Consider the following 57671-nt stretch of genomic DNA (forward strand, 5'->3'; position numbering starts at 1 on the left):
CCTTGAGGAACTGCGCAAGGCCCATAGAGGGCGCGTGGAGCGTGACCTAGGCGAAGTCATACCTACCCCGCCCGCTCCTGTAGTCGCTGCGCCTGTGGTCCCTCAGGCCCCCGCAGTCACCCATACGCTAGACGATGTGGTGACCGTATGGGAAACCCTCAAGCAGCCGGGGCTGAGTTCCAAAAAGATGATGGGCTACGGCGTGCGGTTGGTTAATGCATGCCTTGGCTCTGTGCCTATCGAGCAGTTCACCAAGCCCCAGGGCGCTACGGTAATCGCCTATCTGCTGGAACATTGCGGTTCACAGAAGACCGCCAAGAATCGCTTTGATTCGGTGAATGCATTGCTGAATGTTGCGGCTGACCTGCAAGGATGGATACCTTCCAACCCCTGGAGGGGCCATAAGGTGGCCGTGAAGAAGGCCCGTTCACGCAAAGACCTACAGCCGGAAACACTGACCCAGCTTTTCGACTCCTCCCTGTTCCGCTCCTACGACCTCCCCACCATCAAGGGCGCGGGCGGCAGTGCAGCCTATTGGGTTCCCTTGCTGGCCCCCTTCACAGGTGCGCGGCAGTCTGAACTGTGCCAGTTGCGCCTTGAGGATGTGACCACGATGGCCGATGGCCTAGTGCTGTGCATCCAAGCAGATGCGGGGGATGAAGAGGAGGGGATTCCATCCACGACCACCAAGGGGGAAACCTCCAAGCGCCGCGTGCCCGTTCACTCGCACCTGATACGCCTAGGCTTTGCTGACTATGTGGCCGATATGCGAGATGCGGGGCAGGTGCTACTGTTCCCGAACGTCCGAAAGCCCCCCGAGGGTATGCCGATGGGGGAGTATTTCAGCAAGTGGTGGAGCGTGTACCGCAATGCCCAGGGCGTAACGGGGCGGTACAAAGACTTTCACGCCTTCCGGCATACCTCCCGAACCCGGCTGACTGACCAGGGCGTGGAGGATGTGCTGAGTGCGCGGATCTTGGGGCACACCGTGGGGGGCTCCACAGGCTCCAAGGTCTATGACCATTCCGTGGTGACCCTTCGGCCTACCCTTGAGAAGCTGGCCTATCCTGAGCTGCCACAGGTGCGGTGCTACCCCGTTAGACGGTAACGGCCTGGAGTGCCCCACAGTGCCCCACAGTGCCCCTAAATGGTCCTTGGTGGCCCTGCAAGCGCCTGCCTGCACCCTTGCCAACCGTTATGCAGTAACAGGCCCTACAGGCTGCATATCCCTGCGCGGCTGCTTGTCGTAGTAGCCCGCCTGACCTGTTGAATCCAAGCCATCCAAGACCACCGCCTGAGCCTGCATAACCAGCAGCGCCAACATCGCCCGCTGAGTTACCCCGTGATGCACCGCAAGGCGCTCTAAGGCCAGCTTTGCAGACTGGTCTACCACCAGCCCTAGGCGTGCTGCTTGGCCCTCAAGGCTCTTGAGGTGCCTTGTGCGGTAGGCGGCTTGTCGCTGTGCGTTGCTGAGAGCAGGGGCTTTGTTGAGTGTCATCGTTATTTAATCCGTTATGCAGTAACGATTCTAGGCCACAGCCCGCCCCTTATTTCCATTGAAAAAATGTCTGGGGGTATTTAATAAGCACTGCGCGGCCACTTCCCCCCATGCCCCCCACGGGTTCCTATGGCGGGGCCTGGAGGTGGCCGCAACCGTTGCTCAGATATGAGCATCGCCCCGTGAGCCACAGCGCTGGACGGTGGATGCATGCCCAGGCATGTGGACTACAGCCCCCGTCCATCTGGAGTACGCCCCAACTGCACAGCCAGAATGCCCCGGAATTGTGCGCGTCTAGGGCCAGAAAACGTATTGATTGACACTTTGCGGATTGGGTCTTAGAATCTATCTGTACACAACCACCGGATAGATTGACCATGAGCACCACCAGCGAAGCGACCAACGAAGTGACCAGCGCAGCCCTTCACCCCGCCAAGGGCCAGACCGTGGGTTACACCCGCGTCAGCAGCGTGGACCAGAACACGGCCCGGCAACTGGACGGCATACGCACAGATAGAACATTCGAGGACAAGGCCAGCGGGAAGGACACCCAGCGGCCCCAGTTGCAAGCCATGCTGGCCTATGTGCGGGCAGGCGATACGGTCCTGGTCCACAGCATGGACAGACTGGCCCGGTCTTTAGGTGACCTCGAAGGCATCGTGAAGGGCCTCACGGCCAAAGGCGTTGCGGTCCACTTTGTCAGCCAGAGCATGACGTTCACCGGGGAGGATTCGCCTATGAATACCCTGCTGCTGCAACTGCTGGGGGCCGTGGGGCAGTTTGAGCGTGCCCTGATTCTGGAGCGCCAGCGGGAAGGCATCGCCGTTGCTAAGACCAAGGGCGTTTACAAGGGCCGGAAGGCTTCGCTAGGGCCTGCGCAGGTGGAGGAGCTGCGGGCGCTGGTGGCGGGTGGAATGCCTAAGGCGCAGGCGGCGGTGAAGCTGGGAGTCTCCCGGACTACGGTTTATGCGGCCTTGAAAGGTTGAGGGCAGCGTGCGCCTGTGTCAGCACCTGTTTTTTGGAGGAGTGTCCCCGAGCCCCAAGGTGCTCCACAAGAGGCCTCACGCGGCCGCCTGGGTGCGTTAGTTTCCCATTGGAAATAGTTGCCAAAAGGAAGGTTTTATATATATCAGTGCTTGCGGTGTAGCTATAGTTTTTACGTGTACAGTCCGCCACTCAGGGCGCATTCAGTGCCCTGCAATTCGCCGCTAACGTCAGTGACGTATCTAGGCGCACAACCTTAAGGGACACCAAAGACTATGCACAGCGAAGCAAGCCGCGCCACCACCCCGCCCGCGACCACCGCCCGAAGAGTTTGGGACTACCTCCTAGGGCGCACCGTGCCTGCCCTTAACGCCATCGGGGAAGCTGCGGCTGTGGTGGCCTCCCGGTTCACCGTGAATGCGTGGGACGTGCATTTCCAGTTGGAGGAGTGGCGCAAGCCGTTTACAGGCGCGTGGGCCGTTGATGATGGCAAGGGCGGTAAGGTCTATTACCTGCACAGCGGGCGGGTGGAATACGCATTCTTCAGGGATGCACGGCAGACCCTCAACGGCGCACAGCAAGCCAACCACGCAGAGTAGGCGCAGCCCTCAAGGGCAAACCAAAGGCCCCACCCTCACCAACCCCACTGGTGAAATTGACACCCAGACCGTGACCAATCACGCAGTGAGTGGCGCAGCCAGCCGCGCAGAGGCGCTCACAGTGATGACCAGCCGGGAAATCGCGGACCTCACTGGGAAAGAGCACAAGAACGTGCTGGCAGACATCCGAATCATGCTGGATGGACTTGAAATTACATCGGCTGACTTTTCAGCCAATCTCCCAGACACCTACGGACGCTCCCAGCCCGGCTACAGGCTCCCCAAGAGGGAAACCTTAATCCTCGTGTCGGGCTACTCGGTCGCCATGCGTGCAGCCATCATCGACCGCTGGCAGGCACTGGAGATGTTGAATGCACAGGTGCAGCCCGTGCCGTGATTCTCCCCCTGAGCGGCCCTGCCGCAGTGAAGTTGCCCCGCCCACTGCGCCAATTCAGCTATCTAAATCATAGTGAAAACGGCAGGCATGCACACGGTGCTATCGCTCAGGGAATCAACGGGTTTCTTGCTTGGACCCGGCTGGCCCCCTATAGCGCCCCCAATCTAAAACCCCACCCTAGCCCCCACAGGTGAATCTAAAGACCCTTTAGGGCCACTGCACGGGCCACCTAAACCCTGACCCTAGCTAAACCACAGCCCCACCGCCACCCAGCGGCCCCCAGGCGCTAACTGTCTCCCAGCAGTTCCCGCCTGTTCATCCCCGTTAGCCACTGCGTTCAGCCACCGCGCTAGCACCCCACCCAGTCTCTTTACGCTGATTCCTTCCCGCCCTTGCCATACACGGCTATGGGTGTCATTGCCCCGACTGGGGCTGTGTATGGAGGGACTTGGACGGAAGGGAATCAACTTAAAGAAAATCCAATGACACAACGCACCGTTAGCCGCGCAGCCAAGCGCACAGGCTCATCCCTCCATAAGACCATCAACACGGCCCCCACGGCCCTTATGGTTACTGTGGGGTTCACCCCGGCGCAGGCCAAGCGCATCATTGCAGTGCGCCGCACGTTGCCCCTCATGGATGACCGTAAGGCCCCCTGTGTGGATGCCCGTAAGCTGTGGGCCAAGATTGGCAAGCCACATGGGCGGTTCAATGCTTGGGCAGACCAGTACATCAAACCCCTGTTGCGTGGGCAGCGCCTAAATACAGAGATTCCTGTATTTGAGGCCAAGGACCTAAACGCGGAAATAAGCGCGTTTGAGGATTCCAGCAAACCGGGCAAGCCCGCCAAGCAGTACACCCTGAGCCGGGACATTGCCGCCCACCTCGCCATGCAGGCCAACACTCCCCAGGGGGAGGAGGTCCGCGCCTACTTCCTTGATATGGAAGACCTCGCCATGAAGCTCTCCATGCATCTTGCGGTGCGTGCGGTGGTGCTGGTGGAGATTGACAACAAGGTGACCCACCTATTCACCGTGAAGGCCGGGGACAGAGCCAAAGCGGGGCTAATCCCTAGGGCAGCAGTGCGCAGGGAGGCCAACGATAAGGAGGCGTTGCTTAAGTCCACGGTGTGTGAGGTCGTTACAGGCCACCCTGCGGGCCACTGGAGGGCCTGCCTAGGTGGCGCCAAGGGCGTGAGGGATGTGCTGGATACGCAGGATGTGAAGGTCTACGCAGCTTGCTATGAGACGGCGCAGGCGTTCATTCAGGCGGGCATAACGCGCAGGGATAAATTGATGGCAATGCTTGCCCCAGCCTATGGGGGCCGGGTGGATGCCTCCAAGTACCTGCCTGTGGCGCAGCCACTGCCTGTAGCGCAGCCACTGCCTGTGGTGGGAGGTGTTGCGGCGTGAGCAATAACAAGCCCAAGACCCACGACAACGCCCCTGTGAGGGCCTTCCTGGCCCCTTACTCCTCAGCGTCGGAGCTATGCACAGCCCACCCCGCCATTGATGACCTATTCAGCGGGGTACTGGCCCTAAAGACAGCAGGGGACACCGCCACCCGGTCCCTGTCCCGTAGCACCTTGTTCCACATCCTCCAACGTTGCCCAGCGGTTACCGTGGAGGGGGTCAAGGAGGCCACCACAGGCCGATATGCCCGGCAGAGCAATGAGACCTACGCAGCCCGTGCCCGTGTGCTCTCCAAGGCCCTTGCAGGGTTCATTGCAGGGATGCCCACCGTGCCCCAAAGGCTGACCATTCGGCAAGAGCAAGAGGCCCTTGATGCTCCCTACCATGCGGAACTCAAGGCGCGTGGGCTGATGTAGCGGGTGGGTGGATTCAAAACCGCAACCTAAAGAAGGGTGACCTTGGAGGGCTACCTTTACAGGTGGATTCAAATTCCTAACCTAAAGAAGGGGCTCCTTCCTGATTCCTTAAGGGCCCACTGTGTATGACCATTGATTGAATCAAACAAGGTCTACCACTGTAAGGTCCTTTGAGGTACTGCCGTAGTTGACCCTGTGGCACAGGTGACCTACGGGGGAATCTCAAGGTGGCCTGTCTTTGGTGATGACATTGGAATATCCAATCAAGGTCAACCACCCCAAGGCCACCGTGGTGCAACCAGTGCCAGCCCCTGTAATCACAGGTGACCTACTGGACCACCTTAAGGGGCCTTGCTCTCCACTGATTCCATTGCTCCACAGCAGGAGGTCTTACCCCCGTAGAGGGGTGAAGGTCCATCCCTGCAAGGTGGCGCACTGCCTGCCCCGTGGTCTTCACCACTCCCAGGCGCTTGCTGTGTCCCTCAAGGGGCCTACGGCAGGCAATCCCTATGGCTACGCCATTCCCGTTCCCTATTCATTCACTACACACAGAAAATCATGGCAGACACTCAATTCACACCCCGCCCAGCCTCTCAAGGCTCACGGCTTCGCCCCTGCCTTTCAGTGCGTGCCACCAAATGCCTACGCATCTTTTCCTATGCCATGTGGGCTGTGGCCGCTATGCGAGTGGGGTTTCTCTACTATGTGTGATGTGATAACGCCCACAGTCGTGGCCTATATGACACTCGCAGCAACAGCAGCCTCCACAGCAGCCTCTGTGGATGCCCAGCGGAAGTCCGCCAACACCCAGGCGGATGCCGCCAAGGAGGCCAACGGTCTAGCCCAGATGGACCTTGCCCGGCAGAGTGACCAGATGGCCGAGGCATCCGCAGGCGAGATGAACGAGCACGCCCGGCAGGCCGCTAAGGACACCTCCCTGTTCGACACCCTCACGGGGGAGTTCGGTGGGGGTAACACCGCAGACCGCGCACGCACCGTGGCGGGCCTCCAGACGGGAGAGAACCTGGCCACCATACAGGGCAACGCAATGACCGCGCAGGGCGAGAACCGCTTTGCCAGCATGGCGACCAACCAGCGCACCAATGCGCAGCTCAAGTCCATCCAGCAGCCTAACTACCTAGCAGCAGGTCTCCAACTGGGGGCACAGGCTGCGGGGTCTTACGGCTCCTTCAAAGGCCAGCAGTACCGGGACGAAACGGCGCGGCTGGCTACCACCAAAGTAATCAAGTAACCCCAGGGCCCTATGGCAGACATCCAGACAACATCCCGCCCAGCGGTGCAGGCCCAGAAGGACCGCGACAGGGCTAAGAGGGCAGCTAAGAAGGCACAGGCACAGCAGGCTGTAGAGGCAGCAGCGGAGGCGGTGGCGGGGCCTTCTGCGGGCTCTCTTGGTTGCCCTTGGGAGTGACCTTGCGGGGGCCTGTGGGGCTCCTTTGCTGGGGTACAGTGTCGGCTTGTGTGCGACGTTTAACTGTGACTGGTTGGAAGTTATTTAATTCGCTAAGTCGTTGATTTATATAGACTTAATGGACGATTATCGTGGGTTCGAATCCCACCTCTTCCTCCAAGTATTTTCAAAAAAGCGCCTTTTCAGGCGCTTTTTTCGTTTCAGCGCTGCGGCAAGCTTGCACCGCAATGGCCAGTGCCGCGAGCACCAGCATCGTTGCCACTACGAAGGTGGTGCGCAGGCCCGTTGCCACCGCCTCGGGGGGCGCAGTGGTGATGTCGCCCGTTGCCGCTGCAAAGGCGAATACCGCGCCCATCACTGAAGCCCCGGTAACCAGGCCCAGATTGCGCGACAGGGTGAGCAGGCCGGACACCACGCCGCGCTGGTCCGGGCGCACATCGGCCATAGCGGCGGTGTTGTTGGCGGTTTGGAACAGCGCGTAGCCGATGGTCAGGGTGACCAGCGGGGCGAGGTAGCCGGGGATGCCCAGTGTTGCGGGCAATACACCCAGCGCCAGGCACGCAACGGCCATGACCATGAGCCCCACGCTGGCCATGCGCTGTGCGCCAAAACGGTCGGCCAGGCGACCTGCGGGCGCACCGGCCAGCGCGGCGGCCAGGGGGCCGACCGACATGGCCAGGCCGACCATCGCCGCATCCAGCCCCAACCCACGCGCCAGGTAGAACGGCCCGACCACCAGCGTGGCCATCATCACCGTGGCGACCAGCGTGCCGGTGGCCAGGCTGGCGCGCAGCACGGGGTTGCGAAACATCGCCAGTCGCACCAAGGGCGAAGGTGCGTGGGCTTCGGTGCGCACGAACAAACCCAGCCCGCAGGCCGCCGCCAGCAACAACACCAGGTTGAGCGCACCGAAGTGGCCGCGCCCCAGCGTCATGGCCAGCGCATAGGCCGCCAGTGTGAGCGCCAGCAGCAGCGTGCCCAGGGTGTCGAAACCGGCAGGCTGCGCCTTGTGGCTATCTACCGGCAGGCTGCGGTAGGCCAGCCACACGGCCAGCATGCCCAGCGGCAGGTTCACCAGGAACAGGGCGCGCCAGCCCAGCGTGGCGATCAACACGCCGCCCAGCGACGGGCCGAGCGCGGTGCCCACGGCCGACAGGGTGGCTAACAGGCCCATTGCGCTGCCGGTTTTTTCTGGCGGCACGGTTTCGCCGACAAAAGCCATCGCCAGGGCCATCATGGTGGCCGCGCCCAAGCCCTGGAGCGCCCGTGCCGCCACCAACAGCTCCAGCGTGGGCGCGATGCCGCACAGCACCGAGGCCAGGGTGAACAGGCTGGTGCCGGCCAGCAGCAAGCGCCGACGGCCCAGCATGTCGCCGAGCCGCCCGGCGCTAACGACCAAGGTGGTGCTGGCCAGCAGATACGCCAGCACCACCCACTGGACTTGCTGGAAGGAAGCGCTGAACGCCAACGCCAGCGTGGGCAGGGCGACATTGGCGATGCTGGTGCCCAGCGATGCGAGCAGCATGCACAGCGACAGGCTGGCGAGTGCCCAGGGGACTTGGCGGGGTGGATGGGTTGGATGGGGCTGGGGCATGGATGCGTCTTTCTTTAGTGTTGCCTGGAGCGTAGTTTTTTACGGGCCAGAGCGGAAGGCGCAGCATTTGCACTGTATGCGTGCACCAAGCGCCATGCCACCACCGATTGCGCTATGGTCGGAGCATGACTCTTCCTGATCTAAATCTGCTGGTCACCCTGGACGTGCTGCTGGCCGAGGGCAGCGTGGTGCGCGCTGCCCAGCGCTTGCGGCTCAGCCCGTCGGCGATGAGCCGTGCGCTGGCGCGCTTGCGCGAGGCGACGGGCGACCCGCTGCTGGTGCGGGCCGGGCGTGGCCTGGTGGCGACACCCCGGGCGTTGGAACTGCGCGAGCGGGTGCGCCAGCTGGTGCAGGACGGGGCGGCGGTGCTGCGCCCGGCAGAAGACATTCAGCTGCAACAGTTGGTGCGCAGCTTCACCCTGCGCACCCGCGAAGGCTTTGTAGAGAACTTCGGCCCCGCTTTGGTCGCCCGGGTGGAGGCGCAGGCTCCCGGTGTGCGGCTGTGCTTTGTGTCCAAGCCGGACAAAGACAGCACACCGCTGCGGGACGGCGCGGTGGATTTGGAAACCGGCGTGGTCGGGCAGGCGGCGGCGCCCGAGTTGCGGGTGCAGGCCTTGTTCCGCGACCGTTTTGTAGGCGTGGTGCGTGCGGGCCATCCCTTGGGCCAGGGCGAGATCACGGCCGACCGGTATGCCGCTGGGCGGCACGTGGGCGTGTCGCGGCAGGGGCTGGACCGGGGGCCGGTGGACGATGCTTTGCAGTCGCTAGGGCTGGAGCGGATGGTGACCACCACCGTCAGCGGGTTTCCGGCGGCGCTGGCGCTGGCCCGGGCCACCGATCTGGTGGCCACCGTGCCCGCGCGGCATACCGGCACACTGCGCGACGGCATGCACAGCTTTGACCTGCCGGTGGCGGTGCCCGCGTTCACCGTGTCGCTGCTGTGGCATCCCCGGCTGCATGCCGACCCCGCACACCGCTGGCTGCGCGGCTGCGTGTTGGAGGTCTGCGCGCCGCTGGACTGAAAAATGCATGCAGTGCAGCGCTGACAATGCACACCAGTTGCCACAACAGATTTTGCAAAGTTGTCATCCCTAGGAGCCATGTATGCCACTTGTCGTTTTCAACCAAAAGGGTGGGGTGGGCAAGTCCACCATCACCTGCAATTTGGCCGCTATCAGTGCCAGCCAGGGACTGCGCACGCTGGTGGTCGACCTGGACCCGCAGGGCAATTCCAGCAGCTACCTGCTAGGGGCGCAGGCCCGTGATGATCAACCCACGGTGGCCGGGTTTTTTGAGCATTGCCTGAGCTACAGCCTGCGCACCGTGCTGCCCACCGAATTCATCGTCACCACGCCGCATGCCAACCTGCACCTGATGCCGTCCAGCCCGCTGCTGGGCGAGCTGGAGAGCAAGCTGGAGTCGCGCCACAAGCTGTACAAGCTGCGCGAGGCGTTGCAATTGCTGGGCGCTGCCTATGACCGCATCTACATCGACACGCCACCCGCGCTGAACTTCTACACCCGCTCGGCGCTCATTGGTGCGCGGGCCTGCCTGATTCCGTTTGACTGTGATGAATTTGCCCGCAAGGCGCTCTACACCCTGCTGGACAACGTGGCCGAGATCCGCGCCGACCACAACCCCGGCTTGGTGGTGGACGGCATCGTGGTGAACCAGTTCCAGCCGCGCGCCAACCTGCCGCAGCGCATGGTGAACGAGCTGATCGCCGAGGGCCTGCCGGTGCTGCAACCGTATCTGCCGTCATCGGTGAAGATCCGCGAATCGCACGAGCAGTCGTTGCCGATGATTTACCTGGACCCGCAGCACAAGCTGACGCAGGCGATGGTGGCGCTGCATGCGGTACTGCAAGGATTGCGCACTGCGTAAATTCGTTTGCTATTAATTAAGTAGCTGCTAGCGCAGGTGCTATATGCGCTAGAGCCCTATTTCTTATAAATTCTCGGTCGAACGGGGTTTGTCTGTGCTTGGCGTGCGCAGGGTATAGTTAATATCAAAATTATTTCTATTTTGTTTTAACTGATACAAAAATTGCAATGTCAAATAGCGAATCAAATCTGGCCTCTACCTACCCCAGCCTGCGCGACCAGGCTGTTTTTATAACCGGCGGGGGCAGCGGCATTGGCGCGGCCATGGTGACCGCGTTTGTGCAGCAGGGCGCGCGCGTGGCGTTTGTGGATGTGGCCGAGGCGGCCAGCCAGGCGCTGGTGCAGCAGCTGGTGGATGCGGGCTTGCCCGCGCCGTGGTGGTGCAAGTGCGATGTGCGCGACATTGCGGCGCTGCAAACGGCGGTGTCGGATGCGGCCAGCGCCCTGGGCGACTTTGCGGTGCTGGTGAACAACGTGGCCAGCGACGACCGGCACACGCTGGAATCCGTCACGCCCGACTACTACGACCAGCGCATGGCCATCAACGAGCGGCCCGCGTTCTTTGCCATCCAGGCGGTGGTGCCGGGCATGCGGCGGCGCGGCGGCGGCTCTATTGTCAACCTGGGTTCGACCGGCTGGCAGACCAAAGGCGCGGGCTACCCGTGCTATGCAATTGCCAAGTCGTCGGTGAACGGGCTGACGCGCGGGCTGGCCAAGACCCTGGGTGCAGACCGCATCCGCATCAACACCGTATCGCCCGGCTGGGTGATGACCGAGCGGCAGATCGAACTCTGGCTGAACGCCGAGGGCGAGGCCGAAATCCAGCGCACCCAGTGCCTGCCCGACAAGCTGCGCCCGCACGACATCGCCCGGATGGTGCTGTTTCTGGCCTCGGCCGACGGCGCCATGTGCACCGCGCAAGAGTTCAAGGTGGATGCGGGTTGGGCCTGAGGTGTATTGCTATACTTTTTAATGAAGTAATTGATAGCGCATAGCGCATGTTTAATATGCGCTGGAGGCTGATTTAATTGTCTAAAAATAGCCTTTAAATCTAGATATCCACATCCAGCGTGCAGCCATATAGCGACAGGCTGGCGGCTTTCAGGGCCTTCAGCATCACTTTGGCTGCCGGGGAGGGGGTGCGGTCGGTGCGGGTGATGATGCCGAACGCGTCCATGTGGCAGGGGATTTCCAGCGGCACGATGGCAATCAGGCCGTGGGCGGCGTAGTAGTGCGCCACGTCGGCGGCGATTACCGCCAGCATGTCGCTCTGCTGCAACATGCGGGTGATGAACAGCAGCGCGGCCGACTCGATGATGTTGATCGGCGGTGCCAGCCCCACCTCCTGAAACATCAACTCGAACCGGTGCCGTAGCACGCTGCCCGCCGGCGGCACGATCCAGCCCGATGCCACCACGTCGCGCAGCGCCAAGCCGTCCATGCCGACCAGGGGGTGGCCGGGGCGGGCAATGGCGCACACCGGTTCTTCAATCAAGGGTTGGTAGCGCAGATTGGTTTTGTCCTGCTCGGCAAACAGGCGTGCCACCACCAGGTCGAGCTTGCCCTGCTGCAGCCGCTCGATCAGCACCGGGCTGTTTTCAATCTCCAGCCCGATGCGCAGCGTGGGCTGCTCCTGCTTGACCATCGCCACCGCCGTGGGCAGCAGCGTCAGGCCCGGCGAGGTGATGGCGCCGACGCTGACCTGGCCAAAGCGCCCGGCTTTCAGGGCGGTCAGCTCGTCGTGCGCCTGGTGCAGGCTGGCCAGGGCCACGCGGGCGTGGCGGATCATGGTTTCGCCGTACCAGGTGGGGCGCATGCCGCGCGGCAGGCGGTCAAACAGCGGCACCTCCAGCGCGTCTTCCAGGTCTTTGAGCAGCTTGGACGCTGCGGGCTGGGTCATGTTCAGCACGTCGGCAGCGCGGTGGATGTTGCCCTCTTCGGCCAGGGCCTGGAGCAGCAGCAGTTGCCGGGTTTTGAGCCGTGCGCGGATGAACCAGGGGGTGTTTGTCGCCATGAGGGTTTTCCAGAATGTGATTATTGATATGTATTTTGTCTAAAAAACCATTGGATTGATATCTATTTTGAACTTAGACTCACCGCATATTTTTAATTAAGCATTCATCTACCGGGCCAGATAAGCCAATACCGCGTTCTAAACCACTGTCCATTGGGTTGGTGGTCGGGGCAAATAACTAAACCACTAGGAGACAAGATGCAAATCAATCGACGCACTCTGGCCATCGCACTGGCTGCTGCACCTCTGGCCGGGTTGCTGCCGGGCATGGTGTTCGCGCAGAAAAAAATCGTATTGGGTTTTAGCCAGGTGGGGGCCGAGAGCGAGTGGCGTACCGCCAATACCGAGTCCATCAAGGCTTCGGCCAAAGAGGCCGGTATCGAGCTGAAGTTTTCCGATGCGCAGCAAAAGCAAGAGAACCAGATCAAGGCGATCCGCTCCTTCATCGCCCAAAAGGTGGACGTGATTGCGTTCTCGCCGGTGGTCGAATCCGGCTGGGAAACCGTGCTGCGCGAAGCCAAAGCCGCCAAGATCCCGGTGGTGCTGACCGATCGCTCGGTGAACGTGAAAGACGACTCGCTCTACGTGTCGTTCATGGGCTCTGATTTCACCGAAGAGGGCCGCAAAGCGGGCCGCTGGCTGGTGGAGAAGATGAAAGACCAAAAGGGCGATGTGAACATCGTCGAGCTGCAAGGCACGGTGGGCTCGGCCCCGGCTATCGACCGCAAAAAGGGCTTTGAAGAAATCATCAAGGCCGACCCGAAGTTCAAGGTCATCCGTTCGCAAACCGGCGACTTCACCCGCGCCAAGGGCAAGGAAGTGATGGAGGCTTTCCTCAAGGCCGAAGGCAAAAAAATCAACGTGCTGTATGCGCACAACGACGACATGGCGATTGGTGCCATCCAGGCCATCGAAGAGGCCGGTATGAAGCCCGCCAAGGACATCATCATCATCTCCATTGATGCGGTGAAGGGCGCGTTCGAGGCCATGATTGCGGGTAAGCTGAACGTGTCGGTCGAATGCAGCCCACTGCTGGGCCCCCAACTGATGTCGGCTGTGAAAGACCTGAAGGCCGGTAAAACACTGCAAAAGCGCATCGTCACCGAAGAAGGCATCTTCCCTATGGAAGTGGCCGCCAAAGAGTTTCCCTCACGCAAGTACTGATAACAACGGATTCTTGCCCCCTATGGCGCGCCAGAGATTGGTGCGCTTTTTATAACTATCGGAGACTTTGGAATGAAACGCATCTTTATCAAAACCCTGCTGGCCAGCGTGGCTGTGGCGGCACTCGGTGTGGCACCGCAGGCCTTTGCTCAAGAGAAGGGCTCGATCGGCATTTCGATGCCTACCAAGTCCTCGGCCCGCTGGATCGCCGACGGCGACAACATGGTCAAAGTGCTGAAAGACCGGGGCTACAAAACCGATCTGCAATACGCCGACGACGACATTCCAAACCAGTTGGCCCAGATCGAGAACATGGTCACCAAGGGTGTGAAGGTTCTGGTGATTGCCTCCATCGACGGCACCACGCTGTCCAAAGTGCTGCAAAACGCGGCCGACAAGGGTGTCAAGGTCATTGCCTATGACCGCCTGATCAAGGGCTCGAAAAACGTGGATTACTACGCCACGTTCGACAACTTCCAGGTTGGCGTGTTGCAAGCCGGCACCATCGTGGACAAGCTGGGTCTGAAGTCGGGCAAAGGCCCGTTCAACATCGAGCTGTTTGGCGGCTCGCCCGATGACAACAACGCCTTCTTCTTCTACGACGGCGCGATGAGTGTGTTTAAGCCCTACATCGACAGCGGCAAGCTGGTGGTGCGCAGCAAGCAAGTGGGCATGGACAAAGTGGGCACCTTGCGTTGGGATGGCGCGGTAGCCCAAGCCCGCATGGACAACCTGCTGTCGGCCTTCTACACCAAGGACAAAGTGGATGCTGTGCTGTCGCCCTACGACGGTATTTCCATCGGCATTTTGTCGTCACTCAAAGGCGTTGGCTACTGCACCAAGACCCAGGCGTGCCCGATCGTGAGCGGCCAGGATGCAGAAGTGCCTTCCGTCAAGTCCATTCTGCGCGGCGAGCAGTACTCGACCATCTTCAAGGACACCCGTGAGCTGGCCAAGGTTACCGCCAACATGGTGGACGCCACCTTGTCGGGCAAGGCGCCTGAAATCAACGACACCAAGACCTACAACAACGGTATCAAGGTGGTGCCCGCGTACCTGCTGAAACCTGTAGCGGTGGATGCATCCAACTGGAACCCGATTTTGATCGGCAGCGGCTACTACAAAGAGTCCCAGGTCAAGTGATAGCACCCACCCCAGGCGGACGGCTTGGGGTGTAGCTAGTGAACTTGATAAAGGCCCTGCATTGCGAGGTGTGGGGCCTTTTTTTACGACGGTTTATAAAAATAAGAGGTGCTGATGGCGAACACGATCCTAGAGATGCACGACATCCGCAAGACATTCCCCGGAGTGGTTGCGTTGAATAAAGTCAACCTGCGCGTGGGCGCGGGCGAAATCCATGCCCTGGTGGGTGAGAACGGCGCAGGCAAATCGACCTTGATGAAGGTGCTGTCGGGCGTGTACCCGCATGGTGACTACACCGGCGAAATCCGCTACATGGGCCAGGAGCAGCGCTTCAAGGGCATCCACGACAGCGAGCAGCAGGGCATCATCATCATCCACCAAGAGCTGGCACTGGTGCCGCTGCTGTCGATTGCCGAAAACATCTTTTTGGGCAACGAAACCGCGCACAACGGCATCATTGACTGGATGGCGGCGCACAGCCAGACCCAGGCCTTGCTCAAAAAAGTGGGCCTCAAAGAATCCCCCAGCACGCTGATCACCAACATCGGCGTGGGCAAGCAGCAACTGGTCGAAATTGCCAAGGCGCTGTCGAAAAAAGTCAAACTGCTGATCTTGGATGAGCCCACCGCCAGCCTGAACGAAACCGACAGCGATGCGCTGTTGATGCTGCTGCTGGAGCTGAAAGCCCAGGGTATTGCCTGCATTTTGATTTCGCACAAGCTCAACGAAATTGCCAAGGTGGCCGACTCCATCACCATCCTGCGCGATGGCACCACGGTCGAGACGCTGGACTGCCGCGCCGAGTCCATCAGCGAAGACCGTGTGATCCGTGGCATGGTGGGCCGCGAAATGGCCGACCGCTACCCCAAGCGCACCCCCAACATCGGCGAGACCGTGTTCGAACTGCGCGACTGGCGCGCCTACCACCCCCAGCACGCCGACCGCGAGATGGTCAAAGGCATCAACCTCACCGTCAAGCGCGGCGAGATCGTCGGCATTGCCGGGCTGATGGGCGCCGGCCGCACCGAGCTGGCGATGAGTGTGTTTGGCAAATCATGGGGCCAGCGCATCAGCGGCAAGGCACTGCTGCACGGCAAAGAAATCGACGTGTCCACGGTGCAAAAAGCCGTGGCCCACGGCCTGGCCTATGTAACGGAAGACCGCAAGGGCAACGGCCTTGTGCTGGGGGAAGACATCCAGTGGAATACCTCGCTGGCGAACCTGCCCGGTGTGTCCAAAAACGGCATCATTGACGATGGCCGCGAGTACGCCGTAGCCCAGGGCTTCCGTGAAAAAATGCGCACCCGCTGCTCGGGCGTGGACCAAAAAGTGGTCAACCTGTCGGGCGGCAACCAGCAAAAAGTGGTGCTCAGCAAATGGCTGTTCACCAACCCCGAAGTGCTGATATTGGACGAGCCCACACGCGGCATCGACGTAGGGGCCAAGTTCGAGATCTACACCCTGATTGCGCAGCTGGCCGCCGAGGGCAAATGCGTGGTCGTGATCTCCAGCGAAATGCCCGAACTGCTGGGCCTGTCGGACCGCATCTACGTAATGAACGAAGGCCGGTTTGTGGCCGAGATGCCCACCACCGAAGCCAGCCAAGAAAAAATCATGCGCGCCATCGTCAGCGCCAACTAGAGCTTTTGAATCATGGAAAAAACAACTACAACCCCTGCCACCCCTGCGGCTGCTTCCGGCCTGAGCTTCTTTAAAAACAACCTGCGCGAATACGGCATGCTGCTGTCGCTGGTGGCCATCATGGCTTTCTTCCAGGTGATGACCGACGGCACGCTGATGCAGCCGCTGAACCTGACCAACCTGGTGCTGCAAAACAGCTACATCGTCATCATGGCGCTCGGCATGTTGCTGGTGATTGTGGCCGGTCATATCGACCTGTCGGTGGGCTCCATCGTCGGCTTTGTGGGCGCGGTGGCGGCGGTGCTGATGGTCAATTACGAATGGCATTACCTGCCCACGGCACTGGTCTGCTTGGCGGTGGGCGGGCTGATTGGTGCGGCGCAGGGCTACTTTGTGGCCTTCTTTCGCATTCCATCCTTCATCGTCACGCTGGCGGGCATGCTTGTGTTTCGGGGGCTGGCGATGGCGCTGCTGCAAGGGCAGTCGATTGGCCCGTTTCCAGAGACCTTCCAGTCGCTGAGTTCGGGGTTTATTCCCGATATTTTCAACAGTGAAACCCTGCGCACCACGTCCTTGCTTTTGGGCGCATTGGTGGCTTTTGCCCTGGTGGTGGCGGGCATGCGCACCCGCAGCAACCAGCAGCAACACGGCATTGCCGGGGAGCCCACGGCTTTTTTCTGGGGCAAGATGGCGATTTTCTCGGCCATTCTGGTCACTTTCAGCTACCTGCTGGCATCGTACAAAGGCTTGCCCAATGTGCTGATCGTCATGGCGCTGCTTATTGCGGTGTTTGACTTCGTCACCAGCCGCACCACCATTGGCCGCCGCATCTACGCCCTGGGCGGCAATGAGAAAGCCGCCAAGCTCTCCGGCATCAAGACCGAACGTCTGGCCTTCTACACCTTCATCAATATGGGCGTGCTGGCCGCGCTGGCCGGGCTGGTGTTTGCCGCACGGCTGAACACCGCTACGCCCAAGGCGGGTCTGGGTTTTGAGCTGGACGTGATTGCTGCCTGCTTCATCGGCGGGGCATCGGCCTCTGGCGGTGTGGGCAAGGTGATGGGCGCGGTGATTGGTGCCTTCATCATGGGCGTGATGAACAACGGCATGTCCATCATGGGCATCGGCATCGACTACCAGCAGATCATCAAGGGCCTGGTGCTGTTGGCCGCCGTGTTTGTGGACGTGTACAACAAGAACAAGGGATGATTTCCAGCAGCGCACTGCCCGTGCTGGAGCTCACGGGTATCGACAAACAATTTGCCGGTAATCCTGTGCTCCGTAACGTGCAACTGCGCTTGTACCCTGGTGAAATCCACGCGCTGATGGGCCAGAACGGCGCGGGTAAATCCACTCTGATCAAGGTGCTCACCGGCGTGCTGGAGTCCAGCGGCGGGCAGATGCTGTTGATGGGCCAGCCCATCCGGCCCGATTCGCCGCTGGCGGCCCAAAAGCTGGGCATCAGCACCGTCTACCAAGAGGTGAACCTCTGCCCCAATCTGTCGGTGGCCGAGAACGTGTTTGCCGGGCGCTTCCCGCGCCTGGGCTGGACGCAGGGCTACCGCATCGACTGGGCCACCGTGCACCGCCGTGCCCGTGAACTGCTGGCCCGCATCGGGCTGGATATCGACGTGACGCAGCTGCTCTCCACCTACCCGGTGGCGGTGCAGCAGCTGGTGGCTATCGCCCGTGCGTTGGGTGTGGAGTCCAAGGTGTTGATCCTGGACGAACCCACCTCCAGCCTGGACGAAGACGAAGTGCAAAAGCTCTTCGAGGTGCTGCGCCGCCTGCGGGGCGAGGGCCTGGCGATTGTGTTTGTGTCGCACTTTTTGAACCAGGTTTACGCCGTCTCCGACCGCATCACCGTGTTGCGCAATGGCGAGTGGGTGGGTGAATGGATGGCCGATGCCTTGCCACCCCAGGCCCTGATCTCCGCCATGCTGGGCCGCGAATTTGCAGTGCAAAACGCCCACGCCGGACAGCAGCGCGACAGCACCCAGGATGTGGTGCTGCTGCAAGCCCAGGGTCTGGGCCAAGCCGGGCGCTTACAGCCGGTAGACCTGACTCTGCATGCGGGTGAGGTGCTGGGGCTGGCGGGACTGCTGGGGGCTGGCCGTACCGAACTGGCGCGGCTGCTGTTTGGCCTGGAGACATCCGACAAAGGCAGCCTACAGATCGACGGCCAGACCGTGCAGTTCAGTAACCCCGCAGACGCGGTGCAGCAAGGCATCGCCCTGTGCCCCGAAGAGCGCAAAACCGATGGCATCGTCGCCGAGCTATCGGTGCGCGAAAACATTGCCCTGGCGCTGCAAGCGCGGCTGGGGCTGCGCAAGTTTTTGAGCATTGCCGAGCAAACCCTGCTGGCCGAGCATTTCGTCAAAACCTTAGGCATCAAAACCGCCAGCATTGAAACGCCCATCGGCCTGCTGTCGGGCGGCAACCAGCAAAAAGCGGTGATCGCCCGCTGGCTGGCCACCGACCCGCGCCTGTTGATTTTGGACGAACCCACACGCGGGATCGACGTAGCCGCCAAGCAGGAAATCATGGAAGAAATCCTGCGCCTGGCGCGCGGCGGCATGGCGGTGTTGTTCATCTCCAGCGAAATGAGCGAGGTGGTGCGGGTATCTGACCGCATCGCCGTGCTGCGTGAGCGCCGCAAAGTAGGAGAGCTGCCCGGTGGTAGTTCTGAAGACGAAGTCTATGAAATGATTGCCGCCGACCATGTTTAAGACCTTTTTACGGCATCCGCGCGCGTGGCCCTTGCTGACGCTGCTATTACTTTTGATAGTGAACGTGGTGTTCAACCCTGGCTTTTTGCACATCGAGTGGCGCGACGGCCACCTGTACGGCAGCCTGATCGATATTCTGAACCGGGCTGCGCCGCTGGTGCTGGTGTCACTGGGCATGACCCTGGTGATCGCCACCCGGGGCATCGACATCTCGGTAGGCGCGGTGGTGGCCATCTCGGCCGCGCTGGCCGCCTGGATGATTGGCGGCGCGTTGGTGGTGCAAGACGGCGTGGCGGTACACGCCAGCCGCTTCCCGATGCCGCTGGCGATTCTGGCCGCGCTGGGTGTGGCCGTGGTCTGTGGCCTGTGGAATGGACTACTGGTGGCCCGCATCGGCATGCAGCCCATCATTGCCACGCTGATTCTGATGGTGGCGGGGCGGGGCATTGCCCAGCTCATCACCGGCGGGCAGATCATCACCATCTACTACGCACCGTTTTTCTTTTTGGGCAGCGGCTATCTGGCGGGCCTGCCGTTCTCGCTGTTTATCGTGGCCCTGGTGTATGGCGTGCTGCATTTGGCCATGACGCGCACCGCCCTGGGGCTATTCATCCAGGCGGTGGGCATCAACCCGGTAGCGGCACGCGGCGTGGGCATCCAGGCGCGCAAGTTGACGGTGTGGGTGTATGCGTTTTGCGGCTTTTGCGCGGGCGTTGCCGGGCTGCTCATCAGCTCCAACGTCAAGAGTGCCGACGGCAACAACGCCGGGCAATTGCTGGAGCTGGATGCCATTTTGGCCGTCACCCTGGGCGGCACCGCGCTGACCGGCGGGCGCTTCAGCCTGTTTGGCAGCGTGATCGGCGCGCTGATCATCCAGACGCTGACCTACGCCATTTATTCGCTGGGTGTTCCGCCCGAGATCAATCTGGTGGTGAAGGCCGTGGTGGTGTTTGCGGTAATGCTGCTGCAATCCGCCGAGTTTCGTGCCACCGTGGGCACCTGGGTCGTCCGTCCTGTGCAAGGTCAGCCATGAAGACACTGAATCCTCAGCACCTGCCCATCGTGGCCACCGTATCGCTGTTCGCCGCGATGGCGACATTGGGTTCGGTGTTCTACGACGGTTTCTTTTCGTTGCAGGTGTTTTTGAACCTGCTGATCGACAACGCGTTTCTGGTGATCGTGGCGGTGGGCATGACCTTTGTGGTGTTGTCCGGCGGCATCGATTTGTCGGTGGGCTCGGTGATTGCGTTCACCACGATGGTGTCGGCCTCGTTGGTGGAAAAGCACGGCTGGAGTCCCGCTGTGGTGATTCCGCTGGTGCTGCTGATGGGCACGGCGTTTGGTGCCTTCATGGGCTTTTTGATCGAGCGCTTTCGCCTCCAGCCCTTTATCGTGACGCTGGCGGGCATGTTCTTGGCGCGCGGCCTGTGCTACCTGATCAGCATCGATTCGATCAGCATGACCAACGATTTCTACTCCGAGGTTTCGCAAATGCGCATCCCGGTGTGGGGCGATGCCTCGCTGTCCATCGGCGCGGTGATTGCGCTCATCGTGCTGGCGGTGGCCGTGTTTGTGGCGCACTGCACACCGTTTGGCCGCACGGTGTACGCCGTGGGTGGCAGCGAGCATTCGGCCCTGCTGATGGGTTTGCCGGTGCGCGCCACCGTGATTGGCGTGTACACGCTGTCGGGTTTTTGCTCGGCGCTGGCAGGCGTGGTGTTTACCTTTTACATGCTCTCGGGCTACGGCCTGCATGCCGTGGGCATGGAGCTGGACGCGATTGCGGCGGTGGTCATCGGTGGCACGCTGCTCACCGGCGGCTCCGGCTACATGGTGGGCACGCTGTTTGGCGTGCTGATGCTCGGGATCATCCAGACCCTGATTTCCTTTGACGGCACTTTGAGTTCCTGGTGGACGCGCATCGTGGTAGGTGCGCTGCTGTTCCTGTTCTGCCTGCTCCAGCGCGTCTTTGCTGCACATAAATCTCCCCAACCCTGAAAACTATTTATGACCGATACCCCTAAAAAAATGCGCTCCGCCGAATGGTTTGGCAGCGCCGACAAAAACGGCTTCATGTACCGCAGCTGGATGAAGAACCAGGGCATCCCAGACCACGAGTTCGATGGCCGCCCCATCATTGGCATCTGCAACACCTGGAGCGAACTCACCCCCTGCAACGCCCACTTCCGCAAGATTGCCGAGCATGTGAAGCGCGGCGTCTTCGAGGCGGGCGGCTTCCCGGTGGAGTTCCCGGTGTTTAGCAACGGCGAATCGAATTTGCGCCCCACCGCCATGCTGACCCGCAACCTGGCCAGCATGGACGTGGAAGAAGCCATTCGTGGCAACCCCATCGACGCGGTGGTGCTGCTCACCGGTTGCGACAAAACCACGCCTGCGCTGCTGATGGGCGCGGCCAGTTGCGATATTCCCGCCATCGTGGTCACCGGCGGCCCTATGTTGAACGGCAAGCTGGATGGCAAAAACATCGGCTCCGGCACGGCGGTGTGGCAACTGCACGAATCGCTGAAGGCGGGTGAGATCAACGAGCACCAGTTTTTTGCCGCCGAGGCGGGCATGTCCCGCTCTGCGGGCACCTGCAACACCATGGGCACGGCCAGCACGATGGCCTGCATGGCCGAAGCCCTGGGCACGTCGCTGCCGCACAACGCCGCCATTCCGGCGGTAGATGCGCGCCGCTACGTACTGGCCCACATGTCGGGCATCCGGGCGGTACAGATGGCCCGCGAAGGCCTCACGCTGTCCAAAATTTTGACCCGCGAAGCCTTCGAGAACGCCATCCGCGTCAATGCGGCCATTGGCGGCTCGACCAACGCGGTCATCCACCTGAAGGCCATCGCGGGCCGCATCGGCGTGCAGCTCGATCTGGAAGACTGGACCCGCATTGGCAAGGGCACGCCCACCATCGTCGATTTGCAGCCCTCGGGCCGCTTCCTGATGGAAGAGTTTTACTACGCCGGTGGCCTGCCCGCCGTGGTGCGCCGTCTGGGCGAGCACGGCCTGCTGCCGCACCCCGATGCGCTCACGGTCAACGGCAAATCCATGTGGGACAACGTGCGCGAAGCACCCCAGTACAACGACGAAGTGATCCGCACTATTGATAACCCGTTGATTGCCGACGGCGGTATCTGCATCCTGCGCGGCAATTTGTCGCCACGCGGCGCCGTGCTCAAGCCGTCTGCCGCTACCCCCGCGCTGCTCAAGCACCGGGGCCGCGCCGTGGTGTTCGAGAACCTGGAGCACTACAAGGAACGCATCGTCGATGAAGACCTGGACATCGACGCAAGCTGCGTGATGGTGCTGAAGAACTGCGGCCCCAAGGGCTACCCCGGCATGGCCGAGGTGGGCAATATGGGCCTGCCGCCCAAGCTGCTGCGCCAGGGCGTGAAGGACATGGTGCGCATCTCGGACGCCCGCATGAGCGGCACCGCCTATGGCACCGTGGTGCTGCACGTCGCCCCCGAAGCCGCCGCCGGTGGCCCGCTGGCGGCCGTGCGCGACGGTGACTTCATCGAGCTGGACTGCGAACAAGGCCGCCTGCACCTGGACATCAGCGATGCCGAGTTGGCCGAGCGCCTGGCGGCTCTGGCAGGCGACGTGCCCAAGCCGCTGTCCGGCGGCTATGCCCGCCTGTACGTGGACCACGTGCTGCAAGCCGATGACGGCTGCGACTTCGACTTCCTGGTCGGCTGCCGTGGCTCCACCGTGCCCCGCCATTCCCATTAATTACTTGTTGAACGCCATGCACAACGCATCCAACCCCCGCTACCGGGGCATCTTCCCAGTCGTTCCCACCACCTTCACCGCCTCGGGCGAACTGGACTTGCCCAGCCAGAAGCGCTGCGTCGATTTCATGATCGACGCGGGCTCTGACGGCCTGTGCATCCTGGCCAATTTCTCCGAGCAATTTTTGCTCTCAGATGACGAGCGCGAGATCCTGACCAAAACCATCCTAGAGCACGTGGATGGCCGCGTGCCGGTGATCGTCACCACCACCCATTTCGGCACCACCGTCTGCGCCCAACGCAGCCGCCGCGCGCAAGACATGGGCGCGGCGATGGTCATGGTGATGCCGCCCTACCACGGGGCGACGTTCCGCGTCGGCGAGCCGCAGATTTACGAGTTCTACGCCAAGCTGTCGGATGCCATTGACATCCCCATCATGGTCCAGGATGCGCCTGCTGCAGGCACACCGTTGTCGGTGCCATTCCTGGCCCGCATGGCGCAAGAGATCGAGCACCTGGCGTATTTCAAGATCGAAACTGCCGGAGCGGCCGCCAAGCTGCGCGAGCTGATCCGCGTGGGCGGCGCAGCCATCGAAGGCCCGTGGGACGGCGAAGAAGCCATCACCCTGATGCCCGACCTGGATGCCGGTGCGACGGGTGCCATGACCGGCGGGGCCTACCCCGACGGCATCCGCCCCATCCTTGAAGCCCACCGCGCGGGCGACCGCGACACGGCCTACGCGCTGTACCAAAAATGGCTGCCGCTGATCAACTACGAAAACCGCCAGGGCGGCATCCTCACCGCCAAATCGCTGATGGCCGAGGGCGGTGTGATCGCCTGTGAAGCCCCGCGCCACCCCTGGCCCGCCATGCACCCCGATGTGCGTGCCGGTTTGATGGACACCGCCCGCAGGCTCGACCCGCTGGTGCTGCGCTGGGGTAAGTAGTCATTACTATGGTTTTAATAGCTTCTTGCGCAGGTGGGATATGCGCTAGAGGCCTAAAAAGCTTATAAGTCGCCGTGCCGTGTGGCGAGCCCGGCGGGCCAAGGCCTGGGCCATCCGCCAGGGGCGCGCAGTCTTGACCCGGGCGATCACCCCGTCCTTCCACACCCGCCAGCGCGGATACCAGTGGCGGAACCAGGCCAACTGCATCAAGGCCGGCTGCGTGAGTTGAAACAGGCGCGCCGCCACGGCCGTGCCCACCACCTTGGCAGCCAGCACCAGCAGCAGGCCGAGTACGGAGTGGCCCCGGGTCATCCAGTACACCGCCAGCAGCTTGACCGGCAGCAGGGTCAGCATCGGCAAACATAGCAACAGCAAGGCCGGGTAGGGCGGCAGCCGCCGAATCTGGGCTTCCAGCTGCGACCAGACCGGCAAGCGCGCCAGGCGGTCCATGGCCCGCGCCAGCGGCTCCCAGCCCCACTCGCCAAAGATCAGCACCAGCGCCAATGCGGTGTGGAACAGAGTCTTTAAAAATCGCCTTAAAAATTGCATGCGGGAGTCCGGTGGGGTGATGGGGGCGGTGGTAAATTGCCCGATTGTTGTACCCCAATCTGAATTTGTTCTGAAACCATGCACTCCCGCGCCCTTGTTCTTTTCTCTGGTGGGCAAGATTCCACCACCTGCCTAGCCTTGGCCCTGTCCAAGTACGCCCATGTGGAAACCGTGGCCTTCGACTATGGCCAGCGCCACCACGTTGAGCTGGACGCCCGTTTGCACGTTCTGGCCAATATCAAGGCCCGCTTCCCCCAATGGGCGGACAAGATGGGCGAAGACCATTTGCTGGATTTGTCGGTGCTGGGCCAGGTCAGTGAGACCTCGCTCACCCGCGACATGGCCTTCAAGATGGAGGAGGGCGGCCTGCCCAATACCTTTGTGCCGGGCCGCAACCTGCTGTTCCTGACCCTGGCCGCCGCGCTGGCCTACCGGCGCGACCTGGAGGTTATCGTCACCGGTGTCTGCGAGACCGACTTCTCCGGCTACCCCGACTGCCGCGACGACACCATGAAAGCCATGCAACTGGCTCTGTCGCTGGGTATGGACAAACGCTACCTGATCGAAACTCCGCTGATGTGGATCGACAAATCCCAAACCTGGCAACTGGCCCAGCAACTGGGCGGGCAGCCATTGGTGGATTTGATCGTGGAAGACACCCACACCTGCTACCTGGGCGACCGCGTGCACCGCCATGCCTGGGGCTATGGATGCGGCACGTGCCCGGCCTGCGTGCTCAGGGCGCGCGGGTTTGAAAAATTTATAGCAGCGGCTTAGCCTGCAAGTTACCGCCGTTTGCGGCACGCCGTACACAACTGCGTGACGGAAATCACCGATTTCATTCCGTCCTTTGTGGAGGCGTGCACATTTGCATTTTTTACATCAGCTAACATTTGAACTCTGTGCACAGTTTTAGTGCGCGCGTTCAGTAGCCGGACATTTCCATGAAGCCATTTCCCCTTGCTTGCCGCGCCACGCTCCTCGCCGTGGTGTGCGCCACCAGCTTTGCCAGCCATGCTGTCACCGACAGCAAAGCCGCTCGCTTTTACGAGGACGCGTTAGGCCGCTTTGAGAAGAGTGATATGCCGGGGGCCATCATCCAGCTGAAAAACGCCTTGCAAATCGACAAAAACATGCTGCCCGTGCAAGTGCTTCTGGGTAAAGCCCTGTTAGCCAACGGCGAGGTAGCGACCGCCGAAGTCGCCCTGTTGGAAGCCCTGCGTTTGGGTGTGAACCGGGCCGAAGTGGTCATCCCCCTGGCCCAGGCCTTCATTGCCCAGGGCAAGCACAAACTGGTGCTGGAGCAGGGCCAATTCAGTCCAGCCGGTCTGCCACCGGGCACGCAATTGCAAATGCTGCTGTTGCGCGCCTCAGCCAGTGCCGATATGGGCGATGTGCGCGTTGCCTTGAAGTCGATTGAAGAGGCCCGTGCGATAGACAGCCGCGCCCCCGAGGCCTGGCTGGCCGAGGTGCCGGTGCGCATCCGTGCGCGCCAGTTTGCCGAGGCGAATGTCGCTATCGAACGTGCGTTGGCGCTGGCCCCCAACTCCACCGAGGTGCGCTACCAAAAAGGCGCTTTGCTGCATGTGCAAGGCAATCTGAGTGCTGCGGTAGCGGCCTACGATGCGGCGCTGCAATCAGACCCAAAACACATTGAGGCCCGCGTCGCCCGTGCAGGTATTGCTATCGATTTAGGCCAAAACGCCGAAGCTGCCAAAGACGTAGCCGAGCTACAGCGCCTGTCGCCCCGCGAGCCTCGCGCCGCCTACCTCAAGGCCTTGCTGGCCGAGCGCAGCGGCAATACTGCGGCTGTTCGCGGCGCATTGCTGGAAGTCACCAGCCTGTTAGACCCGGTGCCTGTGACCTTCATCCAATACCGCCCCCAGTTGCTCATGCTCAATGGCCTGGCCCACTTTGGTCTGGGTGAACGCGAAAAAGCCAAGCCCTACCTGGAGTCTATTCAGCGGGTACAGGGCAACAGTCCCGTGTCCAAACTGCTGGCCCAGATTTACATGTCCGCAGGCAATTTCACCAGCGCCACCGAGTTACTGGAAAATTACATCAAAGCCCAGCCCGGCGACGGCCAAGCCCTCACCTTGTTGGCCGGTGCCAACATGGCCCAAGGCCGCCACGCCAAAGCCACGGCCTTGATGCAACAAGCCCTGACCACCCGGGACGCGCCCGAGTTTCGAACCGCCCTGGGCCTGAGTCTGGTGGGCGGTGGCAAATCCGGCGATGCCATCGTTCAGCTCGAAACGGCCTTTAAAGACCCCAGCCAAATCCAGGCCGGTGCCGCCTTGGTGGGCCTGTACCTGCGTGACGGAAAAGTGGCCCAGGCCACTGCGGTGGCCGAAAAACTGGTCAAACTGCAACCTGCAAATGCGGGGTTCTATAGCCTGTTGGGCATGTCCCACGCCCAGGCGGGAAACCTGCCTGCCGCCAAAGCCGCCTTCGAGCGCGCAACTGCGCTTGACGGTACTTTGCTGCAACCCATGCTCAATCTTGCACGGGTAGATATTGCCGCCAAAGCCTACGACAGCGCCAATACGCGTTTACTGACCATTCTCAAGACCGACGACAAAAATATCGACGCGATGTATGAAATGGCCAACCTCTCAGACCGCCGTGGCCAGCCTGCCGAGACCCTGCGCTGGCTGCAAAAAGCCAGTGATATGGCTGGCCCGCGTGAGTTTCGCCCCGACACCACGTTGGTCGAGCTGCACCTGCGCAACCGCGCTCCTGCGTTGGCATTGGATGCTGCCAAACGCCTGCTGGCCAAAGGCACTGACAACCTCCCGTCTCTCCTCGTGTATGGCCGTGCCCAGTTGGCCAACGGTGACATGGGGGGGGCTAAGTCCACCTTTTCCGGGGCCACCCGCTTTGCCGACTTTGATGCTGTGCAGCAAACCCAAATCGCCACCCTGCAAATGGCTGCCAACAACCCCCCTGGCGCAGCCTACAGCTTAGAAAAAGCGCTCTCCAACCGGCCAGACTTTTTGCCCGCACTGGCCCTCATGGTCGATGTCGAGTTGCGCCTGGGTGCGCCCGCCAAGGCTGAGCAACGTGCCCGCCAGGTACTGGCCCAAGCGCCCAAGCGGGCTATCGGCTACAGCTTGCTGGGCGACGTGGCACTGGCCAAAGGGCAAGCTCCTGCCGCCATTGATGCCTACCGCCGCGCCCACCAGGCAGAACCCACTGCTGACACCTTATTACGCCTGTACCGGGTGCTATTTAGCCAAGACGGCGGAAAACCTGCTTTGCAACTCGCCGAGCAGTGGCTTAAAACCCGCCCGCAGGACATCCGCGTGCGTAAAAATTTGGCGGATGGCTATGCCAGCATCGGCAATTTCCTTGCTGCTCGCAGCCACTACGAAAGTCTGCTGAAAACCGCACCTGACGATACCGAGGTGCTCAACAATCTGGCCAACGTGTTGTTGCGCCTAAAAGACCCTGGTGCCATCCCCATGGCTGAAAAGGCGCTGGCCAAAGACGTGACCAATGCCAATGCCATCGACACTCTGGGTTGGGCCTTGTTCCAGGCCGGCCAGCCCGCCCAAGCCGATCGTGCGCTGCAACTTCTGCGCGATGCCCGCTTGCGCGAGCCGGGCAGCCCCGCTATCCGCTACCACCTGGCGGCTGTGCTGGCCCAGTCGGGCCGCAAGACCGAGGCCCGCGACGAGGTGGAGGCCGCTTTGAAAGCAGGCCGCAGTTTTGAAGAGCAGGCCGCCGCTGAAGCTTTGCTGAAGACTTTGCGCTAGTTGCGTCAAAAAGCTGAAAGTGCTGTCGGAATAGTTTACAAAATACGATGATTTTTTTGGTATTTTTTTGTTTAAATTGTTGATTTGTAAAGTAAATTTAATGATGGTATGAATTGTGCTTTTTTATTTTTTAAGAAGATTGCGTTTGCTGAATTTAGATAAATAGGAAGAAGAATATGAACATCACCCCTTTAAACCGCACCATCCAGGCCGTTGCCGCTTGCGTGTTGTTGGGTTTCGGGTCGTCTGGTTGGGCAGCGGCTTCATGGAATCTGCCATCTGCCTGCGATAACACGGGCAGTTGCGGAATCTCGGATGGTGCCAGCCTCTCAACCAGTGCGTACTCCACTGCAACCGGTACGATTGCAGCACCCACTGCGGGTACTGTTTTCGCCGCTGCTGCGATTGGCGAGTACAGCGGCGGCTTGGGTGTTACTTCTAAAAATGAGGATGCAGGCGCTCAGCCGCAGCACACGCTTGACAATCGCTATGGAACAGAGCTGATCTCCCTGAATTTTGGTGCTGCTGTTGCGTTGAACAGCCTGAGCACGGGTTGGGTCAGCGGTGATTCAGATTTGAGCGTTTTGCGTTTTGATGCGACGAAAGGTTTCACTACGTCCCAGGCTGCCATTGCAGGTAAGACGATTGCACAGCTGCTTGAAAAAGGCTGGGAATTGGTAGCGAACATCAATGGTGGCTCGGCAAGCCAAACATTCACAGGTTTCAATGCCTCCGCCTTGTCTTCGAGCTGGTGGTTGGTGAGTGCATACAACTCTACGTATGGTGTCGGCTGTGTGAGTGCTACCGGGGGGACTAGTACGGCTTGTAATAATGGCCGTGTTAGCAGTACTGGTACCGCAACTGCGTTTGACTATGTGAAGCTGCTGACGGTTGCAGGGACGGTGGTGACACCGCCTGGCAATGCAGTTCCAGAGCCAGGCTCTCTTGCACTGATGGGGCTTGGTTTGCTGGGGTTGTTGGGCACTAGTCGCCGCAAGGCCAAGGGCTTGGCCGCTTAATCTTTCTGCATACCGGCCGCTTGCGGCCACCTTCAAAAAGGCACCGAGTTTCGGTGCCTTTTTGCGTTGGGGGATATTTTTTTGCTTCATCAAACTTGTTGATGCGGATTTGGCTTGCATCGCCCATGATGAAGCCAGTTCAATCTGGGGGGCGGTAGATGCAGACAGCAGAGCGTTTTGGGGCCAAGGTGTCGCTCGGCCTGCCGGGACGTGGCATGTTCTTGCTGGTGGCCGCAGAGCCCGGCGGGCTGGATGTTTTGGTGCGCAGTACGGGCGGGCAGATGGTGACCCGGCTGGATGCACAAAAAGCATTGGTGCTGATGGGATTGACGGCATACATGGGTTTGCGCGGATCGCGGGCGGTGCGTTTTATCGGACCGGTCAACGTAGACCAACAGAGACTCGCGGCGGTACTGGCTGTTTTTCAGGCACAGCCGCCGTCTTTGGTTTTGTAACCGCTGCATTCAATGTGCAGTCCACTTCAAGGAGAAAGCCATGGCCGGTAGTGTTGGACAAGAATTACTTGACGTACCTCTTCCCGATATGGTGCTCAAGCTGGCGCTGGGTATCGCCGAAGCGCAAAAGGCGCTGGACGAAAACTCGGTGGAAACGGCGCAGGCCCTGGCAGACATCAAGCTACCAATTTTGGTCAGCGTGACGCAGATCATCAACGCCGATGGAAGCTCTCCGGCTCCCACCAATACAACCACCGAGATGTCGCTCATCCAACTGGGTTTGCTGCCCACTTTTTACCAGTTCGCCGAGGCCACCATCGAAGTCACGATGGACATCAAAACCACCACCTCGGTCGAAACCAGTCTCAAAGTGGGTGTCAAAGCCAAGGCGGGTTTTGCTTGCTGGAGTGCATCGGTCTCGGTGGATGTGTCGCACAACCGCAAGTTTGGTAAAGAGGTGCGCGGCACCAGCCGCCTGCTCACCCGCATGGTGCCCGTACCGCCGCCAGCCCGGTTGGCACCGCAGTTCAATGTGATTGACAACCGTCCACCCAAAGTGCCTGCCTGACCATGGCCACGTTCGACAAAACCAAGGCCTTTCGCACGCCCATCGTACCGGCGGAGGTGGTGGTCCAAGAAACCGCATCCACCTCGTTTGCCGACTTGGTGCGGCTGATGGCCGAGGGCATTGCCGACGCACAAATGGCCCTGGACCGCAGCGCCGCCGAGATGGTGACCGAGCTGGCCAACACCACGGTGGAGATGGTGCCAAGCATTACCGAAGAGGTGGCAGCAGACGGCAGCGTTACGTTTACCCAAGGCAAAGCGCAAATCGTGTCGCTGCTCGCGCTGGGGGTCAAGCCCACCTTCTACCAGTTCTCGCAGGCCACCATCGAGGTCAGCATGGACCTGAAACTGGTAGAACAGATCAATGAAGACGGCACGCGTAAAAAGGGCGGTTTGGGCTTGTTTGCCGAAACCGCCAACATCCGCTTCGAGCGCAAGCTCAACCGTGACGTGTCGGTGCATTCCAAAATTACCGCCACCCTGGTGCCCGTGCCTGCCCCGCTGCGCCTGGAGATTCCGCGCCGTACCGTGACTGGCTAATCTTTGCCTGCGCTAACTGCTGGAGCACCTTGCTATGGCCCTCGCCACCGACCTGAAACGTGCCCCGCTCGGGGCCTTGCTGGGTAATGCTGGTGCTGCTTTGACTAGCGCCCAAACCGACCTCGGGCTGGGCGTGGGTCTGGCCAGCGGCATGGTGATGTCCGAGGCTACTCTGGAGATCAAGGCAGCCGTGTCCCGCAGCAGCACCGGCGAGCTAGAGATCGAGCCGTTGTCGTCCGTCCACTTGGGTGGTGCGCTCAACGCCTCGGCGGTATCCACTATCCGCGTCAACTTTGTGGCCACCGCCGCCACGCCCGCCGTGGCCAGCAACCCGGGTGGCACCACCGTGCCGGTCAAGAGTAAAGACCAGATCATCAAAGACTTTCGCCAGCGTGACGACTTGGTAGCGCTGGCACGGGTCATCGGGCCGCTGGAGGTACAGGCCACTTTTGTGCCGGGCAGTAAACGCTGGATGGTCAACGCCGTGGATGCCGATGGCCGCGTGGTGCGCGAGCAGCTCGTTGCAGATTAAGGTCGATTAAGGAGTCCTTCATGGCGAGCAAACCCCTCACCGTAGCCCAGTTGCAAGTGGCCTTAAAAACTGCCCAAGCCCAGGCTATCGCTACCGAAGCCGCTGCCCGTAAAAGTCTGGCCGAAGCGGCGGACACCATGTCGCGCCTGAAGCTGGCCGCTGCCGCTGCCAGTGACCGCGAACTCAAAACCAGCGCAGAAGTCGATGCGCTGCGCCAGCAGCTTGCCGCCGCACAAGCCCAATTGCGTGCACCGGTGGAGGCGGACGACCTGTCTGTCCAGATCAGTCTGCTGAAAACCCAGATGGAAGGCCTGCTGGTTGAAAATCAGCGCCTGGCCGGGCAGCGCGATGTGGCGCAGGCGGATAACCAGACCTTGTTCAAACGCCTGGACACCAGTGCCGAGCGCGAAAAAACTGCCGTAGCTGCTGCCGTGCAGGGGACAAAAGCCGAACAAGAAGTAAAAATCAAGGCCGCCGCCGAGAGCCTGCGTCTGGGCGCGGCGCGCATTGCCGCCTTATCGACCCAGCTTGGCAGTGCGGGCAAGCTGGAGGTGCTGGCCCCGGACCAGGTGGGGCATCTGATGGGTGGCTTTTTGCAGCAACTGGAAACCGGCATGCCTACCCTGCGGTTGGCCGAGGGTGAGCTCAAACTCAAGCTGGGCCTGGCCCGCAGTGACCAGCAAGAGGGCTTTGTCATCCTGCCGCCCAATGCCAGCGCCGAACTGCGCAGCAGCTTGCATGAAATTTCCTTGCGTTTTGACCGCGCGGGTGCTCTCTCCGTTTTGAAGTCGGATGCGGGCTAGTTGCGGTCTTTTCGATCACCTTGGAAGCTCTGGCTCCAAACGATGCATTCGTAGCTGCGCAGCTTCTGCACGCGCCCGCGCATCCCAATCGCATCCTGTGCCGTTGAACCATTGAACTGACTATGGGGTACGGGTTCGATCGATTGTCTGTTCATCATCGCCTATAAGCTGGGTGGTTTTTCGCACCACAGGTTTGTTGGGATGGCCCATTCCAATGCGGTTCTTACCATTTTTATATCCATGCACCATGTGGGTGCAAATTTTTTATCCATAAAAAGAGGGGAGTTTCAATTGATTTTTAACAGGGCTGAGGAGGTGGCACAGTAATATGGAATAAGTCCGTTTTAGGCAACAATTGATGCATTTAAATGGTCTTAAATTCAATATTAGGGAGAGAAATGAAACTTACGACAACATTGCTCTGCACACGACCGGTACGCATAGGGCTTTTGGCCGCTGTCGCTGTGTCCTTGCTTGCAGGCTGCTTGCCCACCGAATATGCGGCCACCATCCGCACCACTTCTTACGGGGTGCCACATATCGTGGCCGATAGCTTTACCGGAGCGGGCTATGGCTACGGCTATGTGTTTGCCCAAGAGAATGTGTGCCTCTTTGCCGAAGAGTTGGTCACGTTGCGCGGCGAGCGGGCCAAGTACTTCGGCGCTGCGGGGGGCTACCTGGGCCAGTTGGGCACCGTGTTTGGCAACATTGACTCGGATTTCTTCTACAAACTGGTGATGGATTCCGACCAGGTTGCGCGGTTCAAGGCGGGCTCCAGCCGCGACACACGGGCGCTGGCAGATGGTTTTGCCACCGGCTACAACCGCTATCTGACCGATACCGGCCTGGCCAAGCTGCCGACGGCCTGCCGGGGGCAATCCTGGGTCCGGCCTATGACCGAAGATGATGCCTATTTGCGCTTTTCACAACTCACCATGACGGGCAGCTCGCTGGCGTTTATCGGTGCGATTGGCAGTGCCGTAGCGCCTGTTGCGCCGGTTGCCAAAGCTTCGCCTGCCGCTGACTTGGCCCATTCGCCAATGCTGATGGCATTTCAAACCCTGCGCAACCACACCATTGGCTCCAACAGCATTGGTTTGGGCCGCGAAACCACCCAAAGCGGCAAAGGCTTGCTGTTGGGCAATCCACACTTTCCTTGGTGGGGAGCTTTACGCTTGAACCAAGTACACATCACCGTGCCTAGCGAAAACTATGACGTGATGGGCGCTACGCTTTTGGGCGCGCCAGTGCCCATGATTGGTTTTAACGACAAAGTGGCCTGGAGCCACACGTTATCGACCGATAACCGCTTTACCGTGCGTTACCTGGCAATTGACCCCAGCAACCCCACGCGTTACATCAAGGATGGCCAATCTATCGCTATGAAGGCCGTGCCCTTGACGGTGTCGGCACTGGGAGCCGATGGCAGCCAGGTGCAGATCCAGCGGACCCTGTACACCACCGAGTACGGCCCCATGCTGTCGGACAGCAGCTTTGCCTGGACCACGGGCAGCGGCTATGCCCTGCAAGATGCCAATGTCAGCAACTACAAGCTGATCGACCAGATCATTCTGAATGGCAAGGTCACCAGTGTCGATGGTTTGCGCCGTGCCCTGGCCACCCACAACGCCATGCCTTGGGTTAACACCGTTGCCGCTGATAAAGCCGGCGACACCTTGTATGCGAACTACTCGGTTGCCGCCAATGTGCCCGATGCGCAATTAGCGGCCTGCGTGCCCCCACCGTTCCAGCCATTGATGGCCAGTACCGGCGTGGTCGTGATGGCTGGCACGACGGCCGCCTGCGACTGGGCGGGGAGCATCCCGGCGGCTGGACGGCCCTGGGTCAAGCGCCCTGACTACGCCATGAATGCCAATGACAGCCACTGGTGGCCCAGCCTGAACACCTATCTGGGCGGGTTTGCCAAGATCATCGCCACTGGCCCCAACGCCGAAGCGCTGGCGCAAAACAACCGTACCCGCACCGGTCACGCCATCGTGCGCGACCGTCTGGCCGGTACCGATGGCCAAGGTGGCTACCGCTTCACGATGGCCAACCTACAGCAGCTGTACCTAAAGAACCGTTTCTTCAAGGCCGAAAAATGGTTGCCGGGCTTTGTCTCGGGTTGCCTGGCCAGCAGCAGCGCCACGCCGGCGGCGTTGGATGCCTGCGCCGTGCTGCAAGGCTGGAACATCGCCCACACGCCAAGCAGCCAAGGCGTGGTGTTGTTTGACGAGCTGTACGCCGCCTTGGGCGAGCTGAATGCTGCATCTTGGTGGAGCGTGCCGTTTAACCCGGCCGACCCGCAGGAAACCCCGCGTGGAACGGCCAACTTGGCCGCAGCGATGGCCCAACTGGAAACCCTGGTGGCGAGTTCCCAGTTCAATGACCCCCAGAAGCGCCGGGCCCGAACCCAGGATGTGCAATTGCTGCAACGAGCCGAGGGTGTATTGGCAATGCCGGGCGGCCGCTCCACCTTCAATAACTGGGGCGGCGTGCGTACCGAAGTGGCCCCCGGCAGCGTTCTCTACACCGCCGATCCCGCGACCAATGCGGGCGCGTTTGGCAATAGCTTCATCCAGTTCGTTACCTGGGATAGCACGGGTCCGGTGGCTGAGGGCATCCTGACCTACAGCCAGTCGTCTGATCCGACCAGCGTGCACTTCAGTGACCAGACCCGTAAATATGCAGCAGGGGAGTGGGTCAAGCACCCCTATACGGACCGGCAGATCAAGGCCGATCCACAGTACAAAGAGCGCACGCTTTTTGAATCTCGTTTGCTATATAAATAATAGCATCTAGCGCTTATTGAATAAGCGCTGGATGCCTATTTGACCACGGTCGTAACTTAGGCAATATCCCCTGTGCGTCCAATGGGCGACACAGCGGGCGCTGCGCCAAACTACATGTTTTTGAGCGCCTGTGCCGCCTGTTGTACCAAGGCCGGGCCCTGGTAGATCAGTCCGGTGTAGATTTGTATGGCATCGGCCCCTGCTTTAATTTTGGCTACCGCATCGGCGGCACTCAAAATGCCGCCGACACCGATGATCGGATAGGCCGGGCCGAGAGCGCTGCGCAGTTGGCGGATCACGCGGTTGCTGGCATCCAACACGGGGGCGCCGCTGAGGCCACCGGCTTCTTCGGCATGCGCCATGCCCTTGACGGCATCGCGGGCCAGCGTGGTGTTGGTGGCTACCACGCCGTCCATGCCGTGGCGCAGCAGGGTGGCGGCGATCACGGCGACCTGGGTTTCATCCAGGTCGGGCGCAATTTTCACAAAGATGGGCACCTGTTTTCCGTATTGCACGGCCAGCGCTGTGCGGCGTTGCGCCACCGCGCCCAGCAGGCTGTCCAGTGCCTCGTCGCTTTGCAGGGCGCGCAGGTTCTTGGTGTTGGGGCTGGAGATGTTGACCGTGACGTAATCCGCATGCGGGTACACCCCATCCAGCGCCAGCAGGTAATCGTCAGTGGCGCGCTCGATCGGGGTGGCGGCGTTCTTGCCGATGTTTAGGCCCAGCAGCATGGGTTTGCCCTGGGTCTTGGCGCGGAAATTTGCGCGCTGCACATTGGCCACAAAGGCCGCTAGCCCGCCGTTGTTGAAACCCAGGCGGTTAATCAAGGCGTTGGCGGCGGGGAGGCGGAACATGCGGGGCTTGGGGTTGCCGGACTGGGCCAGCGGCGTGACCGTGCCCACCTCCACAAAGCCAAAGCCCATCGCGCCCAGGCCGTCAATGCAGCGCGCGTTCTTGTCCAGCCCGGCGGCCAGGCCCACGCGGTTGGGGAAATGTAGGCCCGCCAGGGTGATGGGGTCGTGGACCCTGGCTTGGCGGTACAGGCATTCCAGCGGCGTGCCCTGGGTACGGGCGATGGCATTCAGCGTCAGGTCGTGGGCGGCTTCCGGGTCCATGCCAAACAAAAAGGGGCGGGCCAGGGCGTAGGGGATCAGGGGCATTGGATAATTCTCAGTTTCAGCACTTCGTTACAACCCCGGATTTTCACCGATGACCAACACCATTCCCGCACTCACCCAAGACGAGCTCAAAACCCTGGTCGGCCATGCCGCGTTGCGCTACGTCGTGCCCGGCGAAATTGTCGGCGTGGGCACCGGCTCTACCGTCAACAAGTTCATTGACGCGCTGGCCACCATCAAGGACCAGGTCAAGGGCGCGGTGTCCAGCTCCGAGGCCAGCACCGCGCGGCTACTGGCGCTGGGCATTGCGGTGTTCGATGCCAACGACGTGGGCGAGCTGGCGGTGTACATCGACGGCGCAGACGAAATCGACCACCAGGGCCACATGGTCAAGGGAGGCGGTGCCGCGCTGACCCGCGAGAAGATCGTGGCCGCCCAGTCGCGCCAATTTGTCTGCATTGCCGATGAGAGCAAGCTGGTGCAGGCGCTGGGCCAGTTTCCGTTGCCGGTGGAAGTGATTCCGATGGCCGCCAACCGCATTGCCCGCCAGTTCGCGGCGATGGGCGGCACCGCCACGCTGCGCCTGAAAGACGGCCAGCCGCTGGTGACCGACAACGGCCAGCACATTCTGGATGTGACGGGTTTGCAGGTCACCGATCCGCTGGCATTTGAATCCCAGGTCAACCAGTGGCCTGGCGTGGTCTGCGTGGGCGTGTTTGCCCACCAAAAAGCCCATGTGTGCCTGCTGGCCACAGCCCAGGGTGTGAAGACACTGGATTTTTAGGCGGAAAAATAGCATCTACCGCACATGGAATGTGCGGTAGATGCTATTAAATTTGCAGCAAAATTAGAACTGGAAACCGTTGGGCTTGCGGGCGGGTTCGGCAACGGGTGCGGCGGCTTCGGGCGTGGCCTTTGCGGGTTCCGCAGCGGGTTTGGTGGCCACCAGTGGGCGTGCGGCAGCGGGCTTGTAGCTGGCGGGCAGCACCGAGGTTTTGGGGTAGGCCGCTGCGTCCAGGTACTGCGTCCACTCCACATCCGAGTAGCCTTTGAGCTGCTGGCTGCCAATGGTGCCAAAGGGCAGGGTGGTGTCCCCGCTGATGCGTTGCAGGGCATCAGCGTCTTCATTGCTGTTGACGGTGCGCTCGGTGAAAGGCACACCGCGTGAGGTCAGCAGGTTGCGGGCACTGGCGCAGGGGCTGCAATTGGCCCCGGTGTACAGCGTGACCGGGTAGCGCTGCACGACTTCTTTCAGCTCAAACGGCAGCGATGCGTTGCTGGCACTGCCGCCGCTGGCGGCCGCCGTGGTGACTTTGGCTTTGCTGGTGGCAGGCGGAGGCTGGTCCGAGAACGACACCTTGCCGTCCGGTCCAACGATGCGGTACACCGTTTGCGCCTGGGCACTGGCGGCCAGGGTGAGAGTGGCACAGGCTAAAACGGTGGTGAGTAGGGTGGGGCGCATCAGTTTTATCCTTAACAACTTCGATGTATTTACAAAACTCCATGCCACAGCCGGAACGCATCGCCTCAGAGATACCGTGGAACTGGCTTTGCCAGGCCACTGGTATCGCCCCCTGCAAGGGGGTTGGCGAAGCGACGCGTAGCCTGGGGGTGAGCCATCAATTGGCCATGCCTTGGTGGCGCAAGAGTGCATCCAGAGTCGGTTCGCGGCCCCGGAAGGCTTTGAACGATTCCATTGCCGGGCGGCTGCCACCGGCTTCCAGAATCGACTCGCGGTATTTGCGCCCGGTTTCGATACTGGGCAGGCCGTCGGCCCCAGCGGTTTCTTCAAACGCGGCGTAGGCATCGGCGCTCAGCACCTCGGCCCACTTGTAGCTGTAGTAACCGGCCGCGTAGCCGCCCGCGAAGATGTGGCTGAAGGTGTGCACGCTGCGGCTGAAGGCCGGGGCTAGTAGCACGGCTACCTCGCCGCGCACCTGGCGCAGCAGGGGCATGAAGTCTTGCGACGGGTCGTGTTCGGTGTGCAGCAGCATGTCGAACAGCGAAAACTCGATCTGGCGCAGGGTTTGCAGGCCGCTCTGGAAATTTTTGGCTTCTGTCATCTTGTCGAACAAGGCCCGGGGTAGCGGTTCGCCGGTCACCACGTGGGCCGTCATGTGCTTGAGCACATCCCACTCCCAGCAGAAGTTTTCCATGAACTGGCTGGGCAGTTCCACCGCGTCCCATTCCACACCGCTGATGCCGGAGACATCGCGCTCGTTCACCTGGGTCAGCATGTGGTGCAGGCCGTGGCCGAATTCGTGGAACAGGGTGGTCACGTCGTCGTGCGTCAGCAGCGGGGGTTGGCCACCCACGCCGTCGGCAAAGTTGCACACCAGATGGGCCACCGGGGTTTGCAGTTGGCCCGTGTCGGGGCGCAGCCAGCGGGCACGCACGTCGTCCATCCAGGCACCACCGCGCTTGCCGGTGCGGGCGGGTTGGTCCAGATAAAACTGGCCCACCAATTGTCCTGCCCGCTCGATGCGGTAGAACTCGACCGACGGGTGCCATACGGGGGCGCTGTCTTTGCGAATGGCCACTTCAAACAGGGTTTCGATGATCTTGAACAGGCCGCCCAGCACCTTGGGCGCGGTGAAGTACTGCTTCACCTCTTGCTCGCTGAAGGCGTAGCGGGCTTCCTTGAGCTTTTCGCCGATGAAAGACCAGTCCCAGGGCTGCGGGTCGGCCAGTGCCAGGTGCTCGGCGGCAAAGGCGCGCAGGTCGGCCACGTCTTTCAGGGCATAGGGCTTGGCGCGCACGCCTAGGTCGCGCAGGAAACGGGTCACCTCCAACGGCGACTTCGCCATCTTGGGCACCACCGAGACTTCGCCAAAGTTGGCGTAACCCAGCAGCCGGGCTTCTTCATGGCGCAGCGCCAGGATCTCGGCAATGATGGCCGAGTTGTCGAATTGGATGGCATCGCCCTCGGCCTGGTCGGACGCACGGGTCACGTAGGCGCGGTACAGGTGTTCGCGCAGGGCGCTGGAGGTGGCGAACTGCATCACCGGCAGGTAGCAGGGCATTTTCAGTGTCAGCTTGTAGCCGTCTTTGCCTTCGGCTTGGGCCGCTGCCAGCGCGGTGGCCTGCACATCGGCGGGCACGCCATCCAACTCGGCAGCGGCGGCGTAGTAGGCAAAGGCATCGGTCGCATCCAGCGCGTTTTCGCTGAATTTCTGGCTGATTTCGGCCTGGCGCTCCTGGATCTGGGCGAAGCGTTCTTTGTCGGCCCCCACCAGGTCGGCACCACTGAGCACGAAGTTGCGCATGGCGTTGGTGTGGGCTTGGCGCTGCTCGGGGTTCAAGCTGGCAACGTCCACGGCCTTGTACTTGGCGTACAGGCGCTCGTCGGCACCCAGGCGGGTCCAGAACTCGGTGACGCGGGGCAGGGCTTCGTTGTAGGCCGCCCGCAGGGCAGGGGTGTCGGCCACACTGTTGAGGTGGCTCACGGCCCCCCAGGCACGGCCCAGCTGCTCGGCGCTTACGTCCAGCGCCTTGGAGATGGCCGTCCACTGCGCGGGAAAGTCGGGCTGGGTCACGGCCTCTAACGCGGCGTTGGCTTGGGTCAGCAACTGGTCCATCGCAGGGCTTACGTGCTCTGGTTGGATTTGGTCAAACAGCGGGAGGTCGGAGAAGTCGAGCAGTGGATTGGTCATGGTGTGGATGTGGCGACAGGCTCGGTAGATTCAAGAGGCAACAGAGCGTTCTGCTGCTTCCATCGTATTGACCAGCAGCATGGTGATGGTCATGGGGCCGACTCCGCCGGGCACCGGGGTGATGAAGCTGGCGACTGGCTTGACACCGTCAAAGTCTACGTCGCCGCACAGTTTGCCCTCGGGGGTGCGGTTCATACCCACGTCGATTACCACGGCACCGGGCTTGACCATGTCGGCGGTCAGCACATTGCGCTTGCCCACTGCGGCAACCACCACGTCGGCCTGTAGCGTCATGGCTTTCAGGTCCGCCGTGCCGCTGTGGCAGATGGTGACGGTGGCGTTCTTTTGCAGCAGCATCAAGGCCATCGGTTTCCCGACGATGTTGGAGCGGCCAATCACCACCGCGTGCTTGCCGCGCAGGTCATAGCCAATGCTCTCCAGCATCTTCATGCAGCCATACGGCGTGCAGGGCCAGAAGCCGGGCGCGCCGGTCATCAGTGCGCCAGCGCTGGCAATGTGGAAGCCGTCCACGTCTTTGCTGGGGGCAATGGCTTCGATGACTTTTTGCGCGTCGATGTGGGCGGGCAAGGGCAGTTGCACCAGGATGCCGTGGATGAGGGGATCGTTGTTCAGCGCATCCACCCGGGCCAGCAGCGCGGCTTCGGTCATCTCTGCGTCGTACTTTTCCAGCACCGAGTGCAGGCCGGCATCGGCACAGGCCTTGACCTTGTTGCGCACGTAGACCTGGCTGGCCGGGTTGTCTCCCACCAGGACGACGGCCAGGCCGGGGGTTACGCCACGGGTTTTCAGGGCTGTGGTGCGTGCGGCTACGTCCAGGCGTAGTTTTTGGGACAGGGCGTTGCCATCAATCAGTTGAGCGGTCATTTTTCAAAAATTCAAATTAAAACGCCCGCTAGCGCAGGTGCAGCGGGCGTATATAGCTATTAAAGCGGTAGCGTTATTGCTTGGGGGCAACTTGTCCCAAAGCAATCTTCAGCAGGTCGGCTACGGTATTGGCGTTGAGCTTTTCCATGATGTTGGCGCGGTGCGCTTCCACCGTTTTGATGCTGATGCCCAGATCGTCGGCGATTTGCTTGTTCAGGCGACCGGCGACGATGCGTTCCAGCACCTGGCTTTCGCGCGAGGTGAGCTTGGACAGCAGCGCGCCCCGGCTGGCGGCTTGCTGGTGGTCGGTGAAGGCTTCTTTGGCGTGCTCCAGCATGCGCTCGACCAAGCCAACCAGTTCGTCTTCTTTGAAAGGCTTTTGGATGAAGTCCATGGCGCCTTTTTTCATCGTGTCCACCGCCATGGGCACGTCGCCGTGGCCGGTGATGAAGACGATGGGCAAGGGCGATTTGCGTTCAATCAAGCGGTCTTGCAGCTCCAGACCGGTCATGCCGCCCATGCGGATATCGACGATCAGGCAGGCGACTTCGCGGGCATCGAAGCGGCTTAAAAAAGATTCTGCGGAATCAAAGCAGCGAACCCGGTAGTCCTTGCCTTCGAGCAGCCATTGCAGCGAATCGCGGACGGCTTCGTCGTCATCGACCACATACACAGTACCTTTTTTGGGGATCAAACTCATGCAGTCACTCCGGGGTTTTGGGTAGGGTTTGCTGGGCTGTTCTGTGTAACAGAAACTTGCGCCAACGGAATCCAGAATGAAAAACGGCACCCTGTGCCTTCGTTTCCATTGTAGAGGTTCTCGGCCTGCATCCGGCCCAGGTGCGACTCGACAATCGTGCGGCACAGGTTCAGGCCGATGCCCATACCCTCGGCTTTGGTCGAAAAGAAGGCTTCAAACAGGCGCTCTTTGACTTCGGGGGCCAGGCCGTTGCCCGTGTCTGCGACCGAGAATTCGATGCCCGCTTTGTCGTTGACCAGTTTGGGGACCACGCGCAGTTCGATGTTGCGGTTGGACGTGATGCGCTGGGCCAGGTCAATTGCTTCGGCGGCGTTGCGCAGCAAATTCACCAGCACCTGCTCGATCAAAATCGGGTCCACCAGCAGCCGGGGCAGGCGGGCGGCAACGTAATGGCTCAGGCGCACGTTGCGGCGGCGCAGTTCAATGCTGGCCAGCTCCACGGCTTCCGACACCATGTGCTCCACGTCGGACAGGCTGCGGTTGGGCTCGCTACGCTTCACAAACGACTGGATGCGCTGGATGATCTGGCCCGCGCGCTGGGCCTGGCGGGCGGTCTTGTCCAGCGCGGCCAGCAGGTCGGCTTCGGCAATGCCCGCACCCTTGATGCGCGACACCATGCCGTTGCAGTAGTTGCTGATGGCGGCCAGCGGCTGGTTCAGCTCGTGGGCCACGCTGGAGGCCATTTCGCCCATGGTGATTAGGCGGCTGGAGCTTTGGGCGCGCTCGGCCTGGGCGGCCGATTGCTCTTCGGCGCGGCGGCGCGGCGTGATGTCGGTGGCAATCACCATCTGCACTAGGCGGGCATCCACCCAGCTCAGGTAGCGGGTGCGCACTTCTAGCCACTTGCCCAGCTCGGGGACAAAGACTTCGGTGCTTTCGGACTGGGTGTCGGTCAGGCTGTCGGTGGGCAGGCCGACAAACGCGTCCACGTCATCGTCCATCGCCTCGTCGCTGACGGGGATGCTGGGCACTCCCGCTTCGGCCACCAGTTTTTCATGGCCCTCGGTTTGCACGCCAAACCACAGGCGGTACAGCTTGTTGGCAAACAGCAGTTCGTGGCTGTTGATGGGTGCTACAGAAACAGAAGCATCCAGCGCTTCCAGTACCTTGGTAAAACGCTCATACGATGCAGATAATTGCTCGCGGATGCGGTTCGGCTCGGTGATGTCGGTCATCGAGGTCATCCAGCCGGTTTGTTTGCCTACCGCGTCGATCAGCGGTGCCACGTACATGCGGCCATCGAACACGCTGCCGTCGCGGCGCTTGACCCGCACCTGAAATCCGCCGGGTGGGGTGCGGCCATTGAGTTCGTCCTCCAGCCGGGCCACCAGGTAGTCGCGGTCTTCTTCGGGCCAGTGGGCAAATGGCGCGGTGTGGCCCACCAGGTCGGCTTCGCTCCAGCCGGTCATGCGGCAAAACGCGGTGTTCACATAGGTGATGCGGCCTTGCATGTCGAGCGCACGCATGCCGGTCAGCATCGAGCTTTCCATGGCGCGGCGAAAGTTGGTTTCCGACACCAAGGCCTGCTGGGCTTGCAGGCGGCGGCGGGTGTGCTTCCAGTTGCCGATCAGCATCCAGGCGGTCAGGATGCTCAGGGCGCCCACCAGCCAGAACAGGCCGGTGCCGACCACGCCCTGCGAGGTGCGGTAGGCCTGGGCGCGCAGCACCAAGCCGTTGCCCACCGGGGATACCGACACTTCATACGGTTCTGATTGGCTGGACCACGGTAGCAAGCGGGCACCCCCCATGCGCACGGGGGCGGCATTGCCCGCCAGTACCTGGCCATTGCCATTGAGCAGGGCTACCGCGTATTTGGCCAAAACCTCGGCCGGTACACCATAACGCAAGAGGCTTTCATTGGAATATTCGGCCAGCAAAACGCCCGCGAAGTGGCCCCGGTCTGCCAGGGGAATATGCAATTGCAGCAGTGGCACGGTGTCTTGCGTGCCAGCCGGTTGGGCGTAGACCGGCTGTTGCAGGTCGCGTGCCAGGCTGAAGGTGCTTTCGGTATCGCCACCGGGCCGTAGCACGGTGTCAACCGCCCGTACCTGGGGTGTGGGCAGGCTGGGCGCGGCATAGCTGGCCTTGATGCGGCGGCGCTCGTCGATCCAGCTGACGGACTGCAAGTCCGGGTGCTGTGCGACCAGAGACTCGGCGCGGCTGATGAATTCTTCGGTGTCCACCTCTTCGTTGGAGATGTCACGGCCGATGCGCATGAGCTGTTCTTGGCGCTCCAGCAGGCGCAGGCGGATTTGCTGCTGGGTGTACTCCACATCGCGCTTCACGGCTTCTTGTTCGCGGTCGATTTCTTCCAGCCGCAAATACATGAAAGCCGAGCCGATGGCGGCCAGAAACATCAATACCGCAATCAGCGGTGCCAGCATGGCAAAGCGGTCTTGCCGGTGCGGTGTTTGGCGGCCCCACCAGAGCTTCCACCAGCGGGCAGGGGCTATTAAAGAAGAAGGGGGAAGGGTTTTTGACGGTCGCTGGGGCATGGGTGCAGTGTAGGGGAGAGTCTGCCTAGAGCCCAAAACCACAAATGACTATGCGTGTTTTTACGCAGTTCTAAGCGCTTATAAACCACATTATGAAACGAATGATCACATATTGAAATTTTGAATCTTTTGTGCAAAAATAGACGTGCCGCCCAAAAAAGCTGTGCCAAACCATCAAAATACCGCTACCCAACCTAGGAGACAAAGCATGTCAGCTGTACCCGAAAGCCTGTCAGGAGCTGCGCAAACCGACGCAGACAGCCAGGAAACCCGTGAGTGGATGGATGCGCTGTCCGCCGTCATCGAGAGCGAAGGCCCCGATCGCGCCCACTTTCTTTTAGAGCAGTTGCTGGAACATGCGCGACAAAAAAGCATTGACATGCCTTTCTCGGCCACCACCGGCTACGTCAACACTATTTCCACCGACCAGGAAGTGCGTTGCCCCGGCAACATCGAGATCGAAGAGCGCCTGCGCGCCTACATGCGCTGGAACGCGATGGCGATGGTTGTCAAGGCGAATCGCCACCACCCGGTAGACGGCGGTGACCTGGGCGGCCACATCGGCTCGTTCGCCTCGCTGGCCCACATGTTTGGCGCTGGCTTTAACCACTTTTGGCATGCCGAGAACGAAAACCACGGTGGCGACTGCCTCTACATCCAGGGCCATGTGTCGCCCGGCGTGTATGCCCGCGCCTACCTGGAAGGCCGCCTTTCTGAAGAGCAGCTGTTGAACTTTCGCCAGGAAGTGGACGGCAAGGGTCTGTCCAGCTACCCGCATCCCAAGCTGATGCCCAACTTCTGGCAGTTCCCCACCGTATCTATGGGCCTAGGCCCACTGATGGCCATCTACCAGGCCCGTTTCCTGAAATACCTGCACGCCCGTGGCATTGCCGACACCGCCAACCGCAAGGTTTGGGTGTTCTGCGGCGACGGCGAGATGGACGAAGTCGAATCCCTGGGCGCCATCGGCCTGGCCGCGCGTGAGAAGCTCGACAACCTGATCTTCGTGGTGAACTGCAACCTGCAGCGCCTGGACGGCCCGGTGCGCGGCAACGGCAAGATCGTGCAAGAGCTCGAAGGCGAATTCCGTGGCTCCGGCTGGAACGTCATCAAGCTGCTCTGGGGCAGCGAGTGGGACCCTCTGTTGGCCCGCGACAAAGACGGCGCTTTGAAGAAGCTGATGATGGACACGCTGGACGGCGACTACCAGGCCTTCAAAGCCAACGACGGCGCCTACGTGCGCAAGCATTTCTTCGGCCGCGATCCGCGCACCTTAGAGATGGTCGCCCATATGACCGACGACGAAATCTTCGCTCTGAAACGTGGTGGCCACGATGCCAAGAAGGTCTACGCGGCCTACCACCAAGCCGTCAACCACAAAGACGAACCTACCGTGCTGTTGATCAAGACCGTCAAGGGCTTTGGCATGGGCAAGAGCGGCGAAGGCAAGAACAACGTCCACCAGACCAAGAAGCTCACCGACGAAGACATCAAAATCTTCCGCGACCGCTTCAACATCCCAATTCCTGATAGCCAACTGGCCGAGATTCCGTTCTTCAAGCCGGCCGACGACACGCCCGAAATGCAGTACCTGCACGAGCGCCGCAAGGCCCTGGGCGGCTACCTGCCACACCGCCGTGTCAAGGCCGACGAGCAGTTCACCGTGCCCGCGCTGGAAACCTTCAAAACCGTGATGGAGCCCACGCCAGAAGGCCGTGAAATCTCCACCACCCAGGCCTACGTGCGCTTTTTGACCACGCTGTTGCGTGACCAGGCGCTGGGCCCGCGCGTGGTGCCGATTTTGGTGGACGAAGCCCGTACCTTTGGTATGGAAGGCCTGTTCCGCCAGATCGGTATCTACAACCCCGCTGGCCAGCAGTACACCCCGGTCGACAAAGACCAGGTCATGTACTACCGCGAAGACAAGGCCGGGCAGATCCTGCAAGAAGGCATCAACGAAGCCGGTGGCATGTCCAGCTGGATCGCTGCGGCCACCAGCTACAGCACCAGCAACCGCATCATGGTGCCGTTCTACGTGTACTACTCGATGTTTGGTTTCCAGCGCATTGGCGACCTGGCCTGGGCGGCTGGCGACATGCAAGCCCGTGGTTTCTTGCTGGGCGGCACCTCGGGCCGTACCACACTGAACGGCGAAGGCTTGCAGCACGAAGATGGCCACAGCCACATCCTGGCCAACACCATCCCCAACTGCATCAGCTACGACCCCACGTTTGCCCACGAAGTTGGCGTCATCCTGCACCACGGCCTCAAACGCATGGTCGAAAAGCAGGACAACGTCTACTACTACCTGACCCTGCTGAATGAAAACTACCCCATGCCCGGCCTCACCGCTGGCACGGAAGAGCAAATCATCAAGGGCATGTACCTGTGCAAACCCGCCGCCAACGGCCAAGGCACCGTGCAACTGCTGGGCTCCGGCACCATCCTGCGCGAATCCATGGCCGCGCAAGAGCTGCTCGCAGCCGACTGGGGCATTGCCGCCAACGTCTGGAGTTGCCCAAGCTTCAACGAGCTGACCCGCGACGGCCAGGATGCCGAGCGTTACAACCTGCTGCACCCGCTGGAGGCACCCCGTAGCTGCTTCGTGACCGACCAACTGGCGGGCCACGCCGGCCCTGTCATCGCGTCTACCGACTACATGAAGGCCTACGCCGAGCAGATTCGCCCGTACATCCCCAAGGGTCGCACCTATAAAGTGCTGGGCACCGACGGTTTTGGCCGCAGCGACTTCCGCAGCAAGCTGCGCGAGCACTTCGAGATCAACCGCCACTACATCGTGGTCGCCACCCTCAAGGCGCTGAGCGAAGACGGCACTGTGCCCGTCGAAAAAGTGGCTGAAGCCATTGCCAAGTACGGCATCCAGGCCGACAAGGTCAACCCGCTCTACGCATAAAAACCCCCAGCGCGCAAAACCGACGAGATCGGTTTTGCGCGCAATTTTGGAGACACAAACATGGCATTGATTGAAATTCATGTCCCCGACATTGGGGACTTTGACGAGGTGACCGTCATCGAGCTGATGGTCAAACCCGGCGATACCGTCAAGGCCGACCAGTCGCTGATCACCGTCGAATCCGACAAAGCCTCGATGGAAATCCCGTCCAGCGCCGCCGGTGTGGTCAAAGAGATCAAGGTTGCCCTGGGTGACAAGGTCAAGCAGGGCTCATTGGTGGTAATGCTGGAAGTAGCTGGCGACGCCGCCGCACCCGCTGCGGCCCCAGTTGAGGCATCAAAAGCGGCTCCAGCGCAGGCAGCACCTACGCCGGTAGCTACAACTCCTGTAGCAGCACCCGCCGCCGCACCTACGGCCTCCGGCCCGGTCCAAATCTTCGTGCCCGACATTGGCGACTTCAAAGACGTGGTCGTCATCGAAGTCATGGTCAAGGTTGGCGACACCATCAAGCAAGAGCAGTCGCTGATCACTGTTGAGAGCGACAAGGCTTCGATGGAAATCCCTTCTTCTTCGGCCGGTGTGCTCAAAGAGCTCAAGGTCAAGATGGGCGACACCATCAACATCGGCGACCTGCTGGCAATTCTGGAAGGCGTGGCCTCGGTTGCAGCGCCTGTTGCCGCTGCCGCTGCCGCTGCACCCGTGGCTGCCGTCGCGGCTACTGCGCCGGTTGCTGTCGTTGCATCCGTAGCCATAGCGCCTGCTGCGGCCCCTGCCGCCCACAACCCCACCGTGGCCCCCACCGGCGCGCTGCCCCACGCTTCGCCCTCGGTGCGCAAGTTCGCCCGCGAACTTGGCGTGCCCCTGGCCGAAGTCAAAGGCACGGGCCGCAAGGGCCGCATCACCGACTCCGACGTGCAAAGCTTCACCGCTTCGGTCATGTCTGGCGCGGTCAAAACGGTGGCCATCGCTGCAGCCCAAGCCAAGTCTGCCCCCGCAGGCGACGGCGGTGCGGGTCTGGGCTTGCTGGCCTGGCCCAAGGTGGACTTTGCCAAGTTCGGCCCGGTCGAGCGCAAGGACATGTCGCGCATCAAGAAGATCAGCGGCGCTAATTTGCACCGCAACTGGGTCATCATTCCGCACGTCACCAACCACGACGACTGCGACATCACTGAGCTGGAAGCCTTCCGCGTGCAGATGAACAAGGAAAACGAGAAGGCGGGCATCAAGCTCACCATGCTCGCCTTCATGATCAAAGCCAGCGTGGCCGCGCTCAAGAAGTTCCCCGAGTTCAACAGCTCGCTGGACGGCGACCAACTGGTGATGAAGCAGTACTTCAACATCGGCTTCGCAGCAGACACACCCAACGGCCTGGTCGTTCCGGTCATCAAGGATGCCGACAAAAAGGGGGTGGTCCAGATCAGCACCGAAATGGGCGAGCTGGCCAAGAAGGCTAGAGATGGCAAGCTCGGCCCCGCCGACATGAGCGGTGCCTGCTTCACCATCTCCAGCCTGGGCGGCATTGGCGGGCGTTACTTCACGCCCATCATCAACGCCCCCGAAGTTGCCATCATGGGCGTGTGCAAGAGCCAGATCGAACCCAAGTGGGACGGCAAGGCGTTTGTGCCCAAGCTGATGCTGCCGCTGTCGCTGAGCTGGGACCACCGCGTCATCGACGGTGCCTCTGCTGCCCGCTTCAACGTCTATTTCGGCCAGGTGTTGACCGACTTCCGTCGGGTACTGCTCTAAATGACAACGGTTGTCGTCGTTAAAAAATCCGGTGTGGTGGCCATCGCGGCCGACACGCTGGTGACCTTCGGCGACACCCGCCTGGGCAACCGCTTTGAAGACAACAGCAAAATCTTCAAAGTGGACACCCCGGCGGGCCCCAGCTTTATTGGCATGGCGGGCACAGTGGCGCACTTCCCCGCGCTGCGCCTGGCGATGGCCGGGTTGCCGCCCGAGCAGCTCTTGCTGGGCAGCAAAGACGAGGTGTTCAGCACCTTCACCAAGCTGCACCCGGTGCTGAAAGAAGCCTTCTTTCTGCAAACCAAAGAAGACGACAACGACCCCTACGAGTCCAGCCAGTTCAGCGTGGTGGTGGCCAACGCCACCGGCATCTACGGCCTGTACAGCTACCGCGAAGTTTTCGAGTTCAAAGAATTCTGGGGCATAGGCTCGGGGCGCAGCTTTGCGCTGGGCGCTCTGCACGCGAGCTGGGGCAGCGCCAAGTCGGCCCGCGACCTGGCCGTACTGAGCGTGCAAGCCGCCTGTGAATTCGACAAGAACTCTGCCGGGCCGGTGGAAGTTTTTACGCTCAAATTAAAGAAATAAGTGGAGATCAAACCAATGGCATCCCTAGATATCAAAGTCCCCGACATTGGTGATTTCGCCGAAGTCACCGTCATCGAGTTGATGGTCAAAGTGGGCGACACCATCAAAGCCGACCAATCCCTGCTGACCGTGGAGAGCGACAAAGCCTCGATGGAAATCCCGTCTAGCCACGGCGGCGTGGTCACCGCGCTCACGGTGGCGCTGGGCGACAAAGTCAAAGAAGGTTCGGTTGTTTTGACGCTGGAAGTCGCGGGCGCTGCGGTGGCCCCTGTTTTAGAGTCAAAAGTGGTTCCAGCGCAAGCAACACCTGCGCAAGCAGCTACGAATGTTGTAGCATCTGCCCCCGCGCCCACTGCCTCCAGCTTTGCCGGTACGGCCGACCTGGAATGCGACCTGCTGGTGCTCGGTGCGGGCCCTGGCGGCTACTCCGCCGCCTTCCGCGCCGCCGACCTGGGTTTGAAAGTCATCTTGGTCGAACGCTACGCCACCCTGGGCGGCGTGTGCCTGAACGTCGGTTGCATCCCCAGCAAAGCCTTGCTGCACGTAGCGGCAGTGATGGACGAAGTCAGCCACCTTGGCGCTTTGGGCATTGAGTTTGGTGCGCCCACCGTCAACATTGACATGCTGCGTGGCCACAAAGACAAAGTCATCACCAAGCTGACCGGTGGCTTGGCCGCCATGGCCAAGATGCGCAAGGTCACCACCGTGCGCGGCCTGGGCCAATTCGTCGGCGCCAACCACCTGCAGGTCGAAGAAACCACCGGTGCCCAAGGCCAGGAAAAAACCGGCAAAACCCAAACCATCGCGTTCAAGCGCGCCATCATCGCCGCCGGTAGCCAGGCCGTGCGCCTGCCCTTCATGCCCGAAGACCCGCGCGTGGTGGACAGCACCGGCGCGCTGGCGCTCAAGGAGGTTCCCAAGCGCATGCTGATCCTGGGCGGCGGCATCATTGGTTTAGAGATGGGCACCGTCTACAGCACCCTGGGCGCCCGCCTGGACGTGGTCGAAATGATGGACGGCCTGATGCAGGGCGCAGACCGCGATCTGGTCAAAATCTGGCAAAAAATGAACGCGCCACGTTTTGACAACATCATGCTCAAGACCAAGACCGTGGGCGCACGCGCCTTGCCCGAGGGCATCGAAGTCACCTTTGCCCCCGCAGAAGAGGGCGGTACCTGCCCCGCACCCCAGGTCTACGATCTGGTGCTGCAAGCCGTGGGCCGCACGCCCAACGGCAAGAAGATCGCCGCCGACAAAGCCGGTGTGGCCGTGACTGACCGGGGCTTCATCAACGTAGACATCCAGATGCGCACCAACGTGCCGCACATCTTCGCCATCGGCGACATCGTCGGCCAGCCCATGCTGGCCCACAAAGCCGTGCACGAAGCCCATGTGGCGGCCGAGGTCATCGCCGGTGAACTGCAAGGCAACAAGGAGCTGGCCGCCGCCGCCTTCAACGCCCGCGTCATCCCCAGCGTGGCCTACACCGACCCCGAAGTCGCCTGGGTCGGCCTTACCGAAGACCAGGCCAAGGCCCAAGGCATCAAGGTCAAAAAGGGCCTGTTCCCTTGGTCTGCCTCCGGCCGCGCCATCGCCAATGGCCGCGACGAAGGCGTCACCAAGCTGCTGTTTGACGACTCGCCAGAAGCCCACGGCCACGGCAAAATCCTCGGCGGCGGTATGGTCGGCACCCACGCAGGCGACATGATCGGTGAGATTGCGCTGGCCATCGAGATGGGCGCGGACGTGGTGGACATCAGCAAAACCATCCACCCGCACCCCACGCTCGGCGAGAGCATCGGCATGGCGGCAGAAGTGGCGCACGGCAGCTGCACGGACTTGCCGCCGGCGAAGAAGTAAGTTATCGAATTGCTACTGATTCAGTAGCTGGCCGCGCAGACTCATTAAGGGTTGCGCGGCTTTTTTGTTAATGGGGTTTTGGATATAGACTTATCCCACAATGAAGGCTCTGCACACCACTTTTCTGGAACTTGGCACCTGCCGCCAGGTGGATGCACGCCAGTCATTGCTGCGTGCCGGTGAGGTGGCGCAACGCCTCTATCTGGTAGAGCAGGGGTGTGCTCGGCTCTATGTGGTGGATGCAGAGGGGCGCGAGACCAGTACCCAGTTTTTCTTTGAAGGCGAGGTGGTGAGTTCGCTGGAGAGTTTTTTGACCGGACGTCCCAGTGCCTTGTACTTGGTCACTATGGAGGCTTGCCGTTTGCGTGTGCTGGAGCGGCGCGCCATCAATGCACGCGCCCAGACGGACCTTGCCCTGCAAGCGGATTTACAGCTGCTGACGCAGCAACGGCTCATCCACTACGCCAACCTCTACACCAGCGCTATTGCCGACTCGCCCACCCAGCGCTATCTCGCGTTGCAGGCGGCACACCAGCAGAGGCTGGAGCGTATCCCGCTGCACATTCTGGCGGCTTACCTGGGCGTGAGTGCGGTGCACCTGAGCCGGATTCGGCGCAAATTGAAAGAAACCCCGTCCGCCCGCGTCGTCTGAACCTTTGTTAATGACGGTACGGCATGCGTCGAGCACCATCGCTCCATCACAACTTCTGATGGAGCGCACATGCAAACCCTGGTCATTCTGGCCCACCCTTATTCCAATAGCTATTGCCACGCGCTGTACCAGCGGGTGGTGCTGAAACTCGAACAAGCTGGCCACACCGTGGACCGGTTGCATCTGGATGGCGAAGACTTTGATCCCGTCATGCGGGGTGCAGATTTGGCTGTTTATGCACGAGGCCAAAGTGCCGATCCCGCTGTGCCGCGCTACCAAGCACGTATTGACGCAGCCCAGCAAGTGGTCTTCATTTTCCCGATCTGGTGGGAGGTTATGCCCGCTTTGCTCAAGGGCTTTCTCGACAAGGTGTTTACCAATGGATGGGCCTATGAACCGTCCAAGCTTGGTGTCAAGGGGCTGCTCACCCACATCCAGCGCGCCGTCGTCGTGACCACCATGAACACGCCCAAATGGGCTTATCGCTGGTTGTATGGCGATGCGGTGCAGCGCGCACTGGTGCGCGGCACGCTGCGCAAATGCGGCGTGCGCAAGGTGGAGTGGGTCGCCCTGTCACCTGTGAGCCATGCCACGGATTCCAAACGCCAAGCTTGGCTCCAGCAAGTGGGTGCCATGTTTTCTGCGTAGCTGCTTGCAGCACCCATCAAAAAAGCCCGGACACGCAAATGTCCGGGCTTTTTACATGACTGCTTCCCAACTTCAGGGGAACAGCGATCCGCCCGTCAGCGGGTACGGCGTGGTGTTGTCGCGCGCCCAGTTGGCGGTGTTGGCGATGCGGGCACGCAGGGCGGCAATGTCGGTGGCATCCAGCGAACCGGCAAAGCGCACGTTGTCTTCGGGTGTGAAGGCGATGAACGCGCCTGCGCTGGCCAGGGCGGCTTGCAGCGTGGTGTCCAGCGGGCCCGCAGTGCCGAGGTTGATGGCGGCGAGGTAGCGGTCTACGGTGAGGTTTCCGGCGGTGGTGGCGGTCAGGCTGGCGATGCTGCCCTGGAAGGCGAAGATGGTTTCGCTGTTCGGGCTGATGCCGCCGCCGGGGCCGGTGATGCTGCCTTTGTCGGTGGTGGGGGTGGCGGCGTCGGTCTGCACGCTCACCACCGTGCCCACGGCGTAGGCGCGGTCGGCAGTCCACTGGAAGGCCGATTCGTTGGTGGCGGTCAGGCTGTCGCGGTCGCTGAAGAACACGGTGGTGCCGGGGGCGATGGCGCGCAGCAGGATGAAGGCAAACGCGTCCGGCGTGTCGGCATTGGCGGCGATGAACAGCAGGTCGCCAGCAGCCAGCGTGGTGGGTGGCGCGGTGCCCAGGGTGGTGAAGTTCAACAGGCTGCTGTCGCTGATGCCTGCAAACGCGTTGCCTGCGGTATCCACCAGGGCGGTGGCCGATACCAGCACGCTGTAGCCAGTGCCGGTGCGCAGGTCGCTGCTGGGGTTCAATGTGACGGTGCTGCCGCTGATGCTGACCTGGCTGGTGTCGCTGGCGCTGAGTGTGCGCACGTCGTCTGTGCCGTTGGTGATGGTGAAGCTGCCCGCACCGGCGCGCACGGCCTCACTCAAGCTGAGGGTGATGTTGCTGCCCTCGGCAATGCCGGTGGCGTTGTCCGCCGGGGTGCTGCTGGCATAGGTGGGGGCGGTGGTGTCGGGCACGCTGGTGAAGGCCAGGGTTTGTGCACTGGCCACGGCCTGGGTGGCCACGCCACTGGCCGCGCGGAACACGCCGCTGGCGTACTGGATGCTGTACGTGGTGTTGGGGGCCAGGTCGGCGCTGGGGTTGATCTTGACGGTGCTGCCGCTGAAGCTGACCTGGGTGCTGTCGGTTACCGCGATGGTGCGGGTGTCGCCACCGCTGCCCACCAGGGTGATGTTGCCGGTGCCTGCGGTCACGGCGGCGGGGAAGGTAAGGTAGGCATTGCTGCCCAAGCCCACGGCGGCGCTGCTGCGGGTCGGTGCGTACACCCACAGTTGCGGCAGGGCCTGGCTGCCACCACCGGCTTCGTTGGTTACGTACATGTTGAGCTGCTTGTCGAAGGTGATGCCTTCGTGCGCGGCGACCTGGGGGATGTCGAGCGTGCCGTAGATGCGGCCTGCGCGGTCCATCTTCAGGATGCGGCCGGTGTCGTTGCTCAAGACCATCAGGTGGCTGTAGTCCGCCGCCGTGCTGGCCAGCGTGTTCGACAGGGCGTGGATGTCGCCAAAGTCCAGCACGCCCGCCAGGGCAGGGTCAAACAGATTGGTGGGGTTTTCGGTGGTAGCCGAGCCGTTGGACGCGGTGCCTGCGCTGAAGTTCAGCGTGGTCTGGAAGATGCCCAGCGGCGACAGTTCTTTGACGAAGATGTAGCCGCCAGTCAGCGGGTCAAAGCTCACGCCTTCCAGCCCCACATTGCCTACCGTGGTGCCCAGCTTGACGCTGCGCACGGTGGCCGCGTCCAGCGTGGTGCCTGCGGCGTAGGTCAGCAGGTTGGCGGTGCGCAGGCGCTCGTTGGCCACCACAAACTGGCCGCCGCCAATCGCGGTAATACCTTCGGGGTCGGCAAACAGGCCTGCGGGCAGGTTCATGGTGTCGATGACCGCGCCGGTTTTGGAGATCTGGGTGATGTAGGTGCCTTCATCGCCAATGATGAACAGGCTGTCGGTGGCGGCGTTGTAGGTTACGGCGGACACTTCGGCGGCAATCTGGTTGGCCCCGGCGGTCAGGTTAACGGGCAGGGTGTAGCGGCCGGCCAGGGTGTAGTTGCTGAGGTCCAGGCTCTCCGTGGGCGACACGAAGGCCAAGGTGGGCGTGCCCAGCGGGGCCTCTTCGCCGTCACCGTCTCCGCAGGCAGCCAGCGCCAGCGCAATGCACAGGGCCAGGGTGGCCGGTGCCCAGCGGGAACGCAGAGTGTGGGAGGAGGGCGGAGAAAACTGCATGGGGTAGGCCTTGGTGACAAAGCCTATGAGCTTAGAAGTGGGGCGTGACAAAGCCGTGACTCTGGAGTGGCAGATGTGTGTATGCCAGGTTGCCCGGCGGCGCAGTAAGCTGCTTGGCTTAAAATCCGAATGCTACAAATTCAGTAGCTGGCTGCGCAGATTCCATATGGGCTGCGGGGCTTTTTTCTTTAAATATTTAAATAGTACGCCGATGCAAGCCTTACTCAACGCCATCGCCTCGATGGACCTGCCTACCGATGCGCAGCGCATTTTTCATGGCCGGGGCGGTCTGTATCCGGGCTGTGAGCACTGGGCGCTGGATGCTTTTCCACCGGTTGTGGTGTTGACCAGTTTCCAGCCTGCCAGCGATGACGAACTGGCCACGATCGGCGCTGCCTTGGCCGCGCGCTGGCAACAGCTGGCACCGGAGCAACCGCTGAACTGGGTCTACCAATGCCGCTTCGATGGCCGCACCGAGACCCGGCTGATGGCTGGGGCAGTGCCGGACCCGCATGTGGTCACGGAGCAGGGCGCACGCTACCGGGTGCATGTGCTCAAGGGGCAGAACCACGGCCTGTTTCTGGACATGGCCGAAGGCAGGCGCTGGGTGCATAACCATGTGCAGTCTTTGGCCCACGTGGCGGGCCGCCCGGACTTTCGGGTGCTGAACCTGTTTGCCTACACCTGCGCTTTCTCGGTGGTGGCTTTGCAGGCCGGTGCCAAGCTGGTGGTCAATGTGGACATGGGCCAGGGGGCCATCGGCATTGGGCAGCAAAACCACCGGCTGAATAACCTGACCACCGGGGCCAGCTTTTTGCCGCACGACATCTTCACCACCTGGGGCAAGATCAACCGCAGCGGCCCGTACGACCTGGTTATCGTAGACCCGCCCAGTTTTCAGAAAGGCAGCTTCATCGCCACCAAGGACTACGCCCGCCTGATGCGCCGCCTGCCCGATCTGCTGATGCACGGCGGCCATGTGCTGCTGTGCCTGAACGCGCCGGAGCTGGGCGTGGCGTTTCTGCAAGACCAGATGCGGGTTCTGGCGCCTGCGCTGGCGTTTGTCGAGCGGCTGGCCAACCCGGCGGTGTTTGCCGATGTGTCGGATGAGCGGGCGCTGAAGGTGCTGGTTTACCGGGCCCCATGAAAAAAGCCCCGGCTGTGGGGCCGGGGCTTTGCAAGTAACGCGGCAGATTTTTACATCTGCTGGATGCCCGACAGTACCCAGCCGCCGTTGCCTTGCAGCGGCTTGGTCAGGTGCCAGACTTCGTCGAACGATTCAGACGGCGCGCTGGCTTCTTCGCGGATCAGGCCGGTGAAGCGCACGCTGACGATGTAGTGGCCGTTTTCTTCCACCACTTCGAACACGTTACCGTCGATGCTGACCACATCGGTCTGCTGGGTCCCGGCACCGCGTTCGGTCAGGTCCATCTTCAGCTGGGCAAACATTTCCGGCGTGGTGAACTGGCGGATATCTTCCAGGTTGCCCGCGTCGTTGGCGGCTTGCAGGCGAATGAAGTTGACCTTGGCGTTGCGCACAAAGCCAGCGGTGTCAAAGTCGTCCGGAATGGACGGGCTGGCGACGGGGCTGGACAGGCCAGAACCTATGCTGGATCCAATGCTGGAACCGATGGCCGAACCCACTACCGACGCAGGCACTGCGGTCTTGAATGCGGCGCTGTTATCCGCCGCAGGCGTGGCGTGTGCATCCGCAGGTGCACCGGCACCGGCGTACTGCATGCCGCCCACGGTGTTGCCACCCGCTTGCTGGCGTGCCGCAGCACGTTTGCGCATGAAGAAGCCCACGCCCAGCATCACGGCTGCGGCCAGCAGGCCATACATCAGCATCGACGACAGTGCGCCACCCAACCCCATAGACGAAGCCAAAGCGGCCAGGCCCAGGCCAGCGGCGAGGCCCGCCAAGGGGCCCATCCACGAGCGCTTGGGCGCGGCTGCAGCCGCAGCAGCCGTTCCGGCAGCCGCAGGTGCGGCGGCAGACGCGTTTGCTGGCGTTTGGTTCGGGGTGGCGGTGGGAGCTTTGTTAGGCGTGGCAGCCTGGCGCTGCATGCCTAGCGACTTGCCCGCGCCCATGCGCTTGGCGGCATCGGCATCCATCGGGGCGCTGGACAAACCGATGGTGACCACGACGGCCAACATGGACAGAAATTTTTTCATGGTGTTCTCCGGTTGAAAAAGAATTAGAAGCGGCCACGATCGTAGCCCATAAATACTGGATAAAAAGCAGACTAATGGAGATGAATACTTCTGTAAAAAGTGAATGTTAAATAAATGCAGTCGATTTGAATCCAGCGGCAACGGGGCTGCGTATATAGAGCGGCAGCACCTTGGCGTGTTGCGGCTTTTGAACCCAACTTCTTTGACTGGAGCCCCCTATGTTGACCACACGCATTTCCACCTTTGCCGCCACCGCAGTTGCCACGTTGTTGACGGCCTGCGGCTCTATGGCCCCGATGCAACCCATGTTCAGCCAAAACAACCTGCCCGAGGCGGTCAAAGTGCCGATGGGCCACGCCGTGGCCATGGAAACCGTGGGCGTGGGCGAGATCACCTACGAATGCCGTGACAAAGCCAACGCCCCCGGCATGACCGAATGGGTTTTCGTGGGCCCCAATGCGGTGCTGAACAACCGCAGCGGCAAACAAGTGGGCAAATACTTTGGCCCGCCTGCCACCTGGGAATCTATGGATGGCTCCAAGCTCACGGCCACCCAACTCGCCGTGGCCCCGGCAGGCGCCGGCAATATCCCCCTGCAACTGGTAAAGGCCAACCCGGCTATGGGCATGGGCGCGATGGCTGGCATCACGCACATCCAGCGTGTGGCCACAGTGGGCGGCGTAGCCCCGGCCAGCATGTGCAGCGCCGCCAACAAGGGCAGCAAAGAAATCGTGAAGTACCAGGCCGACTACATCTTCTGGAAGGCGGCGTGAGTCGAGTGGGATAATCAGCGTCGATACCGGGAGAGACTGCTCCCCCTGCATGCAGGAAAACCAGCGCCGAAGGAGCAACCGCCCCGGAAACTTTCAGGCAAAAGGACCGGTATCCACACCACACACATCTGAAGAGCAGCTGGGTTTCGTCACCCGGCTCACCGCAGGAGCAAGCGGCCTGGCAGTATGCCTGCCGTGAATCTCTCAGGTCCAAAACAGAGGGGGCGATAGCTGCGCATGGTTGTTGCTATCCCCCTGTGACGTTTTGGAGCTCTCATCATGAAAAAATCTACAACCAGCATGGCCGTTATCGGCGGCGGTATCACGGGCGTTACCACGGCCTACGCTTTGGCCAAACGCGGTTTTGCCGTCACTCTGTTCGAAAAACACCGCTACGCGGCCATGGAAACCTCGTTTGCCAATGGCGGGCAGTTTTCGGTGTCGAATGCCGAGGTGTGGAACCACTGGTCCACGGTGCTCAAGGGCCTGCAATGGATGCTGCGCAGCGATGCGCCGCTGCTGGTC

General features: G+C 61.3%; 49 protein-coding genes and 1 riboswitch (1 of these 50 running past the window's edge). Of the genes, 37 read left to right on the forward strand and 12 right to left on the reverse strand.

Features of this window, described 5'->3' with window-relative positions:
- Nucleotides 1-1108, forward strand: a 1108-nt coding sequence (locus AC0969_RS13080) for a site-specific integrase (RefSeq protein ID WP_479624585.1), incomplete at its 5' end; no start/stop codon positions are given.
- 87 nt (nucleotides 1109-1195) lie between these two features.
- On the opposite strand, the gene AC0969_RS13085 is transcribed toward AC0969_RS13080, so the two are convergent.
- Complete coding sequence (locus tag AC0969_RS13085; protein WP_479624586.1) at nucleotides 1196-1498, reverse strand: hypothetical protein; 303 nt, start codon at nucleotides 1496-1498, stop codon at nucleotides 1196-1198.
- 377 nt (nucleotides 1499-1875) lie between these two features.
- On the opposite strand from AC0969_RS13085, the gene AC0969_RS13090 reads away from it, so the two are divergent.
- From AC0969_RS13090 to AC0969_RS13110, 5 genes are all read left to right on the forward strand, one after another.
- Nucleotides 1876-2484, forward strand: a complete 609-nt coding sequence (locus AC0969_RS13090; RefSeq protein WP_479624587.1) for a recombinase family protein — start codon at nucleotides 1876-1878, stop codon at nucleotides 2482-2484.
- Between the two features lie 273 nt (nucleotides 2485-2757).
- Nucleotides 2758-3081, forward strand: a complete 324-nt coding sequence (locus AC0969_RS13095) for a hypothetical protein (protein WP_479624588.1) — start codon at nucleotides 2758-2760, stop codon at nucleotides 3079-3081.
- 70 nt (nucleotides 3082-3151) lie between these two features.
- Nucleotides 3152-3478, forward strand: coding sequence for a Rha family transcriptional regulator (locus tag AC0969_RS13100; protein WP_479624589.1), 327 nt, complete (start codon nucleotides 3152-3154; stop codon nucleotides 3476-3478).
- 482 nt (nucleotides 3479-3960) lie between these two features.
- Complete coding sequence (locus AC0969_RS13105; RefSeq protein WP_479624590.1) at nucleotides 3961-4890, forward strand: antA/AntB antirepressor family protein; 930 nt, start codon at nucleotides 3961-3963, stop codon at nucleotides 4888-4890.
- Between the two features lie 1119 nt (nucleotides 4891-6009).
- Nucleotides 6010-6558, forward strand: a complete 549-nt coding sequence (locus AC0969_RS13110) for a virion core protein, T7 gp14 family (protein ID WP_479624591.1) — start codon at nucleotides 6010-6012, stop codon at nucleotides 6556-6558.
- Nucleotides 6559-6901: 343 nt separating this feature from the next.
- Here AC0969_RS13110 and AC0969_RS13115 read toward each other — a convergent pair whose 3' ends face one another.
- A complete protein-coding gene (locus AC0969_RS13115) occupies nucleotides 6902-8329 on the reverse strand; it encodes an MFS transporter (protein WP_479624592.1) in 1428 nt (475 codons plus the stop codon).
- Between the two features lie 125 nt (nucleotides 8330-8454).
- Here AC0969_RS13115 and AC0969_RS13120 point away from each other — a divergent pair, with 125 nt between their 5' ends.
- From AC0969_RS13120 to AC0969_RS13130, 3 genes are all read left to right on the forward strand, one after another.
- On the forward strand, nucleotides 8455-9351 hold the full coding sequence (locus tag AC0969_RS13120) for a LysR family transcriptional regulator (protein WP_479624593.1): 897 nt from the start codon (nucleotides 8455-8457) through the stop codon (nucleotides 9349-9351).
- An 82-nt stretch (nucleotides 9352-9433) separates the two neighbouring features.
- Nucleotides 9434-10213 carry a ParA family protein gene (locus tag AC0969_RS13125; RefSeq protein ID WP_479624594.1) on the forward strand — a complete coding sequence of 260 codons (780 nt, stop codon included), beginning with the start codon at nucleotides 9434-9436 and terminating at the stop codon, nucleotides 10211-10213.
- 167 nt (nucleotides 10214-10380) lie between these two features.
- On the forward strand, nucleotides 10381-11163 hold the full coding sequence (locus tag AC0969_RS13130) for an SDR family NAD(P)-dependent oxidoreductase (RefSeq protein ID WP_479624595.1): 783 nt from the start codon (nucleotides 10381-10383) through the stop codon (nucleotides 11161-11163).
- A 100-nt stretch (nucleotides 11164-11263) separates the two neighbouring features.
- Here AC0969_RS13130 and AC0969_RS13135 read toward each other — a convergent pair whose 3' ends face one another.
- Nucleotides 11264-12226, reverse strand: a complete 963-nt coding sequence (locus AC0969_RS13135; protein WP_479624596.1) for a LysR family transcriptional regulator — start codon at nucleotides 12224-12226, stop codon at nucleotides 11264-11266.
- 198 nt (nucleotides 12227-12424) lie between these two features.
- On the opposite strand from AC0969_RS13135, the gene AC0969_RS13140 reads away from it, so the two are divergent.
- The 9 genes from AC0969_RS13140 (at nucleotide 12425) to AC0969_RS13180 (ending at nucleotide 23593) form a co-directional block, all read left to right on the forward strand.
- Complete coding sequence (locus AC0969_RS13140; protein WP_479624597.1) at nucleotides 12425-13390, forward strand: ABC transporter substrate-binding protein; 966 nt, start codon at nucleotides 12425-12427, stop codon at nucleotides 13388-13390.
- A gap of 72 nt (nucleotides 13391-13462) precedes the next feature.
- A complete protein-coding gene (chvE, locus tag AC0969_RS13145) occupies nucleotides 13463-14533 on the forward strand; it encodes a multiple monosaccharide ABC transporter substrate-binding protein (protein WP_479624598.1) in 1071 nt (356 codons plus the stop codon).
- A 114-nt stretch (nucleotides 14534-14647) separates the two neighbouring features.
- Nucleotides 14648-16174, forward strand: coding sequence for a multiple monosaccharide ABC transporter ATP-binding protein (gene mmsA, locus AC0969_RS13150; protein ID WP_479624599.1), 1527 nt, complete (start codon nucleotides 14648-14650; stop codon nucleotides 16172-16174).
- Between the two features lie 12 nt (nucleotides 16175-16186).
- Entirely contained in the window at nucleotides 16187-17383 is a 1197-nt protein-coding gene (gene mmsB / locus AC0969_RS13155; RefSeq protein WP_479624600.1) for a multiple monosaccharide ABC transporter permease, read from the forward strand.
- Complete coding sequence (locus AC0969_RS13160; protein ID WP_479624601.1) at nucleotides 17380-18903, forward strand: sugar ABC transporter ATP-binding protein; 1524 nt, start codon at nucleotides 17380-17382, stop codon at nucleotides 18901-18903. The genes mmsB and AC0969_RS13160 overlap by 4 nt, the downstream gene beginning before the upstream one ends.
- Nucleotides 18896-19936: an ABC transporter permease gene (locus AC0969_RS13165; protein ID WP_479624602.1), complete on the forward strand. Its 1041-nt coding sequence runs from the start codon at nucleotides 18896-18898 to the stop codon at nucleotides 19934-19936. The genes AC0969_RS13160 and AC0969_RS13165 overlap by 8 nt, the downstream gene beginning before the upstream one ends.
- Entirely contained in the window at nucleotides 19933-20901 is a 969-nt protein-coding gene (yjfF, locus tag AC0969_RS13170) for a galactofuranose ABC transporter, permease protein YjfF (RefSeq protein ID WP_479624603.1), read from the forward strand. The genes AC0969_RS13165 and yjfF overlap by 4 nt, the downstream gene beginning before the upstream one ends.
- A gap of 9 nt (nucleotides 20902-20910) precedes the next feature.
- Nucleotides 20911-22647, forward strand: coding sequence for an IlvD/Edd family dehydratase (locus AC0969_RS13175; protein WP_479624604.1), 1737 nt, complete (start codon nucleotides 20911-20913; stop codon nucleotides 22645-22647).
- 16 nt (nucleotides 22648-22663) lie between these two features.
- Complete coding sequence (locus tag AC0969_RS13180; RefSeq protein ID WP_479624605.1) at nucleotides 22664-23593, forward strand: dihydrodipicolinate synthase family protein; 930 nt, start codon at nucleotides 22664-22666, stop codon at nucleotides 23591-23593.
- A gap of 45 nt (nucleotides 23594-23638) precedes the next feature.
- Here the strand turns inward: AC0969_RS13180 and AC0969_RS13185 are convergent, their stop codons facing one another.
- Nucleotides 23639-24142 (reverse strand): hypothetical protein, encoded by a 504-nt coding sequence (locus tag AC0969_RS13185; RefSeq protein WP_479624606.1) that lies wholly within the window; start codon nucleotides 24140-24142, stop codon nucleotides 23639-23641.
- A 78-nt stretch (nucleotides 24143-24220) separates the two neighbouring features.
- Between AC0969_RS13185 and queC the strand changes: the two genes are divergently transcribed.
- The 9 genes from queC (at nucleotide 24221) to AC0969_RS13230 (ending at nucleotide 34608) form a co-directional block, all read left to right on the forward strand.
- The gene (gene queC, locus AC0969_RS13190; RefSeq protein ID WP_479624607.1) at nucleotides 24221-24919 is read left to right on the forward strand and encodes a 7-cyano-7-deazaguanine synthase QueC; all 699 of its coding nucleotides are present in this window, start codon (nucleotides 24221-24223) and stop codon (nucleotides 24917-24919) included.
- 167 nt (nucleotides 24920-25086) lie between these two features.
- Nucleotides 25087-27900: an XrtA/PEP-CTERM system TPR-repeat protein PrsT gene (gene prsT / locus AC0969_RS13195; RefSeq protein ID WP_479624608.1), complete on the forward strand. Its 2814-nt coding sequence runs from the start codon at nucleotides 25087-25089 to the stop codon at nucleotides 27898-27900.
- A 176-nt stretch (nucleotides 27901-28076) separates the two neighbouring features.
- On the forward strand, nucleotides 28077-28919 hold the full coding sequence (gene xdp1 / locus AC0969_RS13200; protein ID WP_479624609.1) for an exosortase-dependent surface protein XDP1: 843 nt from the start codon (nucleotides 28077-28079) through the stop codon (nucleotides 28917-28919).
- Nucleotides 28920-29077: 158 nt separating this feature from the next.
- Nucleotides 29078-29374 (forward strand): hypothetical protein, encoded by a 297-nt coding sequence (locus AC0969_RS13205; protein WP_479624610.1) that lies wholly within the window; start codon nucleotides 29078-29080, stop codon nucleotides 29372-29374.
- A 40-nt stretch (nucleotides 29375-29414) separates the two neighbouring features.
- The gene (locus AC0969_RS13210; protein WP_479624611.1) at nucleotides 29415-29942 is read left to right on the forward strand and encodes a hypothetical protein; all 528 of its coding nucleotides are present in this window, start codon (nucleotides 29415-29417) and stop codon (nucleotides 29940-29942) included.
- A 2-nt stretch (nucleotides 29943-29944) separates the two neighbouring features.
- The gene (locus tag AC0969_RS13215) at nucleotides 29945-30481 is read left to right on the forward strand and encodes a hypothetical protein (protein ID WP_479624612.1); all 537 of its coding nucleotides are present in this window, start codon (nucleotides 29945-29947) and stop codon (nucleotides 30479-30481) included.
- A 34-nt stretch (nucleotides 30482-30515) separates the two neighbouring features.
- Nucleotides 30516-31013, forward strand: coding sequence for a hypothetical protein (locus AC0969_RS13220; RefSeq protein WP_479624613.1), 498 nt, complete (start codon nucleotides 30516-30518; stop codon nucleotides 31011-31013).
- Nucleotides 31014-31033: 20 nt separating this feature from the next.
- Nucleotides 31034-31816: a hypothetical protein gene (locus AC0969_RS13225; protein ID WP_479624614.1), complete on the forward strand. Its 783-nt coding sequence runs from the start codon at nucleotides 31034-31036 to the stop codon at nucleotides 31814-31816.
- A gap of 464 nt (nucleotides 31817-32280) precedes the next feature.
- Nucleotides 32281-34608 (forward strand): penicillin acylase family protein, encoded by a 2328-nt coding sequence (locus AC0969_RS13230; RefSeq protein WP_479624615.1) that lies wholly within the window; start codon nucleotides 32281-32283, stop codon nucleotides 34606-34608.
- Nucleotides 34609-34718: 110 nt separating this feature from the next.
- Here the strand turns inward: AC0969_RS13230 and AC0969_RS13235 are convergent, their stop codons facing one another.
- The gene (locus tag AC0969_RS13235) at nucleotides 34719-35768 is read right to left on the reverse strand and encodes a quinone-dependent dihydroorotate dehydrogenase (RefSeq protein WP_479624616.1); all 1050 of its coding nucleotides are present in this window, start codon (nucleotides 35766-35768) and stop codon (nucleotides 34719-34721) included.
- 49 nt (nucleotides 35769-35817) lie between these two features.
- On the opposite strand from AC0969_RS13235, the gene rpiA reads away from it, so the two are divergent.
- The gene (gene rpiA, locus AC0969_RS13240; protein ID WP_479624617.1) at nucleotides 35818-36510 is read left to right on the forward strand and encodes a ribose-5-phosphate isomerase RpiA; all 693 of its coding nucleotides are present in this window, start codon (nucleotides 35818-35820) and stop codon (nucleotides 36508-36510) included.
- A 63-nt stretch (nucleotides 36511-36573) separates the two neighbouring features.
- Here the strand turns inward: rpiA and AC0969_RS13245 are convergent, their stop codons facing one another.
- The 5 genes from AC0969_RS13245 to AC0969_RS13265 form a co-directional block, all read right to left on the reverse strand.
- Nucleotides 36574-37188, reverse strand: coding sequence for a DUF4124 domain-containing protein (locus tag AC0969_RS13245; RefSeq protein WP_479624618.1), 615 nt, complete (start codon nucleotides 37186-37188; stop codon nucleotides 36574-36576).
- 157 nt (nucleotides 37189-37345) lie between these two features.
- Complete coding sequence (locus AC0969_RS13250) at nucleotides 37346-39379, reverse strand: M3 family metallopeptidase (RefSeq protein ID WP_479624619.1); 2034 nt, start codon at nucleotides 39377-39379, stop codon at nucleotides 37346-37348.
- A gap of 30 nt (nucleotides 39380-39409) precedes the next feature.
- Nucleotides 39410-40264: a bifunctional methylenetetrahydrofolate dehydrogenase/methenyltetrahydrofolate cyclohydrolase FolD gene (gene folD, locus AC0969_RS13255; protein ID WP_479624620.1), complete on the reverse strand. Its 855-nt coding sequence runs from the start codon at nucleotides 40262-40264 to the stop codon at nucleotides 39410-39412.
- 73 nt (nucleotides 40265-40337) lie between these two features.
- Nucleotides 40338-40964: a response regulator transcription factor gene (locus AC0969_RS13260; protein ID WP_479624621.1), complete on the reverse strand. Its 627-nt coding sequence runs from the start codon at nucleotides 40962-40964 to the stop codon at nucleotides 40338-40340.
- Entirely contained in the window at nucleotides 40961-43519 is a 2559-nt protein-coding gene (locus tag AC0969_RS13265; RefSeq protein ID WP_479624622.1) for a PAS domain-containing sensor histidine kinase, read from the reverse strand. The genes AC0969_RS13260 and AC0969_RS13265 overlap by 4 nt, the downstream gene beginning before the upstream one ends.
- A gap of 208 nt (nucleotides 43520-43727) precedes the next feature.
- Here AC0969_RS13265 and aceE point away from each other — a divergent pair, with 208 nt between their 5' ends.
- From aceE to AC0969_RS13295, 6 genes are all read left to right on the forward strand, one after another.
- The gene (gene aceE, locus AC0969_RS13270) at nucleotides 43728-46433 is read left to right on the forward strand and encodes a pyruvate dehydrogenase (acetyl-transferring), homodimeric type (RefSeq protein ID WP_479624623.1); all 2706 of its coding nucleotides are present in this window, start codon (nucleotides 43728-43730) and stop codon (nucleotides 46431-46433) included.
- A 60-nt stretch (nucleotides 46434-46493) separates the two neighbouring features.
- Nucleotides 46494-48179, forward strand: coding sequence for a dihydrolipoyllysine-residue acetyltransferase (gene aceF / locus AC0969_RS13275; protein WP_479624624.1), 1686 nt, complete (start codon nucleotides 46494-46496; stop codon nucleotides 48177-48179).
- Complete coding sequence (locus AC0969_RS13280; RefSeq protein ID WP_479624625.1) at nucleotides 48180-48764, forward strand: Ntn hydrolase family protein; 585 nt, start codon at nucleotides 48180-48182, stop codon at nucleotides 48762-48764.
- Nucleotides 48765-48779: 15 nt separating this feature from the next.
- Nucleotides 48780-50624, forward strand: coding sequence for a dihydrolipoyl dehydrogenase (gene lpdA / locus AC0969_RS13285; RefSeq protein ID WP_479624626.1), 1845 nt, complete (start codon nucleotides 48780-48782; stop codon nucleotides 50622-50624).
- A gap of 100 nt (nucleotides 50625-50724) precedes the next feature.
- Nucleotides 50725-51276: a Crp/Fnr family transcriptional regulator gene (locus AC0969_RS13290; RefSeq protein ID WP_479624627.1), complete on the forward strand. Its 552-nt coding sequence runs from the start codon at nucleotides 50725-50727 to the stop codon at nucleotides 51274-51276.
- A 69-nt stretch (nucleotides 51277-51345) separates the two neighbouring features.
- Nucleotides 51346-51924 carry an NAD(P)H-dependent oxidoreductase gene (locus AC0969_RS13295; RefSeq protein ID WP_479624628.1) on the forward strand — a complete coding sequence of 193 codons (579 nt, stop codon included), beginning with the start codon at nucleotides 51346-51348 and terminating at the stop codon, nucleotides 51922-51924.
- Nucleotides 51925-51996: 72 nt separating this feature from the next.
- Here AC0969_RS13295 and AC0969_RS13300 read toward each other — a convergent pair whose 3' ends face one another.
- Nucleotides 51997-54198, reverse strand: coding sequence for an SdiA-regulated domain-containing protein (locus AC0969_RS13300; RefSeq protein WP_479624629.1), 2202 nt, complete (start codon nucleotides 54196-54198; stop codon nucleotides 51997-51999).
- Nucleotides 54199-54409: 211 nt separating this feature from the next.
- Here AC0969_RS13300 and AC0969_RS13305 point away from each other — a divergent pair, with 211 nt between their 5' ends.
- Nucleotides 54410-55345 (forward strand): class I SAM-dependent methyltransferase, encoded by a 936-nt coding sequence (locus tag AC0969_RS13305; protein ID WP_479624630.1) that lies wholly within the window; start codon nucleotides 54410-54412, stop codon nucleotides 55343-55345.
- 50 nt (nucleotides 55346-55395) lie between these two features.
- Here AC0969_RS13305 and AC0969_RS13310 read toward each other — a convergent pair whose 3' ends face one another.
- The gene (locus tag AC0969_RS13310; RefSeq protein ID WP_479624631.1) at nucleotides 55396-56373 is read right to left on the reverse strand and encodes a Tim44 domain-containing protein; all 978 of its coding nucleotides are present in this window, start codon (nucleotides 56371-56373) and stop codon (nucleotides 55396-55398) included.
- Between the two features lie 218 nt (nucleotides 56374-56591).
- On the opposite strand from AC0969_RS13310, the gene AC0969_RS13315 reads away from it, so the two are divergent.
- Both AC0969_RS13315 and AC0969_RS13320 read left to right on the forward strand, forming a co-directional pair.
- Entirely contained in the window at nucleotides 56592-57146 is a 555-nt protein-coding gene (locus AC0969_RS13315; protein WP_479624632.1) for a DUF3455 domain-containing protein, read from the forward strand.
- Nucleotides 57147-57163: 17 nt separating this feature from the next.
- Nucleotides 57164-57265, forward strand: a riboswitch (glycine riboswitch).
- Between the two features lie 160 nt (nucleotides 57266-57425).
- Nucleotides 57426-57671: the beginning of a D-amino acid dehydrogenase gene (locus AC0969_RS13320; protein ID WP_479624633.1), read on the forward strand. 993 nt of this gene lie beyond the right edge of the window; only the first 246 of its 1239 coding nucleotides appear in the window; its start codon is at nucleotides 57426-57428; the stop codon falls past the right edge of the window.

The sequence above is a fragment of the Rhodoferax sp. LB1P47 genome (assembly GCF_056521445.1).

Bases quoted from the DNA above. Each gene is read 5' to 3' on its own strand.
- AC0969_RS13085 (WP_479624586.1), bottom strand. From the start codon at position 1,498: ATGACACTCAACAAAGCCCCTGCTCTCAGCAACGCACAGCGACAAGCC.
- AC0969_RS13090 (WP_479624587.1), top strand. From the start codon at position 1,876: ATGAGCACCACCAGCGAAGCGACCAACGAAGTGACCAGCGCAGCCCTT.
- AC0969_RS13095 (WP_479624588.1), top strand. From the start codon at position 2,758: ATGCACAGCGAAGCAAGCCGCGCCACCACCCCGCCCGCGACCACCGCC.
- AC0969_RS13105 (WP_479624590.1), top strand. From the start codon at position 3,961: ATGACACAACGCACCGTTAGCCGCGCAGCCAAGCGCACAGGCTCATCC.
- AC0969_RS13110 (WP_479624591.1), top strand. From the start codon at position 6,010: ATGTGTGATGTGATAACGCCCACAGTCGTGGCCTATATGACACTCGCA.
- AC0969_RS13115 (WP_479624592.1), bottom strand. From the start codon at position 8,329: ATGCCCCAGCCCCATCCAACCCATCCACCCCGCCAAGTCCCCTGGGCA.
- AC0969_RS13120 (WP_479624593.1), top strand. From the start codon at position 8,455: ATGACTCTTCCTGATCTAAATCTGCTGGTCACCCTGGACGTGCTGCTG.
- AC0969_RS13125 (WP_479624594.1), top strand. From the start codon at position 9,434: ATGCCACTTGTCGTTTTCAACCAAAAGGGTGGGGTGGGCAAGTCCACC.
- AC0969_RS13130 (WP_479624595.1), top strand. From the start codon at position 10,381: ATGTCAAATAGCGAATCAAATCTGGCCTCTACCTACCCCAGCCTGCGC.
- AC0969_RS13135 (WP_479624596.1), bottom strand. From the start codon at position 12,226: ATGGCGACAAACACCCCCTGGTTCATCCGCGCACGGCTCAAAACCCGG.
- AC0969_RS13140 (WP_479624597.1), top strand. From the start codon at position 12,425: ATGCAAATCAATCGACGCACTCTGGCCATCGCACTGGCTGCTGCACCT.
- chvE (WP_479624598.1), top strand. From the start codon at position 13,463: ATGAAACGCATCTTTATCAAAACCCTGCTGGCCAGCGTGGCTGTGGCG.
- mmsA (WP_479624599.1), top strand. From the start codon at position 14,648: ATGGCGAACACGATCCTAGAGATGCACGACATCCGCAAGACATTCCCC.
- mmsB (WP_479624600.1), top strand. From the start codon at position 16,187: ATGGAAAAAACAACTACAACCCCTGCCACCCCTGCGGCTGCTTCCGGC.
- AC0969_RS13160 (WP_479624601.1), top strand. From the start codon at position 17,380: ATGATTTCCAGCAGCGCACTGCCCGTGCTGGAGCTCACGGGTATCGAC.
- AC0969_RS13165 (WP_479624602.1), top strand. From the start codon at position 18,896: ATGTTTAAGACCTTTTTACGGCATCCGCGCGCGTGGCCCTTGCTGACG.
- yjfF (WP_479624603.1), top strand. From the start codon at position 19,933: ATGAAGACACTGAATCCTCAGCACCTGCCCATCGTGGCCACCGTATCG.
- AC0969_RS13175 (WP_479624604.1), top strand. From the start codon at position 20,911: ATGACCGATACCCCTAAAAAAATGCGCTCCGCCGAATGGTTTGGCAGC.
- AC0969_RS13180 (WP_479624605.1), top strand. From the start codon at position 22,664: ATGCACAACGCATCCAACCCCCGCTACCGGGGCATCTTCCCAGTCGTT.
- AC0969_RS13185 (WP_479624606.1), bottom strand. From the start codon at position 24,142: ATGCAATTTTTAAGGCGATTTTTAAAGACTCTGTTCCACACCGCATTG.
- queC (WP_479624607.1), top strand. From the start codon at position 24,221: ATGCACTCCCGCGCCCTTGTTCTTTTCTCTGGTGGGCAAGATTCCACC.
- prsT (WP_479624608.1), top strand. From the start codon at position 25,087: ATGAAGCCATTTCCCCTTGCTTGCCGCGCCACGCTCCTCGCCGTGGTG.
- xdp1 (WP_479624609.1), top strand. From the start codon at position 28,077: ATGAACATCACCCCTTTAAACCGCACCATCCAGGCCGTTGCCGCTTGC.
- AC0969_RS13205 (WP_479624610.1), top strand. From the start codon at position 29,078: ATGCAGACAGCAGAGCGTTTTGGGGCCAAGGTGTCGCTCGGCCTGCCG.
- AC0969_RS13210 (WP_479624611.1), top strand. From the start codon at position 29,415: ATGGCCGGTAGTGTTGGACAAGAATTACTTGACGTACCTCTTCCCGAT.
- AC0969_RS13215 (WP_479624612.1), top strand. From the start codon at position 29,945: ATGGCCACGTTCGACAAAACCAAGGCCTTTCGCACGCCCATCGTACCG.
- AC0969_RS13220 (WP_479624613.1), top strand. From the start codon at position 30,516: ATGGCCCTCGCCACCGACCTGAAACGTGCCCCGCTCGGGGCCTTGCTG.
- AC0969_RS13225 (WP_479624614.1), top strand. From the start codon at position 31,034: ATGGCGAGCAAACCCCTCACCGTAGCCCAGTTGCAAGTGGCCTTAAAA.
- AC0969_RS13235 (WP_479624616.1), bottom strand. From the start codon at position 35,768: ATGCCCCTGATCCCCTACGCCCTGGCCCGCCCCTTTTTGTTTGGCATG.
- rpiA (WP_479624617.1), top strand. From the start codon at position 35,818: ATGACCAACACCATTCCCGCACTCACCCAAGACGAGCTCAAAACCCTG.
- AC0969_RS13245 (WP_479624618.1), bottom strand. From the start codon at position 37,188: ATGCGCCCCACCCTACTCACCACCGTTTTAGCCTGTGCCACTCTCACC.
- AC0969_RS13250 (WP_479624619.1), bottom strand. From the start codon at position 39,379: ATGACCAATCCACTGCTCGACTTCTCCGACCTCCCGCTGTTTGACCAA.
- folD (WP_479624620.1), bottom strand. From the start codon at position 40,264: ATGACCGCTCAACTGATTGATGGCAACGCCCTGTCCCAAAAACTACGC.
- AC0969_RS13260 (WP_479624621.1), bottom strand. From the start codon at position 40,964: ATGAGTTTGATCCCCAAAAAAGGTACTGTGTATGTGGTCGATGACGAC.
- AC0969_RS13265 (WP_479624622.1), bottom strand. From the start codon at position 43,519: ATGCCCCAGCGACCGTCAAAAACCCTTCCCCCTTCTTCTTTAATAGCC.
- aceE (WP_479624623.1), top strand. From the start codon at position 43,728: ATGTCAGCTGTACCCGAAAGCCTGTCAGGAGCTGCGCAAACCGACGCA.
- aceF (WP_479624624.1), top strand. From the start codon at position 46,494: ATGGCATTGATTGAAATTCATGTCCCCGACATTGGGGACTTTGACGAG.
- AC0969_RS13280 (WP_479624625.1), top strand. From the start codon at position 48,180: ATGACAACGGTTGTCGTCGTTAAAAAATCCGGTGTGGTGGCCATCGCG.
- lpdA (WP_479624626.1), top strand. From the start codon at position 48,780: ATGGCATCCCTAGATATCAAAGTCCCCGACATTGGTGATTTCGCCGAA.
- AC0969_RS13290 (WP_479624627.1), top strand. From the start codon at position 50,725: ATGAAGGCTCTGCACACCACTTTTCTGGAACTTGGCACCTGCCGCCAG.
- AC0969_RS13295 (WP_479624628.1), top strand. From the start codon at position 51,346: ATGCAAACCCTGGTCATTCTGGCCCACCCTTATTCCAATAGCTATTGC.
- AC0969_RS13300 (WP_479624629.1), bottom strand. From the start codon at position 54,198: ATGCAGTTTTCTCCGCCCTCCTCCCACACTCTGCGTTCCCGCTGGGCA.
- AC0969_RS13305 (WP_479624630.1), top strand. From the start codon at position 54,410: ATGCAAGCCTTACTCAACGCCATCGCCTCGATGGACCTGCCTACCGAT.
- AC0969_RS13310 (WP_479624631.1), bottom strand. From the start codon at position 56,373: ATGAAAAAATTTCTGTCCATGTTGGCCGTCGTGGTCACCATCGGTTTG.
- AC0969_RS13315 (WP_479624632.1), top strand. From the start codon at position 56,592: ATGTTGACCACACGCATTTCCACCTTTGCCGCCACCGCAGTTGCCACG.